The sequence below is a fragment of the Variovorax sp. PDC80 genome (genome assembly GCF_900115375.1).
Lineage (GTDB): Bacteria > Pseudomonadota > Gammaproteobacteria > Burkholderiales > Burkholderiaceae_C > Variovorax.
This window is the reverse complement of sequence record NZ_FOWG01000012.1, coordinates 1-55602: the sequence shown is the minus strand read 5'-3', so window position 1 is coordinate 55602 and position 55602 is coordinate 1. Positions and strand designations below refer to the sequence as shown.

The following is a 55602-nucleotide window of genomic DNA, read 5'->3' as shown; positions in this document are numbered from 1 at the left end:
GGGCGCCGTCACCGAAGGCGAGACCTGCGGAATGCCGGCCTCGCTGTAGAGCCGCGAGGCAGGAATGGCCGAGCCCGAGGTCTGGTGGCCGACCACGCCGTTGACCCTGGCATCGACCAGCTTCTGCGCGGCGGCCGTGCCCTGCTTCGGGTCGCCCGCATCGTCCTCGGCCATCAGCTCGAAGCGCGCGCGCTGCCCGCCGATGCGCAACTGCTGCCGATTGAGTTCGTCCACGGCCAGTTGCCCGCCCTTCTGGTTGGCCTTGCCCGAGACGGCCAGCGCGCCGCTCATGGGCGCGACCAGGCCGATGCGGATGGTCTGCTCCTGCGCGAGCGCGCCGAAGGCGAGACCGGCCAGCGCGCTCGCCAGCACGCGCTTCGCGATGCGCGATGAAGACGGCTTCATGGGGCCTCCCGCGCTTCGAACCAATGGGCCGCGAAATCGCGCACCACCTGCACCAGCTTCTGTTCGCCCTTGCTGGCCAGGCGCACGAGCGCGACCGGGATCGACACCTCGAGCTGCGACTCGACCGTGATGCGCCGCAACCGGCCCGCGGCGATCTGCTCGCCGGCGGCCGCGAGCGCGCCGAAGAAGATCGCGTCGGAGCGCGCCGTCGCGGCGATCAGGGGCTCGAGCTCCTCCGACTCCACGGTGGTCGAGTGGCGCACGTCGTCGCTCAGGCCGTAGTGCTCTTTCGTCAGCGTGGCCACCTCGTCCGACACGTCGGTGCTGAGGATCGGGTACTGCAGCAGGTCCTGCATCGTGACCGCCGCGCGCGCGGCCAGCGGATGGCCGACGCGGCAGATGGCGCCGCCCGCGAGGCCGCCCAGGCGCTCGACCACGAGCTCGTCGGACAGCACCAGCGAGCGCGCGTCGATCAGGATCGCGTCGATCGAGCGGTCGCGCAAGGCGCTCATGAGGAAGCGCGCCGTGCCGCGGCGCACCAGCAGCTTCACGCGCGGATGCGTCTCGAGCACGTGGTTGATGAAGTCCGCGCTCATGCACGCGCCGGGACCGGCGCCGAAGCCCACGCGCAGCGTGCCTTCGAGCACGGCCTCGTCCCTCACGCCGATCGAGAGGTTGTCGACATCGACCAGCAGCCGGCGCGCGCGCTCGACCACCAGCGAGCCCGCGGCGGTGGTCGTGCAGCGCCGCCCGAGCCGCTCGATCAGCGGCGCGCCGAGTTCCATCTCGAGCGACTGGATGCTCTTGCTCAGTGCCGATTGCGTGAGATGCAGGTTGGCGGCCGCGCGGCTGAAGGAGCCGGTCATCGCCAATTCGATCAAGTGCGCCAGCTTTCTTGTCTCCATGAGGATCCGGAATAGATAAATCGAAAATCTTTCGTTAGACGCTGGCTGGACCGGGCACTACAGTCCGCCCCCGGGAGTGCGCACCCCCCAAAAAGCCTGGCGAGCATGCCAGAGATTCACAACTTGAGGAGACTCACAGTGCCCTTCACGCACGCCACGTCGCGCCGCGCATTTCATTCCCTGATCCTGTTCACCACCATCGGTATTTCCGCTTGCGGCGGTGGTGGATCGGGCACTGCCTTCGCACCCATCGTTCCCCCCGCGTCGCCTCCGGCCGAGAGCACCACGCTCAACGCCGGGGCGGTCGCATCGCCCGACCAGTTCGGCGCGGCCGCCGCCAAGCAGATCCTCGATGCGGGCGGCAATGCCGTCGATGCCGGTGTCGCCACGGCCTTCGCGCTCGCAGTCACCCTGCCCGAGGCGGGCAACCTCGGCGGCGGCGGCTTCATGACGACCTGGATGAACGGCAAGCCCTACTTCCTCGACTTCCGCGAGAAGGCACCGGGCGCGGCCACGCCCACCATGTACCTCGACAAGAACGGCGACGTGATCCCGGGCCTGAGCCTCGACGGCTCGCTGGCCGCCGGCGTGCCGGGCTCGGTCGCGGGCATGTGGACCGCGCACCAGCGCTTCGGCAAGCTCAGCTGGGCCCAGGTGCTGGCACCGGCCATCGCCTATGCGCGCAACGGCTTCGTCGCCTACTCGACGGCCGAGATGACCACCGTCAACAGCCGCTCGAACTTCAACAAGTACTTCGGCGGCAAGATGATCAAGGGCCAGCTGTTCAAGCAGTCCGAGCTGGCCGACACGCTGCAGCGCATCAGCGACAACGGCGGCAGCGAGTTCTACACCGGCAAGACGGCCGACCTGCTGGTGGCCGAGATGGGACGCACCGGCGGCCTCATCAGCAAGAACGACCTGAAGAACTACCAGGCGGTGTGGCGCGATCCCGTGGCCATCGACTGGAACGGCCACACGGTCTACACCGCGCCGCCACCGAGCTCGGGTGGCTTCGGCATCGGGCAGCTGCTCAAGATGAAGAAGGACCTCGAGCCGCAGTTCGCCAAGGCACCGCTCAACTCGGCGCAGTACGTGCACCTGACGGCGGAGATGGAGAAGCGCGTGTTCGCGGACCGCGCGCAGTACCTCGGCGACTCGGACTTCTACCAGGTGCCGATGCTGAAACTGCTGGCCGACGACTACATCAAGGGCCGCGCGGCCGAGGTCAACCCCGCCACGCCGACGCCGCTGGCCAAGGTGAAGCCCGGCCTCGGCACCGATCCCGTGCCGCCGGTCAGCACCGGCGAGAAGCCGCAGACCACGCACTTCTCGGTGGTCGACAAGTGGGGCAATGCACTGGCCATCACCTACACGCTCAACGGCGGCTTCGGCAGCGGCATCGTGGTCGAGGGCGCGGGCTTCCTGCTGAACAACGAGATGGACGACTTCTCCGCCAAGCCCGGCGTGCCGAACCAGTTCGGCGTGGTCGGCGGCGACGTCAACTCGATCCAGCCCAACAAGCGCCCGCTGTCGTCGATGAGCCCGACCATCGCGGTGAAGGACGGCAAGCTCGCGCTGGTGCTCGGCACGCCCGGCGGCTCGCGCATCTTCACGGCGGTCTACCAGGTGCTGGTCAACGTGCTCGACTACAAGCTGCCGCTCGACCAGGCGCAGGCGCAACCGCGCTTCCACCACCAGCTGCTGCCCGACAACGTCATCTACTACGAGGCCGAGCGCTTCCCCGCGGCCACGGCCGACAACCTGCGCGCACGCGGCTGGACCATGCAGGACGGACTGGCCGGCGGCCAGAACATCCAGGCGATCCAGGTGGTGGGCAATGCGCCGGTGCCGGTGTCCGACCCGCGCAATCCCGATGGCCTCGCGCTCGTGATCGCGCCGAAGCCCTGATGCGCTGACGTGAAAAAGGCGGTGGAGGCGTTGCCGCCTCCACCGCCTTGCGCATGGCGAACGCCGGTGGCGTCAGACCACCGTGCCGCTGACCTCGCCGAGCCCGATGCGCACCGCGCCCGCGCGCTCGCACCAGCCGCGCATCACCAGCGTGTCGCCGTTCTCGAGGAAGGTGCGCTTCTCGCCGTTGGGCAAGGTCACCGCCTGCTTGCCGCCGAGCGTGAGCTCCATCAGCGAACCGGCCTGGTCGGGCTTCGGGCCCGAGAGCGTGCCCGAGCCCAGCAGGTCGCCGGGCTGCAGGTTGCAGCCGTTCACCGTGTGGTGCGTCACCAGCTGCGCCGCGGTCCAGTAGGCGGCCTCGGTGGTGTTGCCGAGCGTGAGGCGCACCGGCGCCTCGCCGGCTTCGCGCATCTTCGCGGTCTGCAGCAGCACCTCGAGCGTGACGTCGAGCGCGCCGGCTGCGCGGTTCGACGGCGCATCGAGATAGGGCAGCGGCTGCGGGTCGCCCTCGGGCCGCTCGAACTTCGCGCGGAAGGGCGCGAGCGCTTCCATGGTCACGATCCACGGCGACAGCGTGCTCGCGAAGTTCTTCGCGAGGAAGGGGCCGAGCGGCTGGTACTCCCAGGCCTGCAGGTCGCGCGCCGACCAGTCGTTGAGCAAGGTCACGCCGAACAGGTGCTCCTCGGCCTCGCCGATGGCGATCGGCTCGCCGAGCGCATTGCCGCGGCCGATGAGGAAGCCGAGCTCGAGTTCGTAGTCCAGGCGCTTCGACGGGCCGAAGCTGGGCTCGGCGGCATCGGGGGCCTTGGTCTGGCCCTGCGGGCGCTTGAAGACCTGGCCGCTCACGCCGATCGACGAGGCGCGGCCGTGGTAGCCGATCGGCACCCACTTGTAGTTGGGCATCAGCGGCTGGTCGGGACGGAACAGCTTGCCGATGGTGGTCGCGTGGTGGATGCCGGTGTAGAAGTCGGTGTAGTCGCCGATGCGGCAGGGCACGGTCATCTCGGCCTGCGCTTGCGCGAGCAGCGCCTTCGACCAGGCCGCCTGCTTGTCGCTGCCTTCGGCGAGGCCGGCCGAGAGCGCGGCGCGCAGCGCCTGGCGCTCCTTGGTGCCCGCGGCCATCAGCGCGTTCATGTCGTCGCTGTCGACGAGGCCGGCGGCGCGCAGGTCGAGCACCTGGTCGCCGATGGCGACGCCGATGCGGAAGGCCTCGGTGCTGCCGGCGGCGCGGAAGCGGCCGAAGGGCAGGTTCTGGATCGGGAAGTCGCTGCCGGCTTCATTGGCCGAGGCGACCCAGCTGCGCAGCTTGGGGTCGTGGGTGGCGTTCAGTGCGGTGGTCATGGATGTGTCTTTCGTTGCGGTGTTCGGTTCACTCGGCCGTCATGCCGGCCTTCTTCGCCACCTCGCCGAGCCGCTGGTACTCGGTCTGCGTGAGCGTGGCCAGTTCCTGCGCGCTCGAGCCGCGCGGCGAGAAGCCGGCCTGCGCCAGCTTGGCCTTCACGTCGGGCTGCGCGAGCGCCTCCACGAAGGCCTCGTTGAGCACCTTCACGATCGGCGCCGGCAGGTTGGCGGGGCCGTAGACGCCGAACCAGGGCTCGAGCGCATAGCCCTTGAGGCCGGCTTCGGCGATGGTCGGCACCTCGGGCAGCGAGGGCGAGCGCGTGGGGCCGGCGACGGCCAGCGCGCGCAGCTTGCCGGCCTGGATGTGCGGCAGCGAGGCCGGCAGGTTGTCGAACATCAGGCCGATGTTGTTGCCCAGCATGTCGGTGATGGCCGGGCCGCTGCCCTTGTAGGCCACGTGCGTCAGCTCGGTGCCGGTCATCTGCGCGAACATCACGCCGGCCAGGTTCATCGAGGTGCCCGCGCCCGCGGTGGCGTAGGGCATGCCGGGGGTCTTCTTCGCGGCCGCGATCAGGTCGGCCACCGACTTGATCGGCGAGGCCGCCGGCACTTCGAGCACGATGGTCGAGGTGCCCAGCAGGCTGATGGCGGTGAAGTCCTTGCGCGGATCGAAGGCCATCGACTTGTAGATGTGCGGGTTCAGCGCATTGGTCGAGATGGCGCCGAAGCCGATGGTGTAGCCGTCGGGCGCGGCCTTGGCCACGGCGTCCATGCCGATGTTGCCGCCCGCGCCGCCGCGGTTGTCGATCAGCACCGGCTGGCCCAGCTTCTCCGACACCTTCTGGCCCACGGTGCGCGCCACCAGGTCGGTGGTGCCGCCCGGGGTGTAGGGCACGATGAAGCGGATCGGCTTCGCGGGGAAGTCCGCGGCCTGCGAGAACAGGGGCGCGGCGAGCAGCGCGAGGACCGCGGCGCGGCGCGTCAGGGCGAAGACGGGGCTCATGGCTTGAACTGATCCTTGAGGCCGGCCCAGCAGTCGGCGTAGTCGGTGTCGAGCGCCTGGCTCTGCAGCGCGAAGTTGGTGGGGATGAAACGGTAGCGGCTCTCGAACATGAAGGCCAGCGTGTTGTCGAGCTTGTGCGGCTTGAGGTCGGCGTGGGTGGCCTTGTCGAAGGCTTCCTCGTCGGGGCCGTGCGGCACCATGCTGTTGTGCAGGCTCGCGCCGCCGGGCTTGAAGCCACCGGGCTTGGCGTCGTACTCGCCGAGCACCAGGCCCATGAACTCGCTCATCAGGTTGCGGTGGAACCACGGCGGACGGAAGGTGTTCTCCATCACCATCCAGCGCGGCGGGAAGATCACGAAGTCGCAGTTGGCGGTGCCGGGCGTGTCGCTGGGCGAGGTCAGCACGGTGAAGATCGAGGGATCGGGATGGTCGAAGCTGATCGAGCCGATCACCATGAAGTGCGCGGTGTCGTACTTCACGGGCGACAGGTTGCCGTGCCAGGCGACCACGTTGAAGGGCGTCTGCTTCATCGGCGCGTGCCAGAAGCGGCCGCCGAACTTCTTGACGATCTCGTAGCCGCCTTCTTCCGCTTCGAAGGCCGCCACCGGCGCCTGGAAGTCGCGCGCGTTGGCCAGGCCGTTCGAGCCGATCGGGCCGAGCTCGGGCAGGCGGAAGTGCGCGCCGTAGTTCTCGCAGACGTAGCCGCGCGAGAGGCCGTCGGGCAGCGCCACCTTGAAGGCCATGCCGCGCGGCAGCAGCGCGATCTCGCCGGGCTTCACCTCGAGCACGCCGAGCTCGGTGGTGATGACCAGCCGGCCCTGCTGCGGCACCACCAGCATTTCGCCGTCGGCGTTGACGAAGGCGCGCTTGTCCATCGAGCGGCCCGCCAAGTACATCAGCGAGCCGATGCCGACCTGCGACTCGGCATCGCCGTTGGCCGCGATGGTGTGCATGCCGTCGACGAAGTCATGCCCGGCCGCGCCGTCCAGCGGCTGCGGATGCCAGCGCAGCGGCTCGGGCGGCAGCGCGATCTCGCGGTCGGCGCCGGTGGTCCAGTGCGCCTGCGCATAGGGCTGGTAGCGGCCCGACACCACCGAGGGCTGGCGGCGGTAGAGCCAGGTGCGGCGGTTCTCGTGGCGCGGCGCGGTGAAGGCGGTGCCCGAGAGCAGCTCGGTGTAGAGGTCGAAGGGCCCGCGCTGCGGGTTGTTGCGGCCCTGCGGCAGCGCGCCGGGCACGGCCTCGGACGCGTATTCGTTGCCGAAGCCGCTCTGATAGCGGCGCTCGGTGGCGGGAGTTGCGGCGGTCATGGTGTCCTCACTGGATGGTGTTCATTTCGCGGCCGCGAGCGCTTCGCGCAGCACGGGCAGCGAGCCGATGTGGTTGGCCAGCAGCAGCACGAGGCGCGCGTTGTACGCGTGGCTCTCCTCGGTGCTCAGGCCCTGGTGCGCCTCGATCAGCGCTTCGTAGAAATCGTCGGGCGCCTCGAGGTGCGCGTCGGTGATCAGCGTGGGGGTGGATGCGGTCATGGGCAATGTCTCGCTGCGTGTCGTCTCAGGCCCGGGCCAGCGCGCGGTCGAAGGCCGCGCGGATCTGCGCGGGCGACGGTGCGCGCCAGCGCGCGCTCACATGCTGGTCGGGACGCAGCAGGTAGGTGGTGCCGGGCCGCGCATCGTAGCGCCGCACGGCCAGTTCGCTCGCCGCGCCCGCGGGTACGCGCACCGTGCGCAGCGGCGGGCCCGCGGCCTCGATGGCGCGCAGGCTCTGCGCGACCGCCGCGTCGTCGGCATCGCCGAACACCAGCGCCGTGAAGCCGTGCGTGCGGCCGAGCTCGCGCAGCAGCCAGCCGCTGCCGCCCTCGGCGAGCGCCACCGGCGCGTCGGCCGCGGCCGCGCCCGGCACCATTGCGCCCGCGAAGCCGTCGCCATCCGCGTCAGGCGTGTTGAGCGGCGAGCCGCGCAGCACCGAGGGCACCGACAGCCGGCCGCTGTTGACCAGCGTGCGCGCGAAGGCGTGCTGCCGCGTCAGCGCCAGCACCGCGTCGCGGAACAGCCGGCTGACCTCGCTCTTGGGCGTGATGAAGTCGGTGGCGCGCGTGGAGTTGCGGATGTTCTCGTCGGCCGCGTATTCGCGTTCGCCGGCATAGCTGTCGAGCAGCGCATCGGGCGCCTCGCCGCGCACCACGGCGGCCAGCTTCCAGGCCAGGTTGTCGGCATCCTGCACGCCCGAGTTGGCGCCGCGCGCGCCGAACGGCGACACGCCGTGCGCCGAGTCGCCCGCGAACAGCACGCGGCCGTGGCGGAAGCTGTCCATGCGCTGGCAGGCGAAGGTGTAGACGCTGGCCCAGCCGATCTCGAACTGCACGCCCGCGTGGCCGATGCTGTCGAGCAGCGCGCGCACGCGCGGCACGATGCGCTCGGGCTTGCGCTCCTCCACCGGGTCGGCCTCCCAGCCGAGCTGGAAGTCGATGCGCCACATGCCGTCGGCCTGCTTGTGCAGCAGCACGCTCTGGCCCGGATGGAAGGGCGGGTCGAACCAGAAGCGGCGCTCGGTCGGCAGCTGCGCGTCCATCGTGATGTCGGCGATCAGGAAGCGGTCGCGGAACACGCGGCCCTTCGATTCCTGGCCCAGCAGCTGGCGCAGGTTCGAGCGCGAGCCGTCGCAGGCGCTCACGTAGTCGGCGGCCAGGCGGTACTCGCCCTCGGGCGTTTCCACGGTCAGCGTCGCGCCCTCGGCGTCCTGCGCGATGCCGGTGACCTTGTTGTTCCAGCGGATGTCGATCAGCGGCAGCTGCGCCGCGCGCTCGGCCAGGTAGCCCTCGACGTAGTACTGCTGCAGGTTGATGAAGGCCGGGCGCTCGTGGCCGGGCTCGGGCAGCAGGTCGAAGCGGTAGACCTGCTCGTCGTGGAAGTAGACCTTGCCGATGTTCCACGACACGCCCTTGTCGACCATGCGGTCGCCGCAGCCCAGCCGGTCGAAGACCTCGAGCGTGCGCTTGGCGAAGCAGATCGCGCGCGATCCGGTCGACAGGGTGTTGTCGTTGTCGAGCAGCACCACCGGCACCTGGCGCAGCGCGAGGTCGATGGCCAGCGCCAGGCCCACGGGGCCGGCACCGACCACCACCACCGGGTGGCGCGCGGGCGGTGCCGCGTCCTGGTCGGGGTGGCGGCGGTAGTCGAAGCGCAGGCTCTGGTAGTCGACCTGCGCGGCTTCGGTGGCGAGTGCGTTCACGTCCGTTGTCTCCGTCTCTTCTGTCCTGCCGCTCCCTCGGCGGGGAGGGAGCGCCCGTCTCAGCCTTCGAGCGCCTTCCACATCTCCACGTCGCGCTCGGCCGTCCACACGCGCGGGTCGACGTGGCCCGAGGCCTCGTCGTAGGCGCGGCTCACGTCGAAGGGCATGCAGTGGTCGAAGATCACCCACTGGCTGTACTTGGGCTTGAGCTTCTCGTAGGTGTCCTTGTAGACCGCGTTCAGGTCGCGCCCGGCCTTCACGCCTTCCTGCACGCTGGCGTAGACGTCGGCGATGAAGTCGCGCGTGCCCGTCAGGCCCTCGGCCACGGCCTCGGGCGTGGTCAGCGCGGCGCCGCGGCCCGGCACCAGCGCGGCGGGCTTGAGGGCGGCGACGTTGTCCAGCGTCTGCGGCCAGTCCTTGAAGTAGGCGTCGCCCGCGTACGGCGTGGCGCCGAACTCGACCAGGTCGCCCGAGAGCAGCGCGCGTTCCTGCGGCAGCCAGACCACGGTGTCGCCCTTGGTGTGGCCGCGGCCGAGCTGCAGCAGCTGCACCTCGAGCTTGCCGAGCCACAGGGTCATCTTGCCGGTGAAGGTCATGGTGGGCCAGGTCAGGCCCGGCGGCACGGTCTCGACGTTCTGGAACAGGCGCGGGAAGCGGCCGATCTCGCTGGCCTTGTCCTGCTCGCCGCGCTCGACGATCAGGTCGCGCGTGTCCTGGCTGGCCAGGATGTGCTCGGCACCGTAGCCAGCCGCGCCCAGCACGCGCACCGCGTGGTAGTGCGTGAGCACCACGTACTTGATCGGCTTGTCGGTCACTTCGCGGATGCGGCGCACCACGTCGGCCGCCATCGCGGGCGTGGCCTGGGTGTCGGCCACCAGCACGCAGTCATCGCCGATCACGATGCCGGTGTTCGGGTCGCCCTCGGCGGTGTAGGCCCAGGCATGTTCCGAGATCTGGCTGAAGGTGACCTTCTTCTCTTCCATGTCGGCCTGGCTGGCGAATTTCTTGGCTTGGCTCATCGTGTGTCTCCGGTGGAGTGTTTGGGGGTGGGGTGGCGGGTGGTTGAAATTCGTTTAGGGCGAACGAATTTGCAGTTAACGAATTTGCGCGAGTGTAAGCCGCGAATCGCTTCATGTCTAATCCCCACTCCATGAACGAAGCACAACCTGACGCCGACCGCGCCCAGCGCGGCATCCAGAGCATCGAGGTCGGCGGCCAGCTGCTGCGCGCGCTGGTGCACCACGGCCGGCCGATGGCGCTCAAGGACCTGGCGCGCGAGGCCGACATGACGCCCGCCAAGGCCCATCCCTACATGGTGAGCTTCGGCCGGCTGGGGCTGATCGAGCAGGACCGCGCGAGCGGCCACTATCTGCTCGGCCCGCTGGCGCTGCAACTGGGCCTGATCAGCCTGCAGCAGGCCGACCCGGTGCACATCGCGACCCCGGCCATCGCCCAGCTCGCGCAGCAGACCGGCCACACCATCGCGCTGGCGGTCTGGGGCGCGCGCGGCGCGACCATCGTGCGCACGGCCGAATCGCCCTCGCCGGTGCACGTCAACATGCGCCACGGCACGGTGTTCTCGCTGACCAACACGGCCTCGGGCCGGGTGTTCGCGGCCTACCTCGACGCCGAGCGCGTGCGCGAACTGCTCGAGGCCGAGCGCCTGCGCCAGAAGCAGCGCAAGGCCGAGCCCGCGCCGCCGGCCGGCATGCCGCCGGTGCAGCCGCTGCCTTCGTGGGCCGATTTCGAGCGCCAGCTGCAGGAAGTGCGCGCGCACGGCATCAGCCGTTCCGACGGCGAGGTGATCGAGGGCGTGAGCGCCATGGCCGCGCCGGTGTTCGACCACACGGGCGCGATCGTGCTCGCGATCACCGCCATCGGCCCGGCCGGCATCTTCGACACGACCTGGGACGGCGCCATCGGCACCGCGCTCAAGGGCTGCGCCGACGCGGTGTCGCAACGGCTGGGGGCGAGCCGCCGATGAACGCCTCGCACGCCATGGCCGCGGGCCTCCAGGCCCTCTCGCTGTCCGTTTCCCTCGCCTTCGCCGGCGCTGCCGCCGCGGCCGACGACGGCCCCTGGCCCACCGCGGGCTGGACCGTCGCCACGCCCGCCTCGCAGGGCATGGACCCGGCCGAGCTCGCGCGGCTGGTCGAGCTCGGCGCCACCCACCAGCTCGACAGCCTGCTGGTGGTGCGCCACGGCCGCATCGTGGTGGAGGCCTACTACGCGCCGTTCCGCCCCGGCCTGCGCCACGCGGTCAACTCGGTCACCAAGGCCGTGATGGGCACGCTCGCGGGCATCGCCATCGAGGAAGGCAAGCTGCGCCTCGGCGACCCGGTGTTCGACGGCGATACCGATCCCCGGCGCGCCGCGGTCACGGTCGCGCACCTGCTCGACATGACCTCGGGCATCGACTGGACCGAGCCGCTCAACGACCGCGGCAAGCCGGTCTCGCTGATCGAGATGGAGCGTTCGCGCGACTGGGCCGCCTACGTGCGCGGCCGCCCGATGGCGCAGGCGCCCGGCGCGGGCTTCAACTACAACAGCGGCAACTCGCAGCTGCTGTCGGCCCTGCTCGCGCGGCGCACCGGCGGCGACCTGCAGGCCTATGCCACCGAGCGCCTGTTCAAGCCGCTGGGCATCGCCGACCTGCGCTGGCGCCAGGACCCGCAGGGCGTGCCCGTGGGCGGCTTCGGCCTGGCGCTGCAGCCGCGCGACATGGCGAAGATCGGCCAGCTCTACCTGCGCGGCGGCCGCTGGGAAGACCGCCAGCTGGTGCCGGCCGCCTGGGTCGCGAAGAACCTCGCGGCCACGGTCGAGATGAAGGACCTCGGCACGCCGGGCTTCTTCTACGCCAACGGCTGGTGGACCCTGCCCGCGCGCCGCATCTACATGGCCATGGGCCACAACGGCCAGGGCATCGTGGTGCTGCCCGAGGCCGACGCGGTGGCGGTGTTCACGAGCACGCGCGCGGCGCCGGTGCCGCTCTTGATCGAGCGCATCCTGCGGTCGGTCAAGGCCGGCGGTGTCGTCGCCGACGATGCCGCGGCCCAGGCCGCGCTCGAGGCCGCGGTGGCGAAGGCCACGGCCGAGAAGCCCTCCGAGGTCGGCCCGGTGCCCGACGCGGCGCAGCGCCTCGCGGGCCGCACCTGGCGCTTCGGCACCAATCCGATCGGGCTGCGCAGCCTGCGGCTCGAGCTCGATCCCGCGAACCCGCGCTACGAGGTCGTGACCGCCGCGCGCCGCCCCGGCGGTGCCGACGAGCGCTTCACCGCGCCGATCGGCCTCGATGGCCTGTTCCGCACCAGCCCCGCGGGCGGCCCGATGCCGGTGGTCGCCACCCGGGGCCGCTGGAGCGATGCGCGCAGCTTCGACGTGGAGGCACGCATCCTCGGCGAACCGCTGCGCACCCGCTACCTGCTGCGGCTGCGCGAAGATGGCGCCGAGGGCATCGACCTCGTCTTTTCCAACTCCTATGGCTTCCAGGCCGAGATGCGCGGGGAGACCGCGCCATGACAATGAATTCTTCCTTCGCCAGGCTGTGGCTCTGGATCTTCGGCATCGGCTACGCCGTGTTCGTCGGGCTGCTGCTGCAGACCCTCTTCACGCCCGCGCCCTATGGCGACCTCGCGCGCATCGGGCGCATCTCCGACCATGACTTCGGCTGGCGCATCGACCCGCCGCGCGTCGACCCGGCGCTGCTGCGCGGCGCGCCGGTCGCACAGGCCGACATCCTGGTCATCGGCGACAGCTTCTCGGCCACGCACCGCTGGCAGTCGCAGCTCGCCAAGGCCGGCTACAGCGTCGCCACCACCTACTGGCAGGACATCGACGAGACGCTGTGCGACGACTTCGACCACTGGCTCGAAGCCGGCGGCTTTCGCGGCAAGCTGGTGATCATCGAGAGCGTGGAGCGGATCGTCGATTTCCGCCTCGAGCGCTCGCGGGACTGCCGGCAGATGAAGAAGCCGCTGGTCGCCAAGCCCGAGGTGCCGTCGCCGCCGCTCGACCACGTGCCGGGCTTCGCGCTCAACTGGGAGGGCCAGATCTACGCCGGCTTCCTCACGCAGCGCTGCACGCGCGCAGCCATCGCCGGCAAGAAGCGCAGCGGCTGCGACCAGCAGACGCATGCGCGCGCCGTGGCCGACGGCTGCGCGCTGTTCAGCAACCGGCGCTGCGAGATGGCGCTGTTCCTGGCCCAGGACGAGGCCAGCCACGAACTCACGGCCGCGCACGCCGCGCAGCTGCAGGCTTTCGGCAAGGCGCGCGGCACGGTGCCGATCCTCTGGATGATCGTGCCCGACAAGACCACCACCTACCTCAAGCCCGCGCATTCGCGGGACTTCGTGAAGGCCTTCGGCGACGCCGGGCTCGGCCCCGACCTGTTCGCGTTCGCGCAGCAGCAGAAGACCGCGATGCGCGACTTCTACATGCCCAACGACACCCACATCTCGATGCAGGGGCAGCTGGTGCTGGGCGACCGCATGGTGCAGGCGGTGAAGGAGAAGCTGGCCGCGCCGCGCGGGGGCTGAGGCCGTTCAGCCCTTGCGGCCGCCGAACAGCACCAGCACCCCGCCCACCACGATCGCCGCGACGCCGGCCCAGGCCGGGAAGTTCACGGTCTGCTTCTCTTTCACCGACAGCTCGATCGGCCCGAGCTTGGCCTGGTGCGTCTCGCGCGTGAAGCTGAAGCCGCCGAGGCCCAGCCCGGCGATGCCGGCGACGATCAGGATGATGCCGACGATGCGGGTGGCGTTCATGGTGCGTGTCTCCGTCCGTGGGCCGATGCGGGGTGCCGCGGCTGGCGGCAGCTTACTACCGCGGCTGCTGCTGTTGCTGCTGGTCCACCCACTGCACGATCTCGGCGATCGCCGCGTCGCTGGCCGCGGCCAGCGCCTTGACGCCGCCCGGTGCATCGGCGCTCGGCGCGGGCCGGCGCACGGTGATCAGCTTCTGGCCCATCACGCGGTCGCCGCCGGTGCCGCTGCGCACGAGCGTGACGCGCAGCCGCACCAGGCCCACGCTCGCGCCGGGCGATTCGAAGTAGTGGCTGAACTCGTCGAGCGACAGGCGCAGCGTGTCGGGCACGCGGCCCTCGGTGCGCGCGATGGTCGCGCTCTCCTCGGGGCCGAGCACGGTGCGGCGCTCGGCCAGCGTGTCGCGCAGCCGCTGGCGCAGCAGCTGCGCGGGCGACAGGCTCCAGCGCGACTGGCCGTAGGGCTTGAGTTCGTTGGCGTCGGCATAGCCGAGCCGGTAGAGGATCTGCGTGCCGTCGAGCCGCGGATTGGCCTCGATCTCGGGCAGCGCGATCATGGCCTGCGCCGCCGGCGCGCTGCTCGCCTGCTGCGCCGCCATCGGCCCCGGACCGAAGTCGTAGAGCGTGGCGCGCTGGGGCTTGTCGGGCAGCGCGCCGCAGCCGGCCAGCAGCAGCGCGAGGCCAAGGCCGAAAGCGAGAAGGGGATGCGTGGCGTTCTTCATGGTCGTTGTCCTGCCATCGTGGATGCAGTGGCCGCTCAGGGCCTGGCGCCGCTGCCCGAGGCGGGCGGCGGCGAAAAGCCCGGCTCGCCCGGTCCGGCCGCCGCGCCGCCGTTGCCGAACAGCAGCGATTGCGGGTTGTCGTTGATGCTGTCGGCGGCGCGGCCGAGCCGGCGCACCGCGTGCGAGGTGTCGTCGGCCACGCGGTTCACGCGCGGCAGCGTGGCGGCATTGAAGGAATCGACCGCCTGCGCCAGCGCCTTGGTGCCGTCGCCCAGGCGCTGCACCGGACCGTCGGGCGCATTGAGCCGGGTCACGGTGCCGTTGAAGTTGTTCGCCACGCGCGAGACGTCGCCCGCGGCCTTCTTCACCGAATCGAGCGTGTCGGGCAGCCGCTGCAGCACGGGGGCGACGCCGGTCTTCACGGTGCCGTCGAGGCGCAGCATCAGCTGGTTGGCGCTCGAGGTCGCGGCCGCGATGTTCTCGAGCGCGTCGGCCACGCGCTTCTGGTTGTCGTCGTTGAGCAGGCGGTTGGCGCGCTTCGTCACCTCCTCGACCTGGTTGATGATCGCCTCGCCGCGGTCCTGCAGCTGGGCCAGCATCGAGGGCTTGAGCGGGATGCGCGGCGGATCGCCGTTGTCGGGCTTGAGCGCGACGTTCGATTCGCCCTTGTCGTCCAGCGCGATGAAGGCCAGGCCGGTCACGCCCTGGTAGCTCAGCGTGGCGAAGCTCGAGGTGGTCAGCGGCACGCGCTCGTCGACCGTGATGCGCACGCGCACGTTGCCCTTCACCTTGGGGTCGAAGTCGATCAGCGTCACCTTGCCGACCGCGATGCCGCGGTAGCGCACCATCGCCTGCGGCTGCAGGCCGCTGACCGCGTCGCGCGTGGAGAGCTCGTAGATGTTGCGCACGGTGTTGTCGCGCGTGAACCAGACCACCAGCCCCACGAGCACGGCGAGCAGGCCGAGCACGAAGGCACCGGCGGCGAGGGCATGGGCTTTGTTTTCCATGGACTACCTTTCGGCGCCGCCGGCCTCGGGCCGCGGCGCATGTCGTTCGGGGGCGGGTCGGTCGTGCAGCGCCTCCAGGGCGCGTTGGCCGCGCCCACCGAGAAAGTACTCGTGGATGAAGGGATGCGGGTAGGCGATCACCTCGCGCGCGGTGCCGCTGGCGATGACCTTCTGGTCGGCCAGCACCGCGATGCGGGTGCTCAGGTCGAACAGCGTGTCGAGGTCGTGCGTGACCATCACCACCGTGAGGCCGAGCTCGCGGTGCAGCCCGCGCAGCAGGTCGCAGAAGCTGTCGGAGGCCTCGGGGTCGAGGCCGGCCGTGGGTTCGTCGAGCAGCAGCAGCGGCGGGTCCATGATCAGCGCGCGCGCCAGCGCCACGCGCTTGATCATGCCGCCCGACAGGTCGGCCGGGCTGCGGTTCGCATGGCGCGGCTCCAGGCCCACCATCTGCAGCTTGACCAGCGCCGCGTTGCGGATCAGCTCGTCGGGCAGCAGCTTGAGCTCGCGCAGCGGAAAGGCGATGTTCTCGAGCACGCTGAAGGCCGAGAACAGCGCGCCGTGCTGGAACAGCATGCCGACGTTGGCCGCGCCCGCCGCGCTGAGTTCGCCGGGCGCCTGGCCCAGCACCTCGACCGTGCCCTTCGAGGGCTTCTCGAGCCCGAGGATCTGGCGCAGCAGCACCGTCTTGCCGGTGCCCGAGCCGCCGACCAGCGACAGCACCTCGCCGCGCGCGATGCGCAGGTCGAGGTCGCGGTGCACCACCTGCTCGCCGTCGGTGTTCTTGAACACCGTCCACAGCCGGCGGATGTCGACCACGGTCTCGGGCGCGGCGGAAGAGGGCGTGGCCTGCGCGTTCATCCGCGGAACCCGATGCCCTTGAACAGCACGGCGAACAGCGCGTCGACCAGGATCACCGCGGTGATCGAGGTCACGACCGACGAGGTGGTGCCGCGCCCCAGGCTCTCGGTGTTGGGCTTGACCTTCATGCCGAAGTAGCAGCCGATCAGCGCGATCAGGATGCCGAACACCGCCGACTTGGCGGTGGCCAGCCAGAGGTTGGCGATCGGCACCGCGCGCGGCAGCGCCGAGAGGAAATAGGCCGGCGAGATGTCGAGCGCCGCGTCGGCCGCGAGCATGCCGCCCAGCAGCGCCGCCATCGAGGTCCACAGGCTGATCAGCGGCATCGCGATGGCGAGCGCCAGCACGCGCGGCATCACCAGCCGGAAGCCGTGCGGGATGCCCATCACGCGCATCGCGTCGAGCTCCTCGGTCACGCGCATCACGCCGATCTGCGCCGTGATTGCCGAGCCCGAGCGGCCCGCGATCAGCACCGCCGCGAGCACCGGACCGAGTTCGCGCACCAGCGACAGGCCGAGGATGTTGACCACGAAGGTCTCGGCGCCGTACTGGCGCAGTTGCTGCGAGATCAGGTAGGCCAGCACCACGCCGATCAGCAGGCCGACCAGCGCCGTGATGTGCAGCGCCGTCGCGCCGAACTGGTAGAGATGGCCCGAGAAGTCGCGCCAGGGCCCGCGGTGCGGCGCCGCCAGCAGCCTGCCGACGTCGATCGTGAGCTGGCCGATCAGGCCGACGAAGTCGCGCGTCACGCCCATCGCGCGCGGGCCGTTGTGCGAGAAGTCGCGCAGCCGCTCGACCAGCGTCTTCGGCGGTTCCTCGGGCGTGCCGACGGTGTATTGCGCCACCTGGTCGAGCACCGCCTTGTGCTGCGGCGCCAGCTCGAGCGTGGCGGGCCAGTCGTGGCGCCAGCGCTCCCACAGCAGCTGCGCGCCGATGTGGTCGAGCTGCGCGATCGGACGCAGGTCCCAGGCCGCGTCGTCCTGTTTGGGCAGCGCGTCCAGGCTCTTCGCGAGCGCCTGCCAGTCGGAGGCCGAGGACATCGCCAGCGTGGTCCAGCGGCCGCTTGCCACGATCCAGCGCCGGCCGTCCTGTTCGCGCGACTCGATGCGGGGTCTCGCGGCGACGTCGGCTGCAGCGGGGCTGTCGGCAGGCGGCGTGGTGGAGGGCATGGTCCGGGGGAGCGGGTGGGAAGAGGAGGAGGAAGGGCGAGCGGAACGAACCAAAGGTTTCAAAATGCAGCGCGCATCGTAACCGTAGGCCCTGGGGCGTCATGTGCGACCGAACCCTCGATTACGTAGGGAAGCACGCCGTTTTTCCTGAGGCCTTTCTTAACTTTTCGTGAAACCGTTCGGGGCGCGCAGCAGGGTCATTCATACCTTCTCAGGTCCAGGCACGCGTCAGCGCATCCCAGGCGCTCGCGATCACCGGCTCGTTGCGCCGCGCCGCCAGCGACACGAAGCGCAGCGCGCAGTCGAGTTGCACCCGGTCGGCCAGCACCAGCCCGTGGGCCTGGCTCTCGCGGATCGCGATCGAGTCGCGCAGCAGGCTCAGGCCCACGCCCGACTTCAGCAGGTCGAGCATCGAGGCCTCCTGGTCGACCAGCGCCACGCGGCGCGGCGCCAGCCCCAGCGGTCCGAACACGCGCTCGAGCAGCCGGTGGTGCGCCGATTCGGGCGGTGTCGCGAGCCAGGGCAGCGCCGCCAGCGCCTTCCAGTCGCGCCCCGTCACCTGCGGTCCCCAGCCGGCCGGCGCCACCACGCGGTAGGTGAAGCGCGTGAGGGTGCGCGCGGCCAGCGCGGCATCGCCGCCGTCCGCATCGCCATCCGCATCGAGATGGAAGCCCACGTCGAGCTCGCCGCGCAGCACCTGCGCCAGCACCGTGCCGCTCATGCCGTGGCGCAGCTCGGTCTCGATCTGCGGCGCCGACTCGACCAGCTCGCGCAGGAACATGCCCAGGCGCGTGAATTCGGGGTCGAGGATGGTGCCGATGCGCAGCGCGCCGCGCACCGTCGACTGCAGGTTGCGCGCCGCCTGCTGCAGGTCGCCCACCGCGGCCAGCACGCGCTCGGCCTGCGGCAGCAGCGCCGCGCCGTCGGCCGTGAGCGCCAGCCCGTGCGGCGTGCGCGTGAACAGCTGCAGGCCGGTGTCCTCGGCCAGGCGCTTGAGCTGCAGGCTCACGGCGGGCTGCGTGAGGTGCAGCCTGGCGGCGGCGCGCGAGACGCTGCCTTCGCGCGCGGCCAGCACGAAGGCGCGCAGAATTTGCAGGTCCATCGCGGCGGCAGTCATATAAATCGGATTTATACGCCATCTGATTCGATTTCATTGGCATTCCGGGCGTGGATTGGGCCAAATCGGGCGCAGCGGCTTAGCGCCGACCCATGAGTGCGGAAAATATCGATGACGGAGACAAGCCCCTTGAGCAACGACACCACCTTCGACTACATCGTCATCGGCGCCGGCACCGCCGGCGCGCTGCTCGCGAACCGGCTCAGCGCCGACAAGGACAAGCGCGTGCTGCTGGTCGAGGCCGGCCGCAAGGACGACTACCACTGGATCCACATCCCGGTGGGCTACCTCTACTGCATCGGCAATCCGCGCACCGACTGGCTCTACAGCACCGAGCCCGACGCCGGCCTCAACGGCCGCGTGCTGCGCTATCCGCGCGGCAAGACGCTGGGCGGCTGCTCGAGCATCAACGGCATGATCTACATGCGCGGCCAGTCGCGCGACTACGAGCAATGGGCCGCGCTCACCGGCGACGAGGACTGGCGCTGGCAGAACGTGCTGCCGGCCTTCAAGAAGCACGAGGACTTCTACCTCGGCGCCGACGAGATGCACGGCGCGGGCGGCGAATGGCGGGTCGAGAAGCAGCGGCTGCGCTGGGACATCCTCGACGCCTTCGCGGCCGCCGCGGTCGAGGCCGGCGTGCCGCACACCACCGACTTCAACCGCGGCAGCAACGAGGGCGTGGGCTACTTCCAGGTCAACCAGAAGAACGGCTGGCGCTGGAACACGGCCAAGGCCTTCCTGCGGCCCACCTGCTACGGCCGGCCCAACTTCGAACTCTGGACCGGCGCGCAGGTCTCGAAGCTGGTGATCGAGCGGCTCGCCGACGGCACGCAGCGCTGCACCGGTGCCCGGATCTGGAACGGCCACGAGATGGTGACGGCGCACGCCACGCGCGAGGTGATCCTGAGCGCGGGCAGCATCGGCTCGCCGCAGATCCTGCAGCTCTCGGGCATCGGCCCGGCCGAGCTGCTGCGCCAGCACGGCATCGAGGTGGTGGTCGACGCGCCCGGCGTCGGCGCCAACCTGCAGGACCACCTGCAGATCCGCGCGGTCTACAAGATCGACGGCGCGCCCACGCTCAACGTGCTGGCCTCGTCGATGGTCGGCAAGGCGCGCATCGGCCTCGAGTACCTGCTCAGCCGCAGCGGCCCGATGAGCATGGCGCCCTCGCAGCTCGGCGCCTTCACGCGCAGCTCGAGCGACCGCGAGTGGCCCAACATCCAGTACCACGTGCAGCCGCTGTCGCTCGATGCCTTCGGCGAGCCGCTGCACGCCTTCCCGGCCTTCACCGCGAGCGTGTGCAATCTCAACCCGACCAGCCGCGGCACGGTGCGCATCCGCTCGAAGCGCTTCGAGGACGCGCCCGCGATCGCGCCCAACTACCTGAGCACCGACGCCGATCGCAAGGTGGCGGCCGACTCGCTGCGCGTGACGCGCCGCATCGCCGAGCAGCCCGCGCTCGCCAAGTACAAGCCGCAGGAATGGAAGCCCGGCGTGCAGTACCAGAGCGACGAGGACCTCGCGCGCCTGGCCGGCGACATCGCGACCACCATCTTCCATCCGGTGGGCACCACCAAGATGGGCGCCGACAACGATCCGATGGCGGTGCTCGACGCGCGGCTGCGCGTGCGCGGCGTGCAGGGGCTGCGCGTGGTCGATGCGGGCGCGATGCCCACGATCACGAGCGGCAACACCAACAGTCCGACCTTGATGATGGCGGAGAAGGCGGCGGGCTGGATTCGCGCCGAGGCGCGCTGAAGAGCCTCAGCGCCGCGGCGCCGGATCGCGCCGTTTCGCCTGCGGGGCCTGGGCCGCCAGGCGCACCTTCGCGCCCTCGAGCATCAGGTCCACGCCGATCTCGAACAGCGCATCGGGCCCCGCCGCCCGGTAGGTCGCGAACGCCTCCGCCAGCAGCGGCCGCGAGGCCGCGGCGGCATCGAGCGTCTGCTGCTGCATCGCGGCGTCGGCCGGCGTCGCCTGCTGCTCGAGCACGCAGCCCACGGTGTAGCGGCCCAGCGCGATCAGCAGGGTCATCGCCTGCGCGGGCGGCACGCCCAGGCGCACCACGGCCGCGAGCTGGGCCTCGACCATGTCGAGGTCGCCCGGGTCGGGCTCGGAGCCCGCATGCAGGCGCGCGCCGTCGCGCCGCGCCAGCAGCGCGCGCCGGAAGCTGCGCGCGTTCTCGCGCAGGAAGCTCTCCCACGACTCGTCGGGCAGCGGCAGCTTGCGGTGATGGCTGCGGCGCAGGATCTCGCCGTTCATCGCGTCGAGCAGCGCGCGCTTGTTCTTGAAGTGCCAGTAGAGGGCGGGCTGCTGCACGCCGAGCCGCTCGGCCAGCAGCCGGGTGCTGAGCTTGTCCATGCCGACCTCGTCGAGCAGCGCGAGCGCCGCCTGGAGGATCACGTCGCGGTCCAGTTTCATTCAGTTGTCGTGCTTGCCGGGTGTCGATCCGGGAGGGTACTTCACGGCTCGGAATTTATCGCTGATAATTCCTTATCAACGATAAATTAGCCATGTCTTCCATTTCCATTCCATTCGCCGGAAACCGCCACGCGCAAGCGGTGATCCTCGCGATCGTCACGCTCGACGCCATCGGCATCAGCCTCGTCATGCCGATCGTGCCCAGCCTGCTGCGCGAGGTCGGCCACAGCGGCGAGCTCGGCTGGCACTTCGGCGCCTTCCTCTCGCTCTACGCGCTGATGCAGTTCCTCTGCGCGCCCGTGCTCGGCGCGCTCAGCGACCGTTTCGGCCGCCGGCCGGTGCTGCTGATCTCGGTGCTGGGCGCGGCGATCGACGCGCTGTTCATGGCCTTCGCGCCCTCGCTGTGGCTGCTGTTCGTGGGCCGCGCGATCGCCGGCATGACGGGCGCGAGCATGGCCGTGGCCTCGGCCGCCATCGCCGACCTCACGCCCGAGCACCAGCGCGCGCGCTGGTTCGGCCGCATGGGCGCCTGCTTCGGGCTGGGCTTCATCGCCGGGCCGGCGCTCGGCGGCGTGCTCGGCGACCACGGCGTGCGCCTGCCCTTCATCGCGGCGGCCGTGCTCAACGGCCTGACCTTCCTGGTCGGCCTGCTGGTGCTGCGCGAATCGCGGCCGCCGGCGCTCGCCTCGCAGCCCTTCGACCGCGGCGTGCTGCATCCGCTCGCGCCGCTGCGCTGGGCCGCGAGCTTTCCGGCGCTGCTGCCGGTGCTCGGCGTGTTCCTCGTGCTGGTGCTGGTGGGCGAGGTCGCGGGCACGACCTGGGTGCTCTACGGCGAGGACCGCTACGCCTGGAACGCCAGCATGGTCGGCATCTCGCTCGCGGTCTTCGGCCTGCTGCAGGCGCTGGTGCAGGGCTTCGTCGCCGGGCCGCTGGTCGAGCGCTGGGGCGAGCGCACGGCGATCGCGGTCGGCACCATCGCCGACGGCACCGGCTATGCGCTGATCGCCTTCGCCTCGCACGGCTGGATGGTGCTGGCGCTGCTGCCCTTCCTGTGCCTGGGCGGCATCTGCGCGCCCGCGCTGCAGTCCACGCTGTCGGCGCGCGTGGGCGAGGCCCAGCAGGGGCGGCTGCAGGGCGTGCTCGCGAGCATCGCCAGCCTGGCCTCGGTGTTCGGCCCGCTGCTGATCAGTCCGCTGTACTTCGCGTTCCGCGCGCGCTTCCCGGGCATCGTGTGGCTGGCCGGCGCGGTGCTCTACCTGCTGTGCCTGCCGGTGCTCCTGCGCCGCACGCGCTGAGCACCCGCGCCAGCGCGGTCACTTCTCGATCGACTTGTTCCAGCGCGCGTTCCAGGCCGGCCGGTTGGCGTTGATGCTCTCCCAGTCGATGGTGATCGCGGTCTTCATCCACTGGTTGATCTCGGCCACCTGCGTCGCGCCCTCGCCCACGGCCGGGGCCTTGGGATTGGTCGGGATCTGCGCGCCGTACTGCAGCACGTTGGCCTGCGCCAGCGGGCTCAGCAGGAACTCGGCGAGCTTCTGCGACAGCTCGGGCTCGCTGTTGTTGGCGATCACGCACTGGCCCACCATCAGCACCACCGCGCCTTCCTTGGGCGGCGCGTATTCCACCGGGATGCCCTTGACCTTGAGCGCGGCCACGGCCGTCGGCGTGAGCGGGAAGATCGCGGCCTCGCCGGTCTGCACCATCTCCGAGAGCTTGGCCGAGCTCGGGATGTACTCGAGCACGTTCGGGCCGATGGTGGTGGGCCAGGCCTTGAAGCCGGGCTCCACGTTCTTGTCGTTGCCGCCCTGGATGCGGTTGAACATCAGGAAGCCGTGCAGCCCGAAGGACGAGGACGACATCGACTGGAACACCACCTTGCCCTTGAACTTCGGATCGGCCAGGTCCATCCACGAGGTGGGCGCGGCCCAGCCCTTCTCCTTGAACATCTTCGCGTTGTAGGCCAGGCCGGTCATGCCCAGGCTCACGCCGCTGGCCATGTCGTCCTTGAAGCGCGCGGCCGGGTAGATCTCGGCCAGCGAGGGATTGGGCTTCTGCTTCTGGCACAGGCCCATGCCGATGGCGCGCACCATGATCCCGTCGTCGAGGAACATCACGTGCATCTGCGGCCGGTCCTTGTTGGCCTGCGCCTTGGCGAGGATGTCGGAGGAGGTGCCGGGCACCACCACCACCTTCGCGCCGTAGAGCTTCTCGAAGGCCGGGAAGACGTACTGCGTGTACGCCTTCTCCATCGTGCCGCCGTTCATGCCGATGTAGAGCGTCTTCGTCTGCGCGTGGACCGCGCCGCCGAAGCCCGCGAGGGCGGCCACCGCGGTGGCGGCGAAGGTGAGGAAAAAGGAAGTGCGGTCGCGTCGTGCCATGGTGGGACTCTCCGTTCAGTGTCGAGGGTGGATCTGCGGTTGCGGTGGGTTGCTCTTGTCGTGTTCAGTGCGAGGCCGATGCGGCGGCTTCGACGGGCCGCTCGGCCTTCGCGTCGCGAAAGAAGCGCTCGATCGCGAAGGCCTCGATCGGCGTGGTGCTGCGGCCATCGCGCGCCAGCTCGGCCAGCACCTCGCCCGCGGCCGGGCCGATCTGGAAGCCTGCGCCCGCGAAGCCGAAGCCATGGAACAGGCCGGGCGTGGTGCGGCTCGGCCCCAGCACCGGCTGGCGGTCGGGCAGGTAGCCCTCGGTGCCGCTCCAGGTGCGGATGAAATGCGCATGCGCGAGCCGCGGCAGCAGCTCGATCGCCTGCGCCGACAGCGTGGCGATGGCGTCGCGCTCGGAGCGCGCGCGCTCGGCATCGAGGCCGATGCCGGCGCCGCCGCCGAGCACCAGGTTGCCGCGCGTGACCTGGCGGCAGTAGATGCCGCCGCCCTCGACGCCGAGGCTCCAGTCCATGAAGAAGGGCAGCGGCTCGGTCACCGCCATCGCGGGATGGCCCGACTGCAGCGGCACGGCCTCGCCGAAGTGGGTGGCGATCGGGCCCGACCAGGCGCCCGCGCAGTTCAGCAGCACCGGCGAGCGCACCTCGAGCGTGCCCTCGGCATGCGTGGCGCGCAGCCGGAACAGCGTGCCGTCGTGCGCGACCTCGTCGACGCGGTGGCGCTCGAGCACCTGCGCGCCCGCCTGGCGCGCCGCGAGCGCGAAGGCCGGCGACACCAGCCGCGGATTGGCCTGCCCGTCCTCGATGCACAGCGAGCCGCCGAGCGCGCGCGCGCCGAGCCAGGGGCAGTGCTCGCGCAGCCGCGCGCCCGTCACCAGCTCGAGCCCGAGGTCGAAGCCGGCATCGCGCACGCTCGCGCGGTAGCGCTCGAGCGCGGCCATGTCGTCCTCGCTGCGGCCGATCTTGAAATGACCCGAGCGCTGGTACTCGCCCTCGGTGCCGATCAGTTCGCCGAGACGGCCCCAGATGCGGTGCGCGCGCTGCGCCAGCGGCAGCTGGCTCAAGGGCCGGCCCTGGCGCCGCACGCCGCCGTAGTTGACGCCGCTGGAGCGCGAGCCGCAGAGGTCGCGCTCGAGCAGCACCACGTCCAGGCCCATGCGCCGCAGCGCGAGCGCGGCCGACGAACCGACGATGCCGCCGCCGACGATCGCCACGTCGCAGCGCAGGGTGCGGGTGGTGCTCATGCGCTAACTCCATCGGCGGGGGCCTGCGTGACGAGCCGGATCGGTATCGGCTTGACCGGCGCCTGCCCGCGCAGCCGGCCGACCTGCGCGAGCGGCTGGCCGGTCGCGTGCGCGAGGATCTCGGCCGCGGCCACGCCGCACATGCGGCCCTGGCAACGGCCCATGCCCACGCGCGACAGCGCCTTGAGGCGGTTGAGCTCGTCGGCGCCATTGACGGCGACGGTCTGGCGCAGCGTGCCGGCCGTGACGTTCTCGCAGCGGCAGACGACGAGCTCGTCGGGTGCGTTGGCGGCCCAGTCCCGCGGCAGCGGAAACGCGCGTTCGAGCCCGCGGCGAAAGCCCGTCAGCGCATCGAGCTTGCGTTCGAGCATCGCGGCGCGCGCGCCATCGACCGCCACGCCCTGGTCCGCGAGCAGCGCGAGCGCCGCGCGTTCGCCGGCCCACTCGGCCGCGTCGGCGCCCATGATGCCGGCGCCATCGCCCGCGAGGTACACGCCCGCCACGCTCGAACGGCCCGCCGCGTCGCGCACCGGCAGGTGGGCGCGATGCATCGGCGCGAATTCGAAGCGGCAACCCAGCAGGTCGGCGAGCTGGGTCTCGGAGCGCAGCGCATAGCCGAAGCCGACGGCATCGCAATCGATGCGGCGCTCCTCGCGGCCGTCGTGCCAGGCGACACCGGTGACGCGGCTCGCGGCATCGTCGCCAATCACGCGCAACGGCCGCACGCCGCCATGCAGCGGCACGCCATGCGCGCGCAGCCAGGCGACGAAATAGACGCCCTTCGCGAGCACCGCCGGTTGCCGCAGCATCGCGGGCGTGGCCGCGACCTGGTCTGCGAGGCGCGCGGTGTCGAGCACGGCCGCGACCTGCGCACCGGCCTTCGCATACTGGTAGGCCACCAGGTAGAGCAGCGGCCCCGTGCCCATGAACACCACGCGCTGCCCGATGGCACAGCCCTGGAACTTGAGCGCCACCTGCGCGCCGCCGAGCGTGTAGACGCCGGGCAGGGTCCAGCCCGGCAGCGGCAGCACGCGGTCGGTGGCGCCAGTGGCCACGATCAGCGGGCCGTGCGGCAGGCGCGCGGTGCTGCGCGTCGGGCCGTGCAGCACGTCGAGCACGCCGCCCTGTGCGTTCCACACCAGGCTGTCGGGCCGGTAGTCGATGCGATCGCGCAGGCCGTCGAAGGCCGCGTGCACCGCGTTCGCACGCGCGGCCTCGAAGCCGTAGAGCGTGGCCGCCGCGCGTTCGACGAAGTTGGCGGGCGGGCGGCGGTAGATCTGTCCGCCGGCGCGCGCGGCCTCGTCGATGACGATCGGGCGCAGGCCATGCGCGACCAGCGCCTGGGCCGCGCGCACGCCGGCCGGTCCGGCGCCGACGATCACGGGAGGAAGTGCCGTCGTCGTCATGCCTTGCCCCGCCCGGTGACCAGCGCCATGCCCGGCGCGATGAAGGTGGAGCAGGCGCGCAGCCGTTCGCCCTCGGCGGTCGCGATCCAGCAGTCCTGGCAGGCGCCCATCATGCAGAAGCCCGCGCGCGGCGCGTCGCTGAATTCGTTGTTGCGCAGCTGGGCGGCCTGCGTGAGCACGGCGGTCAGCACCGTGTCGCCGGCCAGCGCCGACGCGGGCGCGCCGTCGAGCGTGAAGGGCACCGTGGCGCGGCCGGTCTCGGCCACGCGGTGCAGCAATGCGTGGGTCGCCATCTACTTGCGCCCCACCAGCACGCGGTCCAGGCCATAGAGCCGGTCGAGCACCACCATCGCGACGGCCGTCACCGCCACCATCAGTGCCGACACCGCGGCCATCAGCGGGTCGATCGATTCGGTGGCGTACATGTACATGCGCACCGGCAGCGTCACCGTGCTCGGCGAGGTGACGAAGATCGACATCGTCACTTCGTCGAAGCTGTTGATGAAGGCCAGCATCCAGCCGCCCGTGACGCCCGGCAGGATCATCGGCAGCGTGATGCGGCGGAACACCGTGGCCTGGCTCGCGCCCAGCGAGAGCGCGGCCTGCTCGGCGCTGCGGTCGAAGCCCACCAGCGCCGCCACCACCAGCCGCAGCGTGTAGGGCGTGACGATCAGCGCATGCGCCATCACCAGCCAGCCGAAGCTGCCGGTGCCGCCCACCAGCGCGAACAGCCGCAGCAGCGCGACGCCGAGCACCAGGTGCGGAATGATCAGCGGCGACAGGAACAGGCCGTTGAGGAAGTCGCGGCCCGGAAAGTCGTAGCGCGTGATCGCCATGCCGGCCGGCACCGCGAGCAGCGTCGCGATGGTGGCCGCGCTCAGCGCGAGCCACAGGCTGTTCCAGAACGACTGCATGAAGTCGGGATGCGCGAACACCGCCTCGAACCAGCGCAGCGAGAAGTGCGTGGTCGGGATGGTCAGCGTGTTCTCGGGCGTGAACGCGACGATGCACACCACCAGCAGCGGGGCCAGCATGAAGGCGATGACGAGCGCGTTAAACGCGAGGGCGATGGGGCCGTTCCTGCTCATGCGATCACCCCAGGGCCTTCTTGTAGCGGCCTTCCACGAGCCGGTTGTAGCTGAGCATCACCACGAGGTTGGCCACCAGCAGCGTGAGCGCCACCGCCGCGCCGAGCGGCCAGTTGAGCTCGCTCAGGTACTCGTCGTAGACCACGGTCGCGACCATCTTGAGCCGGCGCCCGCCGAGCAGGCCGGGGATCGCGAACGAGCTCGCCGCGAGGCCGAACACGATCAGGCTGCCCGAGAGGATGCCGGGCATCACCTGCGGCAGCACGATGCGGCGCAGGGTGGTGAAGGGCGTGGCATTGAGCGAGAGGGCCGCGTTCTCCACGCCGGGATCGAGCTTCTGCAGCGAGGTCCAGACCGGGATCACCATGAAGGGCAGCATCACGTGCACCAGCGCGATCACCACGGCCGCGCTGGTGTAGAGGATCTTCACCGGGCCGATGCCTACCAGTTGCAGCAGCGCGTTGACCGCGCCCTCGGGGCCCAGCAGCATGCTCCAGCCGAAGGCGCGCACCACCACCGACACCAGCAGCGGCGCCAGCACCACGAGCAGCAGCACCGAGCGCCAGGGGTTGCGCATGCGGCTCAGCACATAGGCCTCGGGCGCGCCGATCAGCACGCAGATCAGCGTGACCAGCGCCGAGATCCAGAAGGTGCGCCAGAAGATGCCGTGGTAGTAGTCGTCGCCGAACACCTGCGCGTAGTGCGCGAGCGTGAACTCGCCGGTGCGCGGGCCGCTGGCCGGGTCGTAGACGTTGAAGGACAGCACGGCCGTGAGCAGCAGCGGCACCACGAGCAGCGCGATGAACAGCGCCAGCGCGGGACCCGAGAGCCACCAGGGCGTGGCCTTGCGAGAGGTGCCGCTCATGCCGCCACCGCCTCGTCGTCGCGCAACAGGCGCGTGCAGTGCGCGGGCCAGTCGATGCCGGCCGCGTCGCCCTCGGCCAGCGCGGCGCGGCCGTCGTTGGGGCTCAGCACCATCAGCTCGCCGGCCGGCGTGGCGAGCCGGTAGAGCCACTGGCTGCCGAGGAAGAAGCGTTCCTGCACCGTGCCGTCGAGCCGGCCGCTGCCCGCGGGCACCAGCTGCAGCTTTTCGGGGCGCACGCTCATCAGCACGGCGGCGCCGCTGTCGTAGCCGCCTTCGCCAACTTCGACCGCGAGCGGCCCGACCGCCACGTTGCAGCTGCCGGTGCCGCAAGCCGTGACCCGGCCCGGCAGCAGGTTGGCCTTGCCCACGAAGGTCGAGATGAAGCGCGTGCTCGGATGCTCGTAGACGCGGTGCGGATGGTCGATCTGCGTCGCGCGGCCTCCTTCCATCACCACCACGCGGTCGCTGATCGACATCGCCTCGCTCTGGTCGTGCGTGACCATCACCGTGGTGGTGCCGACCTTGCGCTGGATCTGGCGCAGCTCGAACTGCATCTCCTCGCGCAGCTTGGCGTCGAGGTTCGACAACGGCTCGTCGAGCAGCAGCACCGGCGGCTCGATCACCAGCGCGCGCGCCAGCGCCACGCGCTGCCGCTGGCCGCCCGAGAGCTCGCGCGGGTAGCGCGCGGCATGCGCCTCGAGGTGCACCAGCGCCAGCGCCTGCTGCACGCGTTCGCGGCGTTCGGCCTTCGGCATCTTGCGCATCTCGAGGCCGAAGCTCACGTTGTCGGCCACCGTCATGTGCGGAAACAGCGCATAGCTCTGGAACACGATGCCCAGGCCGCGCGTGTTGGCCTTGGCATGCGTGATGTCCTGGCCCGCGAGTTCGATGCGGCCGCTGGTCACGGCCTCGAAGCCCGCGATCATCTGCAGCGTGGTGGTCTTGCCGCAGCCCGAGGGGCCGAGCAGCGAGACGAACTCGCCCTTCTCGACCGTGAGGTTCATGGCCGTCACCGCGCGGGTGCTGCCATAGGACTTGGACACGTCGCTGAGCCGCAGGAATGACATGGAACGCCTTTCGTCGGAGATCGGAATCCACGGCCGGCGCGCCTGCGCCGTGGCCATGAATGCGTGAGTGCTTTCGATTCACTCTATTGCAACGATCGCGCCAGACCGCCACGGGTATTCCATTAATCAGAATATTTCTTCAATTTATTCCGTTCAATGGAATATGATGACCCAGGCAAGATCGACGTATTCCAAGGAAACGGGACATGGAAACCACAACCGCGGCCAGCGGCGGCGTGCCGCGCATCTTTTCGGTGATCCGGGCGCTCGGCGTGGTGCAGGCCGAGGGCGGCCGCGTCACCCAGATCGCGCGCGCCGTCGGCCTCACGCAGGCCACCACGCACCGCCTGCTGCAGTCGCTGATGGCCGAGGGCGTGGTCGAGCAGGACGAGCGCAGCAAGCTGTACCGGCTGAGCATCGAGTTCTTCGCGCTCGCGGCCAACGCCGGCAATCCCGGCGACCTGCGCACCCTGTGCCGGCCCGCGCTGCTGCGCCTGTGCGCGAGCCTGGGCGACAGCATCTTCCTGCTGGTGCGCAGCGGCTTCGACGCCGTGTGCCTCGACCGCAGCGAGGGCCCGTTCCCGATCCGCTCGTTCACCGGCGACATCGGCGGGCGCATCGCGCTCGGCGTGGGGCAGGGCGCGCTCGCGATCCTGGCCTTCCTGCCCGAGGGCGAGCGCGAGGAGGTGATCCGCTTCAACCTCTCGCGCGTGCGCGAGTACGGCGTGTACGACGAGGTCTACCTGCGCACCGAGATCGAGCGCGTGCGCCAGAGCGGCTTCGCGGGCCGCAACACCGGCCTGCTCGAGGGCATGGCCGGCGTGGCCGTGCCCATCCTCGACCGCGAGGGCCGCGCCGTGGCCGCGCTGAGCGTGGGCACCATCGCCGACCGCCTCAACGCCGACCGGCTGCCGACCGTGGTCGACCTGCTGCAGCGCGAGGCGGTGGCGATCGGGCCGAGGATCAATCCCTTCGATGCTTCGCTGCGCCGGCCGGCGCAGAGCCTGGCGGGGTCGCCGGCGGGGCAGAAGATCACTGCTTGAGCTTGCGGTCCTCGTTCTTCGCTTCCTGCATCGCCTCGGGCTCCAGTTCCTCGGCGTAGCGGTTGAGCCGGATGAAGAGGCCCCAGCCGGCCATCATCAGCCCGACCGCGCCCAGCATGGCGGCCGCGTGCAGCATCAGCTCCGGCGCCTCGCGCGCCTTGAAGGTCGCGACCAGCCCTTCGACCGCGACGGCCACCACGATCACCACCATGAAGCGCGACAGGAAGCGCCGCACCCGGGTCGGCGCGCCGATGTGGGCGTCGCGCACCACCTCCTCTTCGACCACGGTCTGGGAGATCTGCAGCGCCACGACGGCGGCCGCGAGCAGGCCCACCGCCTCGATGATCGCCTCGGCCGCCGGCAGGTCGAGGTCGTGCACGACCGCGCCCCAGCCGGCGCGCGCCGCGATCACGATCAGAACCAGCGACGCGATGGCGAAGGCGAGCGCCATCAGCGCATGGACCGCGGCATAGAGGGTGTGGATCAGCTTCATGGCAGGGGCGGCGAAGTGAGGGTGCCGCATCGTCGGCGCCGGGCACGGATCGGTGCGTAGGCGCGCGAGCCGTTTCGAGGAACGCGCGCGGCGGGTGATGCCTGCGCGGAGTCAGACGGCCGAGTTCCTTCGCCAAACGCATCAAGTCCTTCCATATTTTCACTAGCCAACCCCGCCCACTTCGCAGATATTGGCGCGGTTCCCCCGACCCCGGTCGCCTTCCTTCTTCTTTCTTCCCGACTCCCCCGCGGAGCGCGCCCATGTCCGAAGTCCACACCTCCGTCTCCCTGCCCTCCGAAGTCGAACAACTGCTCCAGCGCCTGGGCGTGCCGCGCGAGTCCCACGTCGGTGGCGCGCTGACGGTGCGCTCGCCGCTCACGGGCGAGGTGATCGCGCAGGTCGCGCAGACCACGCCGGCCGCGGCCACCGACACCATCGCGCGCGCGCATGCGGCCTTCAAGGCCTGGCGCGCGGTGCCGGCGCCGCGGCGCGGCGAACTGGTGCGGCTGCTCGGCGAGGAGCTGCGCGCGGCCAAGCGCGACCTCGGTCGGCTGGTCACGCTCGAGGCCGGCAAGGTGCCGTCCGAAGGCGCGGGCGAGGTGCAGGAAATGATCGACATCTGCGACTTCGCGGTCGGCCTGTCGCGCCAGCTCTACGGCCTCACGCTGGCCACCGAGCGCGCCGAGCACCGGATGATGGAAACCTGGCATCCGCTGGGCGTGTGCGGCGTGATCTCGGCCTTCAACTTCCCGGTCGCGGTGTGGTCGTGGAACGCGGCGCTGGCGCTGGTGTGCGGCGACCCGGTGGTGTGGAAGCCGTCCGAGAAGACGCCGCTGACCGCGCTCGCGGTGCATGCGATCGCCGCGCGCGCCATCGAGCGCTTCGGCGCCGACGCGCCCGAAGGCCTGCTCGGCCTGCTGCTGGGCCAGCGCGACATCGGCGAGCTGCTGGTCGACGACCACCGCGTGGCGGTGCTGTCGGCCACCGGTTCCACCGCGATGGGCCGCCAGGTCGGTCCCAAGCTCGCGGCCCGCTTCGCGCGCGCCATCCTCGAACTCGGCGGCAACAACGCGGCCATCGTCACGCCTTCGGCCGACCTCGATCTCACGTTGCGCGCGATCGCCTTCGCCGCCATGGGCACGGCGGGCCAGCGCTGCACCACGCTGCGTCGGCTGTTCGTGCACGAGAGCGTGTACGACAAGCTGGTGCCGCGCCTCGTCAAGGTGTATGGCGGCGTGAAGGTCGGCGATCCGCGCGAGGCCGGCACGCTGGTCGGTCCGCTGATCGACCGCGCGGCCTTCGAGGGTATGCAGAAGGCGCTCGACGAGAGCCGCGATGCCGGCGCGATCGTGCATGGCGGCGGCCGCGTCGACGGTATCGGCGGTGCCGAGGCCTACTACGCGCGCCCGGCGCTGGTCGAGCTCAAGGCGCATGCCGGCGCGGTGCTGCGCGAGACCTTCGCGCCGATCCTCTACGTGGTGCGCTATGCCTCGCTCGACGAGGCGATCGAGCAGCACAACGCGGTGGGCGCGGGCCTGTCGTCGTCGATCTTCACGCTCGACATGCGCGAGGCCGAGCGCTTCCTCTCGTGCGCCGGTTCCGACTGCGGCATCGCCAACGTCAACATCGGCCCGAGCGGCGCCGAGATCGGCGGTGCCTTCGGCGGCGAGAAGGAAACCGGCGGCGGCCGCGAGGCCGGCTCCGACAGCTGGAAGGCCTACATGCGCCGTGCGACCAACACCATCAACTATTCGACGGCACTGCCTCTCGCACAGGGCGTGACCTTCGACATCGGCGACTGATTTCCCGCGACGCAGACATCGGCCGCGGCGGCGCATGAGCGTCGCCGCGGGCGGATGCCTGCGCGAGCGCCTGACCCATCACCACAACGACGAGGAGACGACGACATGAACTTCATTCCATCCCTGCATCCGCTCAAGGCCGCGGCCGCCACGCTGTTGCTGGCCCTGGCCGCCACGGCCGGCGCGCAGCAACCGGCGCCCGCGGGCACGCTCGAGAAGATCGCCGCCAGCGGCAAGGCGGTGCTCGGCGTGCGCGAGGCCTCGCCGCCCATGGCCTACATGCTGGGCGCGGGCGAGAAGTACGTGGGCTACCACGTGGAGCTGTGCGAACGCGTGCTCAAGGACATCACGCCGGCCGCGAAGCTCGAGTACATGGCGGTCACGGCGCAGAACACCATCCCGCTGGTGCAGAACGGCACGCTCGACATCGGCTGCGGCCCCACCACCAACAACCTCGCGCGCCAGCAGCAGGTGGCCTTCGCGCTCACCACCTACGTGAGCGAGGTGCGCATGGCCACGCGCGTCGACTCGGGCATCACCACGCTCGACCAGCTCGCGGGCCGCACCGTGTCGGCCTCCACCGGCACGACGGCGGTGCAGCTGCTGCGCAAGCGCGAGCGCAGCAACAACGTGAGCATCAACACCATGCTCGGCAAGGATCACCTCGAGAGCTTCCTGCTGATGGAGTCGGGCCGCGCCGATGCCTTCGTGCTCGACGACAACCTGCTGGCCGGGATCATCGCGAACTCGAAGAACCCGACGGCCTACCGCATCGTCGGCGAGCCGTTGGGCTCGGAGCCGATCGCGCTGTTGTTCCGCAAGGACGACCCGGCCTTCAAGTCGGCGGTCGATGGCGCGCTGCGCCGCCTCATGAAGAGCGGCGAGCTCGAGCGCATCTACACCAAGTGGTTCGTGGCGCCGATCCCGCCGAAGAACACCAGCTTGAACCTGCCGATGAGCGCGATGCTCAAGCAGCTGGTGCTCGAGCCCAACGACAAGCCGCTGGAGAGCTACGCCAAGTGAGTCCCGCTACCGCCGCATCTTCTTCCTCCTCGAACTTCGTGCCGGCGCAGCGCGTGCGCGCGCTCGGCGTGTCGGAGATCCTGCGCATCACCGACCATGCCAATGCGCTCAAACGCGCGGGCCGCCCGGTGATCGTGCTGGGCGCGGGCGAGCCCGACTTCGACACGCCCGACAACGTGCGCGCGGCCGCGGTGCGCGCCATCGGGCGCGGCGACACGCGCTACACGGTGCTCGACGGCAGCCCGGCGATGAAGGCGGCGGTGCAGCTCAAGTTCAGGCGCGACAACGCGCTGGACTTCCGCCTCGACGAGATCAGCGTGAGCGCGGGCGCCAAGCAGGTGATCTTCAACGCGCTGATGGCCAGCCTGGATCCGGGCGACGAGGTGATCCTGCCCGCGCCCTACTGGACCTCGTACGCCGACATCGTGCGCATCTGCGGCGGCGTGCCGGTTGGCGTGCCCTGCGGCGACGCGCAGGGCTTCCGGCTCGAGGCCGCGCAGCTCGAGGCGGCGATTACGCCGCGCACGCGCTGGCTGTTCCTGAACTCGCCCTCGAACCCGAGCGGCGCGGCCTACGGCGCCGACCAGCTGAAGCCGCTGTGCGAGGTGCTGCTGCGGCATCCGCGCGTGTGGGTGCTGGCCGACGACATCTACGAGCACATCCTCTACGACGGCCTGGCCTTCGCCACGCCGGCGGCGGTGGAGCCGCGGTTGCGCGAGCGCACGCTGACGATCAACGGCGTGTCGAAGGCCTATGCGATGACCGGCTGGCGCGTGGGCTACGGCGCCGGGCCGCGCGCGCTGATCGCGGCGATGGCCGTGGTGCAGAGCCAGACCACCTCGTGCCCCTCATCGGTGAGCCAGGCCGCGGCGATCGAGGCGCTGACCGGGCCGCAGCAGATCGTGGCCGAGCGGCGCGACGACTTCCAGCGCCGGCGCGACTTCGTGGTGGCCGCGCTGAGCCGCATCGACGGCCTGCATTGCCCGCGGCCCGAGGGCGCGTTCTATACCTTCGCGCGCTGCCAGGGCGTGCTGGGCCGGCGCACGCGCCGCGGCGCGCTGCTGGCCAGCGACGCGGACTTCTGCCGCTACCTGCTCGAGGACTTCGAGGTGGCGGTGGTGCCGGGCAGCGTGTTCGGGCTCGCGCCCTATTTCCGCATCTCGTACGCGACCTCGATGGCGCAGCTCGAGGAGGCCTGCGCGCGCATCGCGGCGGCCTGCGCGGCGCTCGAATGAATCCGTCCTTCTTTCTTCTTCTCCCTCGCATCGGAGCCCTCTCGTGACCCCCACCTCCCGCACCGGCGGCCAGCTCCTGGTCGACCAGCTCGTCCTGCACGGCGTCGAGCAGCTGTTCTGCGTTCCCGGCGAAAGCTTCCTCGCGGTGCTCGATGCGCTGCATGACGCCTCGATCGCCGTCACCGTCTGCCGCCAGGAAGGCGGCGCCACCATGATGGCCGAGGCGCAGGGCAAGCTCACCGGCCGGCCCGGCGTCTGCTTCGTCACGCGCGGACCGGGCGCGACCAATGCCTCGGCCGGCGTGCACATCGCGCACCAGGACTCGACGCCGCTGCTGCTGTTCGTGGGCCAGGTCGCGCGCGAGGCGCTGGGACGCGAGGCCTTCCAGGAGCTCGACTACGGCGCGGTGTTCGGCACCATGGCCAAGTGGGTGGTGCAGATCGACGACCCCGCGCGCGTGCCCGAGCTGGTGTCGCGCGCCTTCCATGTGGCGACCTCGGGCCGGCCCGGCCCGGTGGTGATCGCGCTGCCCGAGGACATGCTGACCGAGGCCGCCGCGGTGGCCGACGCGCTGCCCTACGCCGTGACCGAAACCCATCCGGGCGCGGCGCAGATCGCCGAGCTGCAGCAGCGCCTCGCGCAGGCCGAGCGGCCGGTGGTGGTGCTCGGCGGCAGCCGCTGGTCGGCCGAGGCCACGCGGCAGTTCGCCCAGTTCGCCGAGGCCCACGCGCTGCCCGTGTACTGCTCGTTCCGGCGCCAGATGCTGCTGTCGGCCGAGCATCCCTGCTACGCGGGCGACCTGGGGCTGGGCGCCAATCCGCGCATGCTGCAGCGCATCCGCGAGGCCGACCTGGTGCTGCTGGTCGGCGGCCGGCTGTCGGAGGTGCCGTCGCAGGGCTACGAGCTGCTGGCCATTCCGCAGCCCGCGCAGACGCTGATGCACGTGCATGCCGATGCCGACGAGCTCGGCAAGCTCTACCGGCCCGCGCTGGGCATCCATGCCACGCCGCGTGCCTTCGCCGAGGCGGTGGCCGGGCTGAAGCCGGCGCAGGCGCCGGCCTGGAAGTCGCGCACTGCCGAAGCGCGCGAGGAGTTCCTGCGCTGGAGCGATCCGGCGCCGATCCGCGTGCCGGGTCCGCTGCAGATGGGCGAGGTGATGCAGCACCTGCGCGAGGTGCTGCCGCACGACACCATCTTCTGCAACGGCGCGGGCAACTTCGCGACCTGGGTGCACCGCTTCTGGCCGTTCCGCGCCTTCGCGAGCCAGCTCGCGCCCACCAGCGGCTCGATGGGCTACGGCCTGCCGGCCGGGGTCGGCGCGAAGCGGCTGTGGCCGCAGCGCGAGGTGGTGGTGTTCGCGGGCGACGGCGACTTCCTGATGCACGGCCAGGAGTTCGCGACCGCGGTGCAGTACGGGCTGCCGATCCTCGTGGTGCTGCTCGACAACGCCATGTACGGCACCATCCGCATGCACCAGGAGCGCCACTACCCGGGCCGCATCAGCGCCACGCAACTGAAGAACCCCGACTTCCGCGGCTATGCCGAGGTGTTCGGCGGCCACGGCGAGCGCGTGACGAGCACCGCCGAGTTCGGCCCCGCGCTGGCGCGCGCGCGGGCCAGCGGCAAGCCCGCGATCCTGCACTGCGTGCTCGATCCGGAGGCGATCACGCCGTCGACCACGCTGCAGGCGATCCGCGATACCGCGCTCGCGAAGAGCGCCTAACGCAGGCCGCCGATGTACTTCGGCGGCGGCTGCCGCCCGCTGCCGTCGGGCAGCCGCGCCGCGGCCTCGAGCCGCGCGGCGCGCGCCAGCGGCTCCATCGCCTGCTCGAGCCGCAGCGCGATGGCCGCGAGCTCGTCGTCGTGGGTCTCGGCCGCATGCGCGCGCGCGAAGCGCACCATCTCGGTGGCGTACTCGGCATTGACGGCCATCCACTCGGTGTCGGTCACGCGGCCGTGCTTGCGGCGCAGGGCCACGTGCAGGCGCGCCGCGAGCGCGATGCGCTCGCTTTCGGACAGGACGTGGCCATCCATCGTGGTTCAGCCTCCGATGTGTTCGCGGTGCTGGGCCAGGTCGAGCCCCTGCACCTCGCTGTCGGGATCGACGCGCAGCCCCACCAGCACACGCACCAGGAACAGCACGATCGCGGTGCCGGCCGCGCTGTAGACCGCCACGCCGCCGACCGCGATCGCCTGCGTCAGCACGTTGCCGCTGGCGCCCGAGATGGCCTTGTCGGCGAACACGCCCGTGAGCAGCGCGCCCACGATGCCGCCGATGCCGTGCACGCCGAACACGTCGAGCGAATCGTCCGCGCCCAGCAAGCGCTTGAGGCCGGTGGCGCCCCAGTAGCAGGCCAGGCCGGCGATGGCGCCGATGGCCAGCGCCGAGGGCGGCGTGACGAAGCCCGCGGCCGGCGTGATCGCCACCAGCCCCGCGACCAGGCCCGAGCACAGGCCCAGCAGAGAGGGGCTGCGGCGCACCGTCCACTCGGCGATCATCCAGCTCGCGGCGCCCGCGGCGGCCGCCACGTGCGTGACCAGCATCGCGAGGCCCGCGCGTCCGTCGGCCGCCACCGCCGAGCCCGCATTGAAGCCGAACCAGCCCACCCACAGCAGGCTGGCGCCGGCCATGGTGAAGGCCAGGTTGTAGGGTTCGAAGGGCTCGCGGCCATAGCCGCGGCGCGGGCCCAGCGCATAGGCGCAGACCAGCCCCGCCACGCCCGCATTGACGTGCACCACCGAGCCGCCCGCGAAGTCGAGCGCGCCCATCTGCGCGAGCCAGCCGCCGGGCTCCCAGACCCAGTGCGCGATCGGCGCATAGACCAGCACGCTCCACAGCAGCGCGAACCACAGCACGGCCGAGAAGCGCATGCGCTCGACGAAGGCGCCGAGCACCAGCGCGGTGGTGATGATCGCGAAGCTCAGCTGGAACATCGCGTAGACCGTCTCGGGCACGTTGGGCGCCACGTGGCTCACGGCCAGCGTGCCGGCGTCCTTCAGGTAGTCGAAGCCCGCGAACCAGAAGCGCCCGGTGCCGCCGAGCCAGGGCCAGCCGGGCGTGAAGGCCAGCGAGTAACCGAGCGCGAACCAGGTCAGCGACACCACCGCGGCGATGGCGACCACGCAGGCCATCGTGGCGAGCACGTTCTTGCGCCGCACCATGCCGGCATAGAAGAGGGCGATGCCCGGCAGCGTCATCAGCAGCACCAGCACCGTGGAGGTCATCATCCACGCGGTGTCCGCGGCGCTGATGGAGGCTTGCGGTACCAGGGCCATGGCGGCGGTCTCTTCTTGGAGTGGTGGTCCGGACTCTGTGCACAAGTCGTGCCACCATCGTTAACCGCATGAAACACTTTGGTTTGCTACGCCGTGCGCGAAAGTAAGGCAAAGCGGGTAATTCCCAATGCACTGCGGCGGTGCACCCCCTAAAGTCCAGCCACTCGCGAACGGGCCCTGCTCGTGCTGCCGAGGGCCGAGGAGACAAATTCCCGATCGACAAGAACAATCATCCAAAAGGCTACATCCGAGAGCCTGGTTCACAGATTGAAAAGCGCCGCTGGTCGGCGCTTTTTTTTGCCTGTCGCTGTCGCATCGGTGCCCCGAATCCTTGTCATGAAAAGTGGCGGAACGGCCGACTGTAGTTCTGTTTGTAGCTACTCTTTTGATAGCGATCTCGGTGCGACAATCGCGGCCATGGAAATGTGGCTGATGACCGCGGCCTCGCTGCTCGCGGGGTTCGTGGATGCGATCGTGGGCGGTGGTGGACTGATCCTGGTGCCGGCGCTTTTCGCGGCCTTCCCCGGCGCGCCGCCGGCCACGTTGCTGGGCACCAACAAGAGCGCGTCGATCTGGGGCACGGCCGCTTCGGCGGCGCAGTTCAGCCAGCGCGTGCAGATGCGCTGGGGCGCGCTGTGGCCGGCCGCGCTGGCCGGTTTCTGCGGCGCGTTGGTCGGCGCCTGGGGCGTCACACAGTTTCCGGGCGATTTCCTGCGCCGCGCGCTGCCGGCGATCCTGCTGGCGGTGCTGCTCTATACCCTGGCGCGCAAGGACATGGGCCGCCACCACGCGCCGCGCTTCACCGGCCGCGCCGAGACGCTCGCGGCCTGCAGCATCGGCCTGGGCATCGGCGTCTATGACGGCTTCTTCGGCCCCGGCACGGGCAGCTTCCTGGTGTTCCTGTTCGTGCGCTGGATGGGCTACGACTTCCTCAACGCCTCGGCCTCGGCCAAGGTCATCAACGTGCTCACCAACGGCGCGGCGCTGCTGCTGCTCGCGCTCAAGGGCCACGTCTGGTGGCACTACGGGCTGGCGATGGCGGTCGCCAACGTGGCCGGCAGCCTGATCGGCACGCGCGTGGCGCTCAGGCACGGCGCGGGCTTCGTGCGGATCGTGTTCATGGTCGTGGTCAGCGCGCTGATCCTCAAGACCGCGTACGACGCCTTCCTTAAATAGAAAAGGCCCCGGGGCGAACCGGGGCCTCTTGCTCAGTCGAACAGCGCGGGGCGCTCAATCCTCGACGAAGGCTTCCTCGCGCTTGGACTTCACCGCAGGCAGCAGCACGATGCCCAGCAGCAGCGCCGCGGCCACCAGCAGGCCGGCCGACAGCGGCCGCGTGACGAACACGCTCCAGGCACCGCGCGACAGCAGCAGCGCGCGCCGCAGGTTCTCTTCCATCATCGGCCCGAGGATGAAGCCCAGCAGCAGCGGGGCCGGCTCGGTGCGCAGCTTGAGGAACAGGTAGCCGACGAAGCCGAAGATCGCGACCATCCAGACGTCGAAGGTGTTGTTGTTGGTCGAGTACACGCCGATGGCGCAGAACAGCACGATCGCCGGGAACAGGAACTTGTAGGGCACCGTCAGCAGCTTGATCCACATGCCGATCAGCGGCAGATTCAGGATGATCAGCATCGCGTTGCCGATCCACATCGAGGCGATCAGGCCCCAGAACAGCTCGGGGTTGCTGGTCATCACCTGCGGGCCGGGCTGGATGTTGTGGATCGTCATCGCGCCCACCATCAGCGCCATCACGGCGTTGGGCGGAATGCCCAGCGTCAGCAGTGGAATGAAGGAGGTCTGCGCGCCGGCGTTGTTGGCCGACTCGGGCGAGGCCACGCCGCGGATGTTGCCCTTGCCGAAGGGCACTTCGCCCGGGCGCATCTTGATCTTCTTCTCGAGCGCATAGGCCGCGAAGGCCGCCAGCAGCGCGCCGCCGCCCGGCAGGATGCCCAGGGCCGAACCGAGGGCCGTGCCGCGCAGCACCGCGGGCGTCATGCGCTTGAAGTCGTCCTTGGTGGGCCACAGGCCCTTGACCTTGTGCGTGAAGACCTCGCGCTCGTCGTCGGGCTGCGAGAGGTTGCCGATGATTTCGCCGTAGCCGAACACGCCCATGGCGATCACCACGAAGCCGATGCCGTCGGTCAGTTCGGGGATGTCGAAGCTGAAGCGCGCCACGCCCGAGTTCACGTCGGTGCCGACGATGCCCAGCAGCAGGCCCAGCACGATCATCGCCACCGCCTTGAGCAGCGAGCCCGAGGCCAGCACCACGGCGCCGATCAGGCCCAGCACCATCAGCGAGAAGTACTCGGCCGGGCCGAACTTGAAGGCCAGCTCGGTCAGCGGCGGCGCGAAGGCGGCCAGGATCAGCGTACCCACGCAGCCCGCGAAGAACGAGCCCAGGCCCGCGGCCGCGAGCGCCGGGCCCGCGCGGCCCTGCCTTGCCATCTGGTAGCCGTCGATGCAGGTCACGACCGAGGACGACTCCCCGGGCAGGTTGACCAGGATGGCGGTGGTCGATCCGCCGTACTGGGCGCCGTAGTAGATGCCGGCCAGCATGATCAGGGCCGAGACCGGCGGCAGCGCGTAGGTCGCGGGCAGCAGCATCGCGATGGTCGCGACCGGGCCGATGCCCGGCAGCACGCCGATCAGCGTGCCCAGGATGCAGCCGACCAGGCAGTACAGCAGGTTGGTGAAGGTGAAGGCGACGCCGAAGCCGGTCGCGAGGTTGTGGAACAGTTCCATGGCGGTGTGCTCCTCAACCGGCGATGAAGGTGGGCCAGACCTGGATCTGGAGCTTGAGCGCCCAGATGAAGGCCACGTAGCTGCCCGCCGCGAGGATGGTGGCGAGCACCAGCACGTCGCGCAGGTTGAAGTGTTCGCCCGCCATGCTCGAGATGATGGTGAGCGCGTAGATCGCGATGATCATTCCCATGGCCGGCAGGCCGATGCTCGGCAGGCCGCCCAGCAACACGCCGAACGCGAGGTTGGCGCCCAGCACGTAGGCCAGCGGCTTCCAGGCCCATTTGCCGATCGGATCGCCGTCGGTGGTCTCGACCACCATGGCCTGGAACATGATCCCCAGCCCGAGCAGCGCGAGCAGGATGCCCAGCATGAGCGGGAAGTAACCGGGACCCATGCGGGCCCCGTCGCCGATGTTGTATGCGGTGGCGCCGATGGCGAAGGCGCCGCCCACGGCCGTGAACATGACTCCTGAAAAGAAGTCGGCCTGGCTCTTGATTTTCATGTCTCTCGACCCTCTGTTTTGGAGGGATGAGGGTCGTTTCCGGCGGCTGACCGCTGGCTGACCTGACCGGTAGGGACTAATGCGTAGCGCTTACTACGGGTAAGCCCGCGCGGCCCCGATGCCCGGGTGGCGCAGAAACGAAAAAAGCTCCCGAAGGAGCTTTTTCAGTGAAAGGCGGCAGGGCCGCCATTCGATGGGGTGCGAGGGCTTAGTAGCCGCCGCGGCCGTAGCCGTCGTCGCTGCCACCGCCGCCGCCGTAGCCGCCACCGCTGCGGCCACCACCGCCGCCGCCGTAGCCGCCGCCACCGCCGCTGCGACCACCGCCGCCGCCGCCGTAACCGCCGCCGCCGCCACCACCGCCGTAACCGCCGCCACCACCACCGTAGCCGCCGCCACCGCTACGGGGCGGGCGGGCTTCCATCGGGCGGGCTTCGTTCACGGTCAGGGCGCGGCCCTGGACCGGCTGGCCGTTCAGGCCGGCGATCGCGGCTTGCGCCTCGGCGTCGGTACCCATTTCCACGAAGCCGAAGCCCTTGGAGCGGCCGGTGTCACGTTCCATCATGACCTTGGCGCTGACGATGGCACCGTAGGCGCCGAAAGCTTGCTCCAGGTCGTTGTCACGGATCGAGTAGGCGAGATTGCCCACGTAAAGTTTCTTGCCCATGAAAGGGACTCCTCAACTCAAAAAAACCAAATAACAGAAAAAGCGATGGAGTCCCAGAATCACAACAAACAAAGGCGCTGTGCGCGAAACTGACCGATCACCGGATAACGTGCACGGGAGCCGATGGCTCACTGACACGTAGCGGCGATTATCCCGGTTTGGCCGGGAAATCAAGCTTTTAATTGCACATTCATCGGGAAACCTCTGATCCCGACGGGCGGTTTCGCAACGGTTTGAGCAGGCCGGAGAGCCCGTTGTGGTCTATTTCATGCATCAAGGCGAGCAGCCGGCCGATCTCTCCCGGGGGAAAACCCTCGCGCGCGAACCAGGTCAGGTAGTTGCCCGGCAGGTCGGCGATCAGCGTTCCCTTGTATTTGCCGAAGGGCATCGCCAGCGTGACCAGGCGCTCGAGGTCCTCGGGCTTCATCAGCGGCCTCCCGCGCGCTTGACCGTGTGGCCCAGCTTGGTGAGCGTGGCGATCACCTGTTCGCGGTGGTCGCCCTGGATCTCGATCGTGCCGTCCTTCACCGTGCCGCCGGTGCCGCAGGCCGCCTTGAGCTGCTTGCCGAGCGAAAGCAGGGCCGCCGCGTCGAGCGCCACGCCCTTCACCACGGTCACGCCCTTGCCTTTTCTGCCCGCGGTCTCGTGCGACACACGCACAATGCCATCGGCGGCGCGCAGCCGCGCCTGCTCGGCGAGGTCCTTGCAGCGGCATTGCGCCAGCGGTTCGCCGCAATCGGGGCACATGCGGCCGCCGGCCTCGGTCGAATACACCAGCCGGGTGGCCGCCGGGTTGTCCTTGTGGGTTGCCATGTTCTTGCGTTCTCTTCGTTCCCGATCTCTTTTCTACCAGCCCAGACGAGCCTTTCCGATGCACCTGCCGCCCGCCTTCTTCCGTGGGGAGACCGCCGCTTGACCGCTGCGCCCACCCCGTCCTTCGCATCGCTGGGGCTGGCCCCGGCGCTCGTGCGCGCCGCCGCCGAACGCGGCTACGCCGAGCCGACCGCGATCCAGGCCGCAGCCATTCCCGCGATTCTGCAGGGACGCGACCTGCGCGGCTCGGCCCAGACCGGTTCGGGCAAGACCGCGGCATTCTCGCTGCCGCTGCTGCACCGGCTGGCCGCTGACTCGGCCGGGGGTGAGCGCCGGCTTCGCGCGCTGGTGCTGGTGCCCACGCGCGAGCTCGCGGCCCAGGTCGGCGAGACTTTGCGCGACCTGGCGCGCGCACTGCCCGACCGGTTGCGCATCGCGGTGGTGTTCGGCGGCGTGTCGATCAATCCGCAGCTCATGGGCCTGCGCGGCGGTGCCGACCTGATCGTCGCCACCCCGGGCCGGCTGCTCGACCTGGTCGAGCACAACGCGCTGCGGCTCGACGCGATCGCCACCCTGGTGCTCGACGAGGCCGACCGCCTGTTCGACCTGGGCTTCGCCGAGGAGCTGGGCCGCATCCTCGCGCAGCTGCCGGCGAAGCGGCAGAACCTGCTGTTCTCGGCCACCTTCCCGCAGGCGATCCAGGCGCTGGCCGACCGCATGCTGCGCGACCCCGAAACGATCGACGTGCAGGGCGAGCCCGGCACCGCGCCCGACATCGTGCAGCGCGCGATCGAGGTCGACAGCACCCGCCGTACCCAGCTGCTGCGCCACCTGCTCGAACAGCACGGCGAGGCCTGGGGCCGCGTGCTGGTCTTCGTCGCGACCCAGCATGCCGCCCAGACCGTGGCCGAGAAGCTCTACCGTCACGGCATCTATGCCGTGCCCTTCCATGGCGACATCTCGCAGGGCGCGCGCACCGACATCCTCGACCAGTTCAAGCAGAGCCGCTGGGACGTGGTGGTGGCCACCGACCTGGCCGCGCGCGGCCTCGACATCGCGCGGCTGCCGGTGGTCGTCAACTACGACCTGCCGCGCTCGCCCACCGACTACGTGCACCGCATCGGCCGCACCGGCCGCGCGGGCGAGAGCGGCCTGGCGATCAGCTTCGTGACGCCGGCCTCCGAGGCGCATTTCCGCCTGATCGAGAAGCGCCAGGACCGGCGCGTGCCGCGCGAGCGCATCGAGGGCTTCGAGCCCACCGAGGTCGCGCCGCCGCTGGTCGACGCGAGCGGCACGGGCGGGATCAAGGGCACGCGGCCGAGCAAGAAGGACAAGCTGCGCGCGGCGCAGGCCGCGGAAGCGGCGAAGGCTTCGCCGTCATCCGGGAAGGATCACTGAAGCCTGGCACGCAGCGCGGCCGCGAGGCGTGGTGGCTGTCCAGCTCTAGAAACTGTCCTCCGGCGATGTCGCCGTGAGGGAGAGAGCCCGCCAATTCCAGTCGCCGGGCTGGCGTGCGTCCAGGCGCCAGTCGGCCGCCAGGCGCTCGCCGCGCGCCAGTTCGTCGGCCGACATCCGGGCCTGGATGGTGTTTCGCCGCGGGGCTGCCCGGGGCTCGCCCGCGCGGTCGGACAGCGTGTAGAGCGCCCAGGCTTTCGCCAGGCCATCCGGCGCCGCCTCCAGCACGCTGCCCAGCAGAAGCAGGCCTTGCGGCTGGCCGCGGCTCGCTCCTTCGCGCAGCCAGTCCAGCGCCGCCTTGGGATCGCGCGGCGCATCGCGTCCGAACAGGTACATCTGACCCAGGATCGTCTGCGACACCGGGTCGCCGCCGCGCGCGGAGGCGGTGCGCCACTGCAGCGCGCGTTCCGCGCTCTTTTCCACGCCGGCGCCCTGGGTGTAGATCTCGGCCAGACGGCGCTGCGCATAGGGGTCCCCCAGGTCCGCGGCGCGTCGGTACAGGGCATGCGCCTCGACCGGATCCGCCGGGACATCCTGGCCCGCCGACAGCATGTCGCCCAGGTTGTCGAGCGCGGTGACGTCGTCGAGATCGGCCGCCTTCCGGAACCAGCGCATGGCTTGCGCCGCATCCCTGGGCACTCCGTAGCCCTTGTCGTGATAGATGCCCAGCCACGCCATGGCGGGCGCGTCGTCGCGAGCCGCCGCCTGGCGCAGCCATTCCATGCCTTCCTTCGGATCGGCCGGGATGCCTTCCCGCGCGCGCACGACGAAGGCGGCGATCGTTCGCTGGGCCTGCAGCAGGCCCTGGGCGGCAGCCTTGCGCCACCACGACAGGCCGAGGGCGCGATCGATCTTCACCGACACGCCATGGCAAGGCTGGCCACCGGCATACAGCATGCCGAGCAGGAACTGCGCACGCGGCTCCCCGGCCTCCGCCGCCCGCTGCAGCCAGTCGTGCACGTTCTCGTTGCGATCGACGGTTCTCTGGGGACCGCTTCCCTCGGCCAATCCCATGTGTTCGCAGTAGGCGACCGCGAGCCGCGTCAGGTTCTCCGTGCCGAGCGTGTCGAAGCGGCCTTCGAGCGCGGCCTGCCGAAGCGGCTCCAACCCGGCCTTGTCCGCGGGGCGTAGCGCATAGCCTTCGAACATGAGGCTGACCTTGCCCTTGGCGCGCATCAGGATCAGTGCGTCGCTGGCATCGACCCGGCCGGCGCGTGCCGCGCGCGACAGCAGCTTGTAGGCCATGTAGTCGTCCTGATGGCGGCTGTCGTCGCGGGCATGGATGCTGCCCAGGTAGAAGGCCGCATCCGGGTCGCCGAGCTCGGCCAGCGGCTGCAGTTGGGCCACGGCGGCATCGAAGTCCCGGGCCCGGTAGGCGCGCACGCCGGCGTCGAGATCGGCGGCGGCGACGCCGAGGGACGCGGCGGCTCCCAGGACGAATGCGCAGACGCGGGCGGCAAGCAGCTTCATGGGCAAGGAGGGGCGGAGACGGCAGGTCGGGCAGACGCTGCGCGATGGTAGCCGCCATCACGATGTGCTCGAACAGGGCCGCCGGTGCCGTGCCGCTCACGGCGCGTGAAGCACTGAGCCCGCGCGCTCAATGCCCGTGGAACCGTGCCGGCGGGTACGACGCCAGTTCCGCCAGCAGCAGCGTCCACGCGCGCGCGCCCTGCTGGATCGATGCGAGCCGGAAGAACTCGTTCGGCGCGTGCACGTCCTCGTCGGGCAGGTTGAAGCCGAACATCAGCGTGTCGATGCCCAGCGTCTCCTTGAACAGCGCGGTGACCGGCACGCTCGCGCCCAGGCGCACATGGATCGGTCGGCGGCCGCTCTCGCGCTCGAGCACGGCCTCGGCCGCGCGCACCAGCGGATGCGCGGGCGCGAGGGTGGAGGCCGGCGAGCCTTCGTGCAGCGCGACGGTCTCGAGCGTGCAGCCCGGCGGGCAGTGCGCCTGCAGGTGGCGCAGCACGGCGCGGATGACGGCGCCCGGGTCCTGGCCCGCGACCACGCGCGCGGTCAGCTTGGCGCCGGCCTCGCAGGGCACGATGGTCTTGCCGCCCTCGCCGGTGTAGCCGCCCCACAGGCCGTTGACGTCGAGCGCGGGGCGCAGCGTGATGCGCTCGCGCGCGCTGTAGCCGGGCTCGCCGTGGTCGCTGCCGCCCACGTCCGCGAAGAAGGCCGCTTCGTCGTAGGGAAAGGCCGCGGTGTCGGCGCGCTGCCGCGGCGTCGGCGGCTGCGCGCCGGCATGGAAGCCCTCGACCGCCACGCCGCCGTCGGCATGGTGCAGCGAAGCGATGAGCCGCGCCATCTCGTGCAGCGCGTTGCGCACGCCGCCGCCGTAGCGGCCCGAGTGCAGGTCCTTGTGCGCGCTGCGCAGGCGCACCTCGAGCTGCGCATTGCCGCGCGCGCCGGTGTTGATCGTCGGCACCTCGGCGCTCGCGCGGCCGCCGTCGGCCGACAGCACCGCGTCGGCCCGCAGCAGCGCGCGGTGGCGCTCGACCAGGCGGCGCAGCGAGGGACTGCCGGTCTCCTCCTCGCCCTCGAGGAAGACCTTGATGTTGACCGGGCAGCCGCCGCGCACCGCGAGGAAGGCCGCGATGGTCTCGAGCGCGATGGTGGTCGAGCCCTTCACGTCGGAGCTGCCGCGCGCATAGAGCCGGCCGTCGACCGTGGCCGGCTCGAACGGCGGCGTGCGCCACAGCGCGAGCGGGTCGGCGGGCTGCACGTCGTAGTGGCCGTAGACCATCAGGGTGGGCCGGCCGGGCGCGCCGTTCCATTCGCCGTACACCGCGGGCTCGCCGCCGCCGTCGAGCAGTTGAACCTCGTGCAGGCCGATGGCGCGCAGCCGCTCGAGCAGGAAGCGGCGCGCCGTGTCCATGCCGGGTGCGAAGGCCGGGTCGGCGCTCACGCTGGGAATGCGCAGGAAGTCCTCGAGCCAGGCCACGATCGGCTGCTGGCGTGCCGCGAGGTGGTCGATGACGGCCTGCGTACCGGCGTCCGCGGAAGGGGAGTCTGTGGAATGCATGGTGGTGTTCATCAGTAGATCGGCGGGAACACGCCCGGCCCCCACAGCGTGTCGCAGCGGTGCGTGCGCTCGAAGTCGCCGCGCGTGACGCCGATCGCGGGATAGCCGAAGGCGATCAGCGCGGGGTCGGCCGGGGAGGCGAAGCGCGGCCAGGGCGTGGCGACCGGCGTGCCCTGGTTCGGGTCGCCGCTGCGCACGAAGTTGAGCAGGTAGCTGCTCATCTTCGCGGCGAGTGCTCGGCGCTGCGTGGCCACGGCGGCATCGCCGCCCGCGGCCGTGGTGTCGGCGGCATCGAGGTACGGATAGCCCGCGAGCTGGTCGGCCATGTCGCCGAAATAGAAGCTGTCCATGCCGTGCGCGCTGCCGTAGTAGAAGGCCGAGGGCTTGGCGGGGAAGGACAGCACCGGGTCGGTGAACTCCCAGCCGTAGACCGGCACCCAGGCCGAAAGCGCGCCGCGCCGCGCGCTGTTGCCGCAGGCGTACATGCCGTCGCCGATGGCGCGCGCGACGCCCTGCGCCGGCACCGCGAAGCGCGAGAGCGGGTAGGCCGCCTCGATGGCCGTGGTGTCGAAGCCCGCGGGCGCGAGACCGCGCAGATAGAGCGGGTAGAGGTCGGCGCCGAGCTTGCTGTCGACGAACAGGGTGCCCTCGTCGTACACGCCGCCGATCATCACCGGCACCTGGTTGAAGTTGCCGCTCTCGAAGGCGCGCGCCGGCACCTGCGTGAGCACCTGCGCGTCGACCGTGGGCCGCCACTTGCTGCCGCCCACGGCCAGCAGTGCCGAGGCCGGCAGGCCGCGCAGGCAGGCGACGGTGGCGGCGTCGTCGGCCTGGCCGGCACAGCCCAGCTTGGCGACCGCGGCATCGCCGATGCCCAGCGCCGTGTCCATGCCCTGGTTCGAGTACTCGCCGCCACCGCCGCTCTGCATCACGGCGCGGTGGAACAGGCCCCGGGCCTTCGGCGACTGCAGCAGCGAGAAGCTCTGCGTGGCGCCGGCCGAGGTGCCCCAGATCGTGACCTTGCCCGCGTCGCCGCCGAACGAAGCGATGTTGCGCTGCACCCATTCGAGCGCGGCGATCTGGTCCATCAGCGCGAAGTTGCCGAGGCTGCCGTCGCGGTTGAGCGCGCGCAGCGACCGGTTGGCGAGGTAGCCGAGCGCGCCGAGCCGGTAGTTGAAGCTCACCACCACCACGCCGCCGCGCGCCGCGAGCGTGCCCGAGGCTTGCGAGCCCGAGCCGAGCACGAAGGCGCCACCGTGGATGTAGACCAGCACCGGTAACCGGTCGCCGGGCTTCGCGTCCGCGGGCTTCCAGACATTGAGATAGAGGCAGTCCTCGGCCGAGCGGCCGTCGACATTGGTTTCGGGCGCCTGCAGGCAGGCGGTGCCGAAGGCCTGGGCCTGCAGCGTCGCGTCGTGCGCGGCGGGCGGCCGCGGCGGTGCCCAGCGCAGGTCGCCGACCGGCGGCCGTGCATAGGGAATGCCGAGGAAGGCGACCAGCCCGTCCTGGCGCTGGCCCGCGACCGGGCCTTCGGTGGTGCTGGCGAGCGCGGGATCGGGCGCGGCCGGCGGTGGCGGCGCGGGCATGGCGACCGGTGGCAGCGCGAAGTTCGCGGCACCGCCGCCTCCGCCGCCGCAGGCCGCGAGGGCGGTGCACAGGATCGCGGCCAGGGCCAGCGGCAGGGCGCGACGAGGCGCCCTTCGATCGAGGGTGGTCATGGGTCTCCTTCGGGCCGGCGAGCGGCCTCTCTCGGTGGGTGGGGGAGGAAAAAAAGAAGCCGCAGCGCTCAGGGCGACTCGTAGCCCACGGTGCGCACCAGCTCGCGGTAGCGCGCGATCTCCGCGCGGTAGAACTTCTCGGCCGCCTCCAGGCTCATCGGCTGGAAGATCGTCTTGGCCTGCGCCTCGAGCTGCGCGCGCGCATGGGCATTGGCGAGCCCGCTCTCGATCGCGGCGTTGAGCCGCTCGGCCACCGGTTGCGGCGTGCCCTTCTTCACCGCGTAGGCGGTCCAGATGCTGAAGTCGAAGCCCTTCATCGACACCGAGTCCGCGCTCGAGGGCACGTCCTCGAACGGCGCCGGCAGCCGGCCGCCCGAGAGCGCGCCGATCACGCGCAGCTTGCCCTGGCGCGCGTAGTCGGCATAGAAGGCCTGGTAGGGCATGAAGGCGAAGTCGATCTGGCCGCCGAGCAGGTCCTGCAGCAGCGGCGCGCCGCCCTTGTAGGGCACGTGCGTGGCGTTCGCGCCGGCGCGCTTGGCGAACAGCTCGCCCAGCAGGTGGTAGAGCGTGCCCGGGCCGGTCGAGCCGTAGCTCAACGGCGCGTCCTTGCCGCGGGTGCGCGCCAGCGCCACCAGCTCGTCGAGCGTGCGCGCGGGCAGCTTGTCGTTGACCACCACCACCAGCGGCGAGATCGCGACCGGCGCCACCAGCTGGAAGTCCTCGGGGCGGTAGCGCACGCTTCGGTTGACCATGCCCGAGAGGATCAGCTCGCTGGGCGAGCCCTGGAACAGGGTGTGGCCGTCGGCCGGTGCCGCGAGCACCTTGTTGGCGGCGATGGCGCCGGCCGCGCCGCCCAGGTTCTCGACGATCACCTGCCCACCCAGCGCCTTGGCCACCGGCTCGGCGAGCGCGCGCGCCGTGAAGTCGCTGGCCGCGCCGGCCGGGTACGGCACCATCAAGGTGACCAGCTTGGAGGGAAAGGCCGCGGGCTGCGCCCAGGCGCCGGAGCCCACGGCCGCAAGACCGGCGAGGGCCACGGCGAGCGCCAGGGCGCCGCGGCGGCGGGACAGCCCGGGCGACAGCCGGGAGAAGCGTTGCGAGAAGCCTTGCATGGGGCGATTCCTTGGGTCGAAAGCAGTACGCGACGGATGCTAGAAATCGCCCCTCTATCTGTCCAATGCATTGTTTTTCTGCTTATCATGATCTGGACTCATGATCGGAGCGCCATGAATTTGCAGCAACTCGAGCACCTGCTCGCGCTCGCCGAAACCGGCTCCTTCAGCCGCGCCTCCGAGAAGGTGCACCTCACGCAGCCCGCGCTCAGCCGCAGCATCCAGATGCTCGAGCAGGAGCTCGGCATGCCGCTCGTCGACCGCATCGGCAAGCGCAACGAGCTCACGCCCTTCGGCGCGATGGTGCTGGCGCGCGCGCGGCGCATCTCGAGCGAGGCGCAGGAGCTGCGCCGGGCCGCGGCGCTGTTGAGCGACGGGCAGGCGGGCCAGTTGCGGCTGGGCCTGGGCGCGGCGCCGGGCGCGCTGTTCTCGGCGCCGCTGCTGATCCACATGCTGCGCGACTACCCGCGCGTCGGCCTCGAGCTGCATGGCGGCGGGCCCGAGCAGCAGCTCGCGGCGCTGCGCGCACGCGCCATCGATGCGCTGCTGATCACCTACCGCGCGCTGTCGCCGAGCGAGGACCTGCGCATCGAGGTGCTGCCCACCTTGCGCTCGGGCTTCGTCTGCCGGCGCGGCCATCCGTTGGCAACGCGCCTGCGCGAGGCGGGCGCGCTGGCCTTCGCCGAGCTCGCGCGCTTCCCGCTGATCTCCACGCGCGTGAGCGACGACGTCGCGCGCCGCCTGGTCGAGCGCTACGGCAGCGAGGCCAGTCCGCAGCGCTGGCTGCAGGTGTCCTCGGAAGAGATCGGCGTGCTGGTGGAGGCCGTGCGCAACACCGACGCGATCTTCCTCGGCGTGCTCGCCGTCACGCGCGCGCTGCGCGACGGCGGCGAACTGGTCGAGCTGGCCGTGGCGCCGCAGGCCGGGCTCGATGCGCAGTTCGCCTTCGTCACGCTCGAGGGCCGCACCGAGGCGCCGGCGCTGCAGATCGTGCGCGGCTTCTGCATGGCGTTGGCGCGCAGGGAGTCGGCGGCCGAGCAGGGGTAGCGCCGAGGCACCACTGTCAGCCGGGGTCGGCCGCGAAATCCACCTGGTGCCGCGCGATCCGAAGATCGCCGAGCGCCTCGCGCACGCGCATGTGCGCCGGATGCGTGGCATAGCCGTCGAGCGCGGCCTGGCTGTCGAACTCCGAATAGAGCACCACGTCGCAGGCATAGGCGACGCGGCTCGAGTCGACGCCGACCTCGATGCGCAGCAGGCCCGGGACCTGGCCGCGCAGCGACTCGAACTGCTGCTTCACGAACTGCGTGGCGTGCGCCTTCTGCTCGGGCGTGTCGGCGCGCAGGTCCCACATCACGATGTGCTTGAACATGGCGCGGGGATGCTGGCCTGCTGCGGCCAGGGGGGATGGAAGACGAGGATCACGCGAGGGCTCCAGCTCCCGCGGGGCAGGGAAGGAGCCCGCGGCGTGCGGACGATGGTATGCAGGCGCGGCGCGAAAGACCGCGTCGCCGCTGGAGAACAGTTTTCCGCTGGCGGCGCTCCGGGCTTCAGTCGCGCGGCGGCCGCTTCGCGATGCCCATGGTCTTCGCGAGGATGCCGAGCATCACCTCGTCGGCGCCGCCGCCGATCGAGGCCAGGCGGCCGTCGCGGTACAGCCGCGAGACGCGGTTCTCGAGCGTGAAGCCCATGCCGCCCCAGAACTGCAGGCAGGTGTCGGCCACCTCGCGCGTGAGCCGGCCGGTCTTGAGCTTGGCCATCGAGGCCAGCTCGGTCACGTCCTGGCCCTGCACGTGCAGGTCGCAGGCGCGGTAGGTCAGCGCGCGCAGCGCCTCGACCTCGGTCTTGAGCTCGGCCAGCTTGAACTGCACCCACTGCTGGTCGGCCAGCGTGCCGCCGAACAGCTTGCGCTGCTGGGCCCATTCGATGGTCTGCGCGATGCAGTCGTCCATCGGCTCGAGCGAGCTGGCCGCGCACCACAGCCGCTCTTCCTGGAACTGCTGCATCTGGTAGACGAAGCCCTGGCCTTCCTCGCCGATGCGGTAGCGCTGCGGCACGCGCACGTTGTCGAAATAGATCAGGCCGGTGTCGCTCGAGTGCATGCCGATCTTGCGGATCTTCTTCGCCTTCTCGATGCCGGGGCTGTCCATCGGCACGATCACCAGCGACTTGTTGCGGTGCACCGGGCCGTCGCCGGTGTTGACCAGCATGCACATCCAGTCGGCCTGCAGGCTGTTGGTGATCCACATCTTCTGGCCGCTGATGAGGTAGTCGTCCCCATCCTTGCGCGCATGGCTCTTGAGCCCCGCCACGTCGCTGCCCGCGCCCGGCTCGGACACGCCGATGCAGCCCACGGTATCGCCCGCGATCGCCGGCGCGAGGAACTCGCGGCGCAGTTCGTCGCTGCCGAAGCGCGCGAGCGCGGGGGTGCACATGTCGGTCTGCACGCCGATCGCCATCGGCACGCCGCCGCAGCTCACGTGGCCCAGCGCCTCGGCCAGCGCCATCGCGTACGAGTAGTCGAGGCCGGCGCCGCCGTAGGCCTCGGGCTTGTTGAGGCCCAGCAGGCCCAGGTTGCCGAGCTTCTTGAAGACCTCGTGCGCGGGAAAGGTCTCGGCCGCCTCCCACTCGTCGACGTGCGGATTGATCTCCTCGTCGATGAAGCGGCGCAGGGTCTTCTGGATCTCGAGGTGTTCGTGCGTGTAGTGCATGGTGTCCGTACGGGCGGGGCGCTCCCCGGCCCCGATCGCAGGAACTCTAGGCGCGCCCCGGCCGTGGGGCTTGCGCCAACTAGCTGGTGCGCGCGCGGCGCGCGGTGGCCGGTGCCGGCCGCGCGTTCGAGGCGGCCGAGATCGGCGACTCGATGCTGTTGCCGGTGAGCACCCAGTAGATGAAGATCAGCACCGCGCCGGCCGTGCCGAACACCGTGAGGCCCATGTAGCTGCCGCCGATGGCGAGCGCGTCGACCGGGGCGGTGGCGGTGCAGACCATGGTGGCCGCGCTCATGCCCACGTAGTGCATGGTGCAGACCGCCAGGCCCATCACGGCCGCGGCGCCGATCTGCAGGCTCAGCTTGCGCACGTTGAAGGCCAGCCACAGCGCGGCGGCGGCGGCGCTGATGGCGATCAGCACCGACAGCCCGACCGCCATCGGGTCGAACTGCATCGTCGCGCGCATGTTCATCGCGAACATGCCCATGTAGTGCATCACGCACACGCCCAGGCCGGCCAGCAGGCTGCCCGCGAGCCAGCCCGCGCGGCTGAACTTGCGGCGCCCGCCCGCGAGGTAGAGCGCGATGCCCGAGATCAGGATCGCGGCCACCAGCGAGACCACGGTCAGCGGCATGTTGTAGGCGATCGAGACCGGCAGCCGGTACGCCAGCATGCCGATGAAGTGCATCGACCAGATGCCGATGCCGCCGAGCGCCACCGCCGCGCAGGCCACGGCCGCGAGGTTCGGGCGGCCGTCGGCGCCGACCATGCGCCCGGCGCAGATCAGCGCGGTCAGCGAGCCGGCGAAGGAAATGAAGTACGACAGTGCCACCAGCCCCAACGAGTATTCGGGCGACAGCAGCTGGCCTGCGACGAGCGGTGTCATGGTTGTCCTTTCGACAGGAAGACGGCACCGCTCGCCCCCGGAAATCGGTGGTACCGGACCGTTCCGGGCGAGTTTGTAATGTTTGTTTTTAAAAGTAAACTGGTTTTTTACAATTCCGTTTAGATTACTTTTCTCTTAATTTTTCAGCGCTGAGGCCGGATCCGGTATATCGCGTTGTTCCGGTCCGCCGCCATGTAGACCGTGCCGTCGGGCCCGACCGCCACGCCGGTCACCACGTAGGGCGGCGGCAGTCCGGGCCCGGGCGCCAGCCCGATCGGCAGGTTCTCGGCGATGGTGCGGCGCGAGCCATCGGCCGGGTCGATCTCCACCAGCCGCCGCGCCGCGCTCTCGGCCACCACGAAGCTGCCCCAGGGCGTCTGCGCCAGGCCCTCGGGCAGCGCGAGCTTGTCGGCGATGGTGCGCAGCGGTGCGCTGGCGTCGAGCGGAATGCGCAGCAGCTTGCCGGCCGCCTCGGTCACGTAGAGCGCGCCGTCGCGGCCGATCACCATCTGCACCGGCCCGTTGAGCCCGCTCGCGATCACCTGCCGCTCGGCGAACTTCGCGCCGCTCGCGCGCGTGATGCTGCCGGTGGCGATCTCGGCGTAGATCACGCTGCCGTCGGGCATCGGGATCGCATCGAACGGCGCCTTCAGGCCGTGGATCGTCTCCACCGTCTTCAGCGTCTGCCGGTCGACCAGTTGCACCGTGCCCGTGAACCACGAGCTCAGCGCGAACAGCCGTGCCGAGAGCCCGACCGCGAACGGGTACTCGAGCTCGGGCTCGCGCTGCATGCGGAACACGTCGCGCACCTCGCCGTTGCGCACGTCCACCCGCCGGAAGCCGAACACGTCGGCGACCCAGAGGTCGTTGCCGTCGAGCTTCATGCCGGCCGGCACCGCGAGCTTGCCGCCGGTGAGCGTGCGCAGCTCGCCGGTGGCGGGCTCGAAGGCCATGACCTCGTTGTCGGCCATGTTCGAGATGTAGATCGTGCCCTCGGGCGCGATCGCGAGGTTGTCGAGCGAGGGCTTGAGCTGCTTCGCGACCGTCTTGCGGCCGGTGGCGAGTTCGACCTTCACAAGCTCGCCGCTGCGCGCGTCGACCACCCAGAGATTGCCCTTGCCGTCGAGGTTGGCCGCGGCCGGGATCTGGAAGCCGTCGGCGATCGGCGTGATGCGCCCGTCGGCCGGATCGATCTTCACCACCTGGTTCTTGAACCACAGCGGTCCGTAGAGCATGCCGTCGGACCCGACCTCGAAGCCGTTGAAGCCGCCCATGTCCTTGCGGATCAGCCGCGGCGGCTTCTGGCCCGCGCGGTCGATCTCCCACAGCGCGTCGCCGAGGAACACCTGCGAGGCGTAGAGCTTGCCGTTGCGCGGGTCGAAGGCCAGGGAGTTGAGGCCGGGCAGGTCCTTCGCGAGGACGCGCATGGGGGCGGTGTCGTGCTCGCGGTAGCGCAGCATGCCCATGAGGTAGTTGGTCCAGGCCATCTCGCCTTGGGGGCCGATGGCGATGTCGTCGGATTGGCCTTCGGGGGCGTCGATCAGGATCTTTGCTGCACCTGTTTTTCGGTCGACTTCCCAGAGGGTGTTGCCCAGGACCGAGCCTGCTAGCAGGCGGCCCTTCTGGTCGATGGCGAGGCCGTGGACGCCGGAGAAAGAGGAGGGGGGGACCAGGGGCTCTGGGGGGTGCCAGGCTGTGGGTCTTGTGGTGACGACAGGAGTGGCCGGTGCGGGTGCGGGCTCTGGTGTCTGTGCGACTGTTGGGGTCGTTGACGGTTGGCTCGTTGTGGTTGTTGTCGTGCTGCAGGCTGCGAGCAGGGTGGCTACGGCGGCGATGGCCAGGTGACGGAACAGCGGGGGGATGGGCACGGGGTCTCCTTCTCTCTTCTCTTTGTTCGACGTTGTTTTGGGGCGCGCGGGGGAGTCTAGGGAATGTGGAGGGGGAATTGGTCGCTGGTGAGACAGGGGTTTTGGGTTTTCTTAAGGTGCTGTCTCTTGGTTGGGCCGTTGGCCGGGTCTCGCCCCGGCGGGCGAGTCACTTTCTTTTGCTTCGCCAAAAGAAAGTAACCAAAGAAAAGGCGACCCACTGTCTGCGACCCTCCGCTTCGCTACGGGCAACCTGCGGTGCTCGCGTTTCGCGGGGTCTCGCAGAACTCGCTCCGCTGCGCTGCGCTCAGACAGCTGCGAGCCCTTATCCGCGAAACGCT

Annotated in this window: 52 protein-coding genes (1 of these 52 only partly in view); 14 read left to right on the top strand and 38 right to left on the bottom strand. The window is 70.5% G+C overall.

Annotated features, from left to right (window positions below; translation table 11 throughout):
- Positions 1 to 405 carry the beginning of a branched-chain amino acid ABC transporter substrate-binding protein gene (locus BM109_RS29800; RefSeq protein WP_093351084.1) on the bottom strand. Its footprint begins 756 nt before the window's first position, so only the first 405 of its 1161 coding nucleotides appear in the window; the start codon lies at positions 403 to 405; its stop codon lies beyond the left edge, outside the window.
- Complete coding sequence (locus tag BM109_RS29795) at positions 402 to 1310, bottom strand: LysR family transcriptional regulator (RefSeq protein ID WP_093351081.1); 909 nt, start codon at positions 1308 to 1310, stop codon at positions 402 to 404. The genes BM109_RS29800 and BM109_RS29795 overlap by 4 nt, the downstream gene beginning before the upstream one ends.
- A gap of 105 nt (positions 1311 to 1415) precedes the next feature.
- Here BM109_RS29795 and ggt point away from each other — a divergent pair, with 105 nt between their 5' ends.
- The gene (gene ggt / locus BM109_RS29790; protein WP_093351079.1) at positions 1416 to 3218 is read left to right on the top strand and encodes a gamma-glutamyltransferase; all 1803 of its coding nucleotides are present in this window, start codon (positions 1416 to 1418) and stop codon (positions 3216 to 3218) included.
- A 72-nt stretch (positions 3219 to 3290) separates the two neighbouring features.
- Here the strand turns inward: ggt and fahA are convergent, their stop codons facing one another.
- From fahA to BM109_RS29760, 6 genes are read right to left on the bottom strand one after another with little or no spacing between them, the layout of a single operon-like run.
- Positions 3291 to 4559: a fumarylacetoacetase gene (gene fahA / locus BM109_RS29785; protein ID WP_093351076.1), complete on the bottom strand. Its 1269-nt coding sequence runs from the start codon at positions 4557 to 4559 to the stop codon at positions 3291 to 3293.
- Positions 4560 to 4587: 28 nt separating this feature from the next.
- The gene (locus tag BM109_RS29780) at positions 4588 to 5562 is read right to left on the bottom strand and encodes a Bug family tripartite tricarboxylate transporter substrate binding protein (protein ID WP_093351074.1); all 975 of its coding nucleotides are present in this window, start codon (positions 5560 to 5562) and stop codon (positions 4588 to 4590) included.
- The gene (hmgA, locus tag BM109_RS29775) at positions 5559 to 6869 is read right to left on the bottom strand and encodes a homogentisate 1,2-dioxygenase (RefSeq protein ID WP_093351071.1); all 1311 of its coding nucleotides are present in this window, start codon (positions 6867 to 6869) and stop codon (positions 5559 to 5561) included. The genes BM109_RS29780 and hmgA overlap by 4 nt, the downstream gene beginning before the upstream one ends.
- Positions 6870 to 6890: 21 nt before the next feature.
- On the bottom strand, positions 6891 to 7088 hold the full coding sequence (locus tag BM109_RS29770; protein ID WP_057593179.1) for a DUF2783 domain-containing protein: 198 nt from the start codon (positions 7086 to 7088) through the stop codon (positions 6891 to 6893).
- Between the two features lie 25 nt (positions 7089 to 7113).
- On the bottom strand, positions 7114 to 8790 hold the full coding sequence (locus BM109_RS29765; protein WP_093351068.1) for an FAD-dependent oxidoreductase: 1677 nt from the start codon (positions 8788 to 8790) through the stop codon (positions 7114 to 7116).
- Between the two features lie 59 nt (positions 8791 to 8849).
- Positions 8850 to 9809: an MBL fold metallo-hydrolase gene (locus BM109_RS29760; protein ID WP_057593181.1), complete on the bottom strand. Its 960-nt coding sequence runs from the start codon at positions 9807 to 9809 to the stop codon at positions 8850 to 8852.
- Positions 9810 to 9940: 131 nt separating this feature from the next.
- Here BM109_RS29760 and BM109_RS29755 point away from each other — a divergent pair, with 131 nt between their 5' ends.
- The 3 genes from BM109_RS29755 to BM109_RS29745 are packed head-to-tail and all read left to right on the top strand — an operon-like array spanning position 9941 to position 13325.
- Positions 9941 to 10774, top strand: a complete 834-nt coding sequence (locus BM109_RS29755; protein ID WP_057593182.1) for an IclR family transcriptional regulator — start codon at positions 9941 to 9943, stop codon at positions 10772 to 10774.
- A complete protein-coding gene (locus BM109_RS29750; RefSeq protein WP_093351066.1) occupies positions 10771 to 12309 on the top strand; it encodes a serine hydrolase domain-containing protein in 1539 nt (512 codons plus the stop codon). The genes BM109_RS29755 and BM109_RS29750 overlap by 4 nt, the downstream gene beginning before the upstream one ends.
- A complete protein-coding gene (locus tag BM109_RS29745; RefSeq protein ID WP_143129285.1) occupies positions 12306 to 13325 on the top strand; it encodes an alginate O-acetyltransferase AlgX-related protein in 1020 nt (339 codons plus the stop codon). The genes BM109_RS29750 and BM109_RS29745 overlap by 4 nt, the downstream gene beginning before the upstream one ends.
- Positions 13326 to 13331: 6 nt before the next feature.
- Here the strand turns inward: BM109_RS29745 and BM109_RS29740 are convergent, their stop codons facing one another.
- From BM109_RS29740 to BM109_RS29715, 6 genes are all read right to left on the bottom strand, one after another.
- Positions 13332 to 13553 carry a hypothetical protein gene (locus BM109_RS29740; protein WP_057593185.1) on the bottom strand — a complete coding sequence of 74 codons (222 nt, stop codon included), beginning with the start codon at positions 13551 to 13553 and terminating at the stop codon, positions 13332 to 13334.
- Between the two features lie 55 nt (positions 13554 to 13608).
- Positions 13609 to 14271, bottom strand: a complete 663-nt coding sequence (locus BM109_RS29735; protein ID WP_093351061.1) for an ABC-type transport auxiliary lipoprotein family protein — start codon at positions 14269 to 14271, stop codon at positions 13609 to 13611.
- Between the two features lie 35 nt (positions 14272 to 14306).
- Entirely contained in the window at positions 14307 to 15278 is a 972-nt protein-coding gene (locus tag BM109_RS29730; RefSeq protein WP_093351058.1) for an MlaD family protein, read from the bottom strand.
- 3 nt (positions 15279 to 15281) lie between these two features.
- Complete coding sequence (locus BM109_RS29725; RefSeq protein ID WP_093351056.1) at positions 15282 to 16136, bottom strand: ABC transporter ATP-binding protein; 855 nt, start codon at positions 16134 to 16136, stop codon at positions 15282 to 15284.
- Entirely contained in the window at positions 16133 to 17305 is a 1173-nt protein-coding gene (locus tag BM109_RS29720; protein WP_093351054.1) for an MlaE family ABC transporter permease, read from the bottom strand. Before BM109_RS29720 ends, BM109_RS29725 begins: the two co-directional genes overlap by 4 nt.
- Positions 17306 to 17516: 211 nt before the next feature.
- Positions 17517 to 18422, bottom strand: a complete 906-nt coding sequence (locus BM109_RS29715; protein WP_093351051.1) for a LysR family transcriptional regulator — start codon at positions 18420 to 18422, stop codon at positions 17517 to 17519.
- Between the two features lie 129 nt (positions 18423 to 18551).
- Here BM109_RS29715 and BM109_RS29710 point away from each other — a divergent pair, with 129 nt between their 5' ends.
- Positions 18552 to 20183, top strand: coding sequence for a GMC family oxidoreductase (locus tag BM109_RS29710; RefSeq protein WP_256222864.1), 1632 nt, complete (start codon positions 18552 to 18554; stop codon positions 20181 to 20183).
- 6 nt (positions 20184 to 20189) lie between these two features.
- Here the strand turns inward: BM109_RS29710 and tetR are convergent, their stop codons facing one another.
- The gene (tetR, locus tag BM109_RS29705; protein ID WP_093351046.1) at positions 20190 to 20846 is read right to left on the bottom strand and encodes a tetracycline resistance transcriptional repressor TetR; all 657 of its coding nucleotides are present in this window, start codon (positions 20844 to 20846) and stop codon (positions 20190 to 20192) included.
- A gap of 92 nt (positions 20847 to 20938) precedes the next feature.
- Between tetR and tet the strand changes: the two genes are divergently transcribed.
- Entirely contained in the window at positions 20939 to 22141 is a 1203-nt protein-coding gene (gene tet, locus BM109_RS29700) for a Tet(A)/Tet(B)/Tet(C) family tetracycline efflux MFS transporter (protein ID WP_093351044.1), read from the top strand.
- A gap of 18 nt (positions 22142 to 22159) precedes the next feature.
- Here tet and BM109_RS29695 read toward each other — a convergent pair whose 3' ends face one another.
- The 7 genes from BM109_RS29695 to BM109_RS29665 form a co-directional block, all read right to left on the bottom strand.
- Entirely contained in the window at positions 22160 to 23224 is a 1065-nt protein-coding gene (locus BM109_RS29695) for an ABC transporter substrate-binding protein (protein WP_093351041.1), read from the bottom strand.
- Between the two features lie 64 nt (positions 23225 to 23288).
- Complete coding sequence (locus BM109_RS29690) at positions 23289 to 24470, bottom strand: NAD(P)/FAD-dependent oxidoreductase (RefSeq protein WP_093351039.1); 1182 nt, start codon at positions 24468 to 24470, stop codon at positions 23289 to 23291.
- The gene (locus BM109_RS29685; protein WP_093351036.1) at positions 24467 to 25876 is read right to left on the bottom strand and encodes an FAD/NAD(P)-dependent oxidoreductase; all 1410 of its coding nucleotides are present in this window, start codon (positions 25874 to 25876) and stop codon (positions 24467 to 24469) included. The genes BM109_RS29690 and BM109_RS29685 overlap by 4 nt, the downstream gene beginning before the upstream one ends.
- Positions 25873 to 26169, bottom strand: a complete 297-nt coding sequence (locus BM109_RS29680) for a (2Fe-2S)-binding protein (protein ID WP_093351033.1) — start codon at positions 26167 to 26169, stop codon at positions 25873 to 25875. Before BM109_RS29680 ends, BM109_RS29685 begins: the two co-directional genes overlap by 4 nt.
- Entirely contained in the window at positions 26170 to 26964 is a 795-nt protein-coding gene (locus BM109_RS29675) for an ABC transporter permease (protein WP_093351031.1), read from the bottom strand.
- 4 nt (positions 26965 to 26968) lie between these two features.
- The gene (locus BM109_RS29670) at positions 26969 to 27829 is read right to left on the bottom strand and encodes an ABC transporter permease (protein ID WP_093351028.1); all 861 of its coding nucleotides are present in this window, start codon (positions 27827 to 27829) and stop codon (positions 26969 to 26971) included.
- A complete protein-coding gene (locus BM109_RS29665) occupies positions 27826 to 28896 on the bottom strand; it encodes an ABC transporter ATP-binding protein (protein WP_093351652.1) in 1071 nt (356 codons plus the stop codon). Before BM109_RS29665 ends, BM109_RS29670 begins: the two co-directional genes overlap by 4 nt.
- A gap of 206 nt (positions 28897 to 29102) precedes the next feature.
- Between BM109_RS29665 and BM109_RS29660 the strand changes: the two genes are divergently transcribed.
- Positions 29103 to 29939, top strand: coding sequence for an IclR family transcriptional regulator (locus tag BM109_RS29660; protein ID WP_057597266.1), 837 nt, complete (start codon positions 29103 to 29105; stop codon positions 29937 to 29939).
- On the opposite strand, the gene BM109_RS29655 is transcribed toward BM109_RS29660, so the two are convergent.
- Positions 29929 to 30432 (bottom strand): hypothetical protein, encoded by a 504-nt coding sequence (locus BM109_RS29655; RefSeq protein ID WP_057597265.1) that lies wholly within the window; start codon positions 30430 to 30432, stop codon positions 29929 to 29931. The genes BM109_RS29660 and BM109_RS29655 overlap by 11 nt on opposite strands.
- Before the next feature lie 260 nt (positions 30433 to 30692).
- Here BM109_RS29655 and BM109_RS29650 point away from each other — a divergent pair, with 260 nt between their 5' ends.
- From BM109_RS29650 to BM109_RS29635, 4 genes are all read left to right on the top strand, one after another.
- Positions 30693 to 32234, top strand: a complete 1542-nt coding sequence (locus tag BM109_RS29650) for an L-piperidine-6-carboxylate dehydrogenase (protein ID WP_093351026.1) — start codon at positions 30693 to 30695, stop codon at positions 32232 to 32234.
- Positions 32235 to 32339: 105 nt separating this feature from the next.
- Positions 32340 to 33257, top strand: coding sequence for an amino acid ABC transporter substrate-binding protein (locus tag BM109_RS29645; protein WP_093351023.1), 918 nt, complete (start codon positions 32340 to 32342; stop codon positions 33255 to 33257).
- Positions 33254 to 34492, top strand: coding sequence for a pyridoxal phosphate-dependent aminotransferase (locus BM109_RS29640; RefSeq protein WP_093351020.1), 1239 nt, complete (start codon positions 33254 to 33256; stop codon positions 34490 to 34492). The genes BM109_RS29645 and BM109_RS29640 overlap by 4 nt, the downstream gene beginning before the upstream one ends.
- 43 nt (positions 34493 to 34535) lie before the next feature.
- Positions 34536 to 36215, top strand: a complete 1680-nt coding sequence (locus BM109_RS29635) for a thiamine pyrophosphate-binding protein (protein ID WP_093351017.1) — start codon at positions 34536 to 34538, stop codon at positions 36213 to 36215.
- Here the strand turns inward: BM109_RS29635 and BM109_RS29630 are convergent.
- Both BM109_RS29630 and BM109_RS29625 read right to left on the bottom strand, forming a co-directional pair.
- A complete protein-coding gene (locus BM109_RS29630) occupies positions 36212 to 36526 on the bottom strand; it encodes a hypothetical protein (RefSeq protein ID WP_057597260.1) in 315 nt (104 codons plus the stop codon). The two genes, BM109_RS29635 and BM109_RS29630, sit on opposite strands and share 4 nt — an antisense overlap.
- A gap of 6 nt (positions 36527 to 36532) precedes the next feature.
- Positions 36533 to 37768, bottom strand: coding sequence for an ammonium transporter (locus BM109_RS29625; RefSeq protein ID WP_057597259.1), 1236 nt, complete (start codon positions 37766 to 37768; stop codon positions 36533 to 36535).
- 417 nt (positions 37769 to 38185) lie between these two features.
- On the opposite strand from BM109_RS29625, the gene BM109_RS29620 reads away from it, so the two are divergent.
- Entirely contained in the window at positions 38186 to 38944 is a 759-nt protein-coding gene (locus BM109_RS29620; RefSeq protein ID WP_093351014.1) for a sulfite exporter TauE/SafE family protein, read from the top strand.
- A gap of 54 nt (positions 38945 to 38998) precedes the next feature.
- Here the strand turns inward: BM109_RS29620 and BM109_RS29615 are convergent, their stop codons facing one another.
- The 5 genes from BM109_RS29615 to BM109_RS29595 all read right to left on the bottom strand — a co-directional run bounded on the left by BM109_RS29615 (position 38999) and on the right by BM109_RS29595 (position 42489).
- Positions 38999 to 40510, bottom strand: a complete 1512-nt coding sequence (locus tag BM109_RS29615; protein ID WP_093351011.1) for a tripartite tricarboxylate transporter permease — start codon at positions 40508 to 40510, stop codon at positions 38999 to 39001.
- A gap of 13 nt (positions 40511 to 40523) precedes the next feature.
- Complete coding sequence (locus tag BM109_RS29610; protein WP_093351008.1) at positions 40524 to 41012, bottom strand: tripartite tricarboxylate transporter TctB family protein; 489 nt, start codon at positions 41010 to 41012, stop codon at positions 40524 to 40526.
- Positions 41013 to 41220: 208 nt separating this feature from the next.
- Positions 41221 to 41676: an RNA recognition motif domain-containing protein gene (locus BM109_RS29605; RefSeq protein ID WP_093351005.1), complete on the bottom strand. Its 456-nt coding sequence runs from the start codon at positions 41674 to 41676 to the stop codon at positions 41221 to 41223.
- Between the two features lie 190 nt (positions 41677 to 41866).
- Entirely contained in the window at positions 41867 to 42103 is a 237-nt protein-coding gene (locus tag BM109_RS29600) for a DUF3820 family protein (RefSeq protein WP_057597643.1), read from the bottom strand.
- Positions 42103 to 42489, bottom strand: a complete 387-nt coding sequence (locus BM109_RS29595; protein ID WP_057597644.1) for a translation initiation factor Sui1 — start codon at positions 42487 to 42489, stop codon at positions 42103 to 42105. Before BM109_RS29595 ends, BM109_RS29600 begins: the two co-directional genes overlap by 1 nt.
- 99 nt (positions 42490 to 42588) lie before the next feature.
- On the opposite strand from BM109_RS29595, the gene BM109_RS29590 reads away from it, so the two are divergent.
- Positions 42589 to 43887 carry a DEAD/DEAH box helicase gene (locus BM109_RS29590; protein ID WP_093351002.1) on the top strand — a complete coding sequence of 433 codons (1299 nt, stop codon included), beginning with the start codon at positions 42589 to 42591 and terminating at the stop codon, positions 43885 to 43887.
- A 45-nt stretch (positions 43888 to 43932) separates the two neighbouring features.
- Here BM109_RS29590 and BM109_RS29585 read toward each other — a convergent pair whose 3' ends face one another.
- From BM109_RS29585 to BM109_RS29570, 4 genes are all read right to left on the bottom strand, one after another.
- Positions 43933 to 45414: an SEL1-like repeat protein gene (locus BM109_RS29585; RefSeq protein WP_093350999.1), complete on the bottom strand. Its 1482-nt coding sequence runs from the start codon at positions 45412 to 45414 to the stop codon at positions 43933 to 43935.
- A gap of 127 nt (positions 45415 to 45541) precedes the next feature.
- Positions 45542 to 46969 (bottom strand): dipeptidase, encoded by a 1428-nt coding sequence (locus tag BM109_RS29580; protein WP_093351650.1) that lies wholly within the window; start codon positions 46967 to 46969, stop codon positions 45542 to 45544.
- 11 nt (positions 46970 to 46980) lie between these two features.
- Positions 46981 to 48687, bottom strand: coding sequence for a carboxylesterase/lipase family protein (locus BM109_RS29575; protein WP_093350996.1), 1707 nt, complete (start codon positions 48685 to 48687; stop codon positions 46981 to 46983).
- Positions 48688 to 48755: 68 nt separating this feature from the next.
- The gene (locus BM109_RS29570) at positions 48756 to 49799 is read right to left on the bottom strand and encodes a tripartite tricarboxylate transporter substrate binding protein (protein WP_093350993.1); all 1044 of its coding nucleotides are present in this window, start codon (positions 49797 to 49799) and stop codon (positions 48756 to 48758) included.
- A 114-nt stretch (positions 49800 to 49913) separates the two neighbouring features.
- Here BM109_RS29570 and BM109_RS29565 point away from each other — a divergent pair, with 114 nt between their 5' ends.
- Entirely contained in the window at positions 49914 to 50846 is a 933-nt protein-coding gene (locus BM109_RS29565; RefSeq protein ID WP_093350990.1) for a LysR family transcriptional regulator, read from the top strand.
- Between the two features lie 16 nt (positions 50847 to 50862).
- Here the strand turns inward: BM109_RS29565 and BM109_RS29560 are convergent, their stop codons facing one another.
- The 4 genes from BM109_RS29560 to BM109_RS29545 form a co-directional block, all read right to left on the bottom strand.
- Entirely contained in the window at positions 50863 to 51171 is a 309-nt protein-coding gene (locus tag BM109_RS29560; RefSeq protein WP_093350987.1) for a Dabb family protein, read from the bottom strand.
- A 178-nt stretch (positions 51172 to 51349) separates the two neighbouring features.
- Positions 51350 to 52510: an acyl-CoA dehydrogenase family protein gene (locus BM109_RS29555; protein WP_093350984.1), complete on the bottom strand. Its 1161-nt coding sequence runs from the start codon at positions 52508 to 52510 to the stop codon at positions 51350 to 51352.
- Between the two features lie 79 nt (positions 52511 to 52589).
- On the bottom strand, positions 52590 to 53396 hold the full coding sequence (locus BM109_RS29550) for an MHYT domain-containing protein (protein WP_093350981.1): 807 nt from the start codon (positions 53394 to 53396) through the stop codon (positions 52590 to 52592).
- A gap of 143 nt (positions 53397 to 53539) precedes the next feature.
- Positions 53540 to 54883 (bottom strand): Vgb family protein, encoded by a 1344-nt coding sequence (locus BM109_RS29545; protein WP_256222860.1) that lies wholly within the window; start codon positions 54881 to 54883, stop codon positions 53540 to 53542.
- Between the last annotated feature and the right edge of the window lie 719 nt (positions 54884 to 55602).

Coding starts and splice junctions, on each gene's coding strand:
- fahA (WP_093351076.1), bottom strand. CDS start 4,559: ATGACCACCGCACTGAACGCCACCCACGACCCCAAGCTGCGCAGCTGG.
- BM109_RS29550 (WP_093350981.1), bottom strand. CDS start 53,396: ATGACACCGCTCGTCGCAGGCCAGCTGCTGTCGCCCGAATACTCGTTG.
- BM109_RS29605 (WP_093351005.1), bottom strand. CDS start 41,676: ATGGGCAAGAAACTTTACGTGGGCAATCTCGCCTACTCGATCCGTGAC.
- BM109_RS29655 (WP_057597265.1), bottom strand. CDS start 30,432: ATGAAGCTGATCCACACCCTCTATGCCGCGGTCCATGCGCTGATGGCG.
- BM109_RS29770 (WP_057593179.1), bottom strand. CDS start 7,088: ATGACCGCATCCACCCCCACGCTGATCACCGACGCGCACCTCGAGGCG.
- BM109_RS29725 (WP_093351056.1), bottom strand. CDS start 16,136: ATGAACGCGCAGGCCACGCCCTCTTCCGCCGCGCCCGAGACCGTGGTC.
- BM109_RS29735 (WP_093351061.1), bottom strand. CDS start 14,271: ATGAAGAACGCCACGCATCCCCTTCTCGCTTTCGGCCTTGGCCTCGCG.
- BM109_RS29630 (WP_057597260.1), bottom strand. CDS start 36,526: ATGGATGGCCACGTCCTGTCCGAAAGCGAGCGCATCGCGCTCGCGGCG.
- BM109_RS29760 (WP_057593181.1), bottom strand. CDS start 9,809: ATGAGCCAAGCCAAGAAATTCGCCAGCCAGGCCGACATGGAAGAGAAG.
- BM109_RS29680 (WP_093351033.1), bottom strand. CDS start 26,169: ATGGCGACCCACGCATTGCTGCACCGCGTGGCCGAGACCGGCCGCGCC.
- BM109_RS29720 (WP_093351054.1), bottom strand. CDS start 17,305: ATGCCCTCCACCACGCCGCCTGCCGACAGCCCCGCTGCAGCCGACGTC.
- BM109_RS29625 (WP_057597259.1), bottom strand. CDS start 37,768: ATGGCCCTGGTACCGCAAGCCTCCATCAGCGCCGCGGACACCGCGTGG.
- BM109_RS29555 (WP_093350984.1), bottom strand. CDS start 52,510: ATGCACTACACGCACGAACACCTCGAGATCCAGAAGACCCTGCGCCGC.
- BM109_RS29615 (WP_093351011.1), bottom strand. CDS start 40,510: ATGGAACTGTTCCACAACCTCGCGACCGGCTTCGGCGTCGCCTTCACC.
- hmgA (WP_093351071.1), bottom strand. CDS start 6,869: ATGACCGCCGCAACTCCCGCCACCGAGCGCCGCTATCAGAGCGGCTTC.
- BM109_RS29670 (WP_093351028.1), bottom strand. CDS start 27,829: ATGAGCGGCACCTCTCGCAAGGCCACGCCCTGGTGGCTCTCGGGTCCC.
- BM109_RS29660 (WP_057597266.1), top strand. CDS start 29,103: ATGGAAACCACAACCGCGGCCAGCGGCGGCGTGCCGCGCATCTTTTCG.
- BM109_RS29575 (WP_093350996.1), bottom strand. CDS start 48,687: ATGACCACCCTCGATCGAAGGGCGCCTCGTCGCGCCCTGCCGCTGGCC.
- ggt (WP_093351079.1), top strand. CDS start 1,416: ATGCCAGAGATTCACAACTTGAGGAGACTCACAGTGCCCTTCACGCAC.
- BM109_RS29730 (WP_093351058.1), bottom strand. CDS start 15,278: ATGGAAAACAAAGCCCATGCCCTCGCCGCCGGTGCCTTCGTGCTCGGC.
- BM109_RS29780 (WP_093351074.1), bottom strand. CDS start 5,562: ATGAGCCCCGTCTTCGCCCTGACGCGCCGCGCCGCGGTCCTCGCGCTG.
- tet (WP_093351044.1), top strand. CDS start 20,939: ATGTCTTCCATTTCCATTCCATTCGCCGGAAACCGCCACGCGCAAGCG.
- BM109_RS29620 (WP_093351014.1), top strand. CDS start 38,186: ATGGAAATGTGGCTGATGACCGCGGCCTCGCTGCTCGCGGGGTTCGTG.
- BM109_RS29745 (WP_143129285.1), top strand. CDS start 12,306: ATGACAATGAATTCTTCCTTCGCCAGGCTGTGGCTCTGGATCTTCGGC.
- BM109_RS29650 (WP_093351026.1), top strand. CDS start 30,693: ATGTCCGAAGTCCACACCTCCGTCTCCCTGCCCTCCGAAGTCGAACAA.
- BM109_RS29740 (WP_057593185.1), bottom strand. CDS start 13,553: ATGAACGCCACCCGCATCGTCGGCATCATCCTGATCGTCGCCGGCATC.
- BM109_RS29560 (WP_093350987.1), bottom strand. CDS start 51,171: ATGTTCAAGCACATCGTGATGTGGGACCTGCGCGCCGACACGCCCGAG.
- BM109_RS29565 (WP_093350990.1), top strand. CDS start 49,914: ATGAATTTGCAGCAACTCGAGCACCTGCTCGCGCTCGCCGAAACCGGC.
- BM109_RS29675 (WP_093351031.1), bottom strand. CDS start 26,964: ATGAGCAGGAACGGCCCCATCGCCCTCGCGTTTAACGCGCTCGTCATC.
- BM109_RS29585 (WP_093350999.1), bottom strand. CDS start 45,414: ATGAAGCTGCTTGCCGCCCGCGTCTGCGCATTCGTCCTGGGAGCCGCC.
- BM109_RS29695 (WP_093351041.1), bottom strand. CDS start 23,224: ATGGCACGACGCGACCGCACTTCCTTTTTCCTCACCTTCGCCGCCACC.
- BM109_RS29665 (WP_093351652.1), bottom strand. CDS start 28,896: ATGTCATTCCTGCGGCTCAGCGACGTGTCCAAGTCCTATGGCAGCACC.
- BM109_RS29545 (WP_256222860.1), bottom strand. CDS start 54,883: ATGGCCTGGACCAACTACCTCATGGGCATGCTGCGCTACCGCGAGCAC.
- tetR (WP_093351046.1), bottom strand. CDS start 20,846: ATGAAACTGGACCGCGACGTGATCCTCCAGGCGGCGCTCGCGCTGCTC.
- BM109_RS29690 (WP_093351039.1), bottom strand. CDS start 24,470: ATGAGCACCACCCGCACCCTGCGCTGCGACGTGGCGATCGTCGGCGGC.
- BM109_RS29580 (WP_093351650.1), bottom strand. CDS start 46,969: ATGCATTCCACAGACTCCCCTTCCGCGGACGCCGGTACGCAGGCCGTC.
- BM109_RS29600 (WP_057597643.1), bottom strand. CDS start 42,103: ATGAAGCCCGAGGACCTCGAGCGCCTGGTCACGCTGGCGATGCCCTTC.
- BM109_RS29685 (WP_093351036.1), bottom strand. CDS start 25,876: ATGACGACGACGGCACTTCCTCCCGTGATCGTCGGCGCCGGACCGGCC.
- BM109_RS29755 (WP_057593182.1), top strand. CDS start 9,941: ATGAACGAAGCACAACCTGACGCCGACCGCGCCCAGCGCGGCATCCAG.
- BM109_RS29570 (WP_093350993.1), bottom strand. CDS start 49,799: ATGCAAGGCTTCTCGCAACGCTTCTCCCGGCTGTCGCCCGGGCTGTCC.
- BM109_RS29715 (WP_093351051.1), bottom strand. CDS start 18,422: ATGACTGCCGCCGCGATGGACCTGCAAATTCTGCGCGCCTTCGTGCTG.
- BM109_RS29795 (WP_093351081.1), bottom strand. CDS start 1,310: ATGGAGACAAGAAAGCTGGCGCACTTGATCGAATTGGCGATGACCGGC.
- BM109_RS29595 (WP_057597644.1), bottom strand. CDS start 42,489: ATGGCAACCCACAAGGACAACCCGGCGGCCACCCGGCTGGTGTATTCG.
- BM109_RS29750 (WP_093351066.1), top strand. CDS start 10,771: ATGAACGCCTCGCACGCCATGGCCGCGGGCCTCCAGGCCCTCTCGCTG.
- BM109_RS29610 (WP_093351008.1), bottom strand. CDS start 41,012: ATGAAAATCAAGAGCCAGGCCGACTTCTTTTCAGGAGTCATGTTCACG.
- BM109_RS29645 (WP_093351023.1), top strand. CDS start 32,340: ATGAACTTCATTCCATCCCTGCATCCGCTCAAGGCCGCGGCCGCCACG.